At 59.8% G+C, this 43,772-nt stretch carries 40 protein-coding genes; 17 read left to right on the top strand and 23 right to left on the bottom strand.

Features of this window, described 5'->3' with window-relative positions; all coding sequences use genetic code 11:
• Nucleotides 1–560 precede the first annotated feature (560 nt).
• Nucleotides 561–1,316, top strand: a complete 756-nt coding sequence (locus tag BM225_RS19755; RefSeq protein ID WP_072706460.1) for a LuxR family transcriptional regulator — start codon at nt 561–563, stop codon at nt 1,314–1,316.
• A 406-nt stretch (nt 1,317–1,722) separates the two neighbouring features.
• Here BM225_RS19755 and tsf read toward each other — a convergent pair whose 3' ends face one another.
• From tsf to BM225_RS19740, 3 genes are all read right to left on the bottom strand, one after another.
• Nucleotides 1,723–2,598: a translation elongation factor Ts gene (tsf, locus tag BM225_RS19750; RefSeq protein ID WP_072706458.1), complete on the bottom strand. Its 876-nt coding sequence runs from the start codon at nt 2,596–2,598 to the stop codon at nt 1,723–1,725.
• A gap of 90 nt (nt 2,599–2,688) precedes the next feature.
• Nucleotides 2,689–3,447, bottom strand: a complete 759-nt coding sequence (gene rpsB, locus BM225_RS19745) for a 30S ribosomal protein S2 (RefSeq protein WP_072706457.1) — start codon at nt 3,445–3,447, stop codon at nt 2,689–2,691.
• Nucleotides 3,448–3,636: 189 nt separating this feature from the next.
• Nucleotides 3,637–4,788, bottom strand: a complete 1,152-nt coding sequence (locus tag BM225_RS19740) for a HupE/UreJ family protein (RefSeq protein WP_072706456.1) — start codon at nt 4,786–4,788, stop codon at nt 3,637–3,639.
• Between BM225_RS19740 and BM225_RS19735 the strand changes: the two genes are divergently transcribed.
• The 4 genes from BM225_RS19735 (at nt 4,778) to BM225_RS19720 (ending at nt 8,258) form a co-directional block, all read left to right on the top strand.
• Nucleotides 4,778–5,584: a DUF4198 domain-containing protein gene (locus tag BM225_RS19735; RefSeq protein ID WP_072706455.1), complete on the top strand. Its 807-nt coding sequence runs from the start codon at nt 4,778–4,780 to the stop codon at nt 5,582–5,584. The two genes, BM225_RS19740 and BM225_RS19735, sit on opposite strands and share 11 nt — an antisense overlap.
• A 42-nt stretch (nt 5,585–5,626) precedes the next feature.
• The gene (locus BM225_RS19730) at nt 5,627–6,523 is read left to right on the top strand and encodes a PfkB family carbohydrate kinase (RefSeq protein WP_072706454.1); all 897 of its coding nucleotides are present in this window, start codon (nt 5,627–5,629) and stop codon (nt 6,521–6,523) included.
• Entirely contained in the window at nt 6,516–7,421 is a 906-nt protein-coding gene (locus tag BM225_RS19725; RefSeq protein WP_072706453.1) for a pseudouridine-5'-phosphate glycosidase, read from the top strand. Before BM225_RS19730 ends, BM225_RS19725 begins: the two co-directional genes overlap by 8 nt.
• Before the next feature lie 93 nt (nt 7,422–7,514).
• Complete coding sequence (locus BM225_RS19720) at nt 7,515–8,258, top strand: DUF502 domain-containing protein (protein ID WP_072706452.1); 744 nt, start codon at nt 7,515–7,517, stop codon at nt 8,256–8,258.
• Here BM225_RS19720 and BM225_RS19715 read toward each other — a convergent pair.
• Both BM225_RS19715 and BM225_RS19710 read right to left on the bottom strand, forming a co-directional pair.
• Entirely contained in the window at nt 8,244–9,275 is a 1,032-nt protein-coding gene (locus BM225_RS19715) for a patatin-like phospholipase family protein (protein WP_245780556.1), read from the bottom strand. The genes BM225_RS19720 and BM225_RS19715 overlap by 15 nt on opposite strands.
• Before the next feature lie 111 nt (nt 9,276–9,386).
• Entirely contained in the window at nt 9,387–10,160 is a 774-nt protein-coding gene (locus BM225_RS19710) for a 3-hydroxybutyrate dehydrogenase (RefSeq protein WP_072706450.1), read from the bottom strand.
• Between the two features lie 382 nt (nt 10,161–10,542).
• Between BM225_RS19710 and BM225_RS19705 the strand changes: the two genes are divergently transcribed.
• The 3 genes from BM225_RS19705 (at nt 10,543) to BM225_RS19695 (ending at nt 12,976) form a co-directional block, all read left to right on the top strand.
• A complete protein-coding gene (locus BM225_RS19705) occupies nt 10,543–12,327 on the top strand; it encodes an extracellular solute-binding protein (RefSeq protein ID WP_072706449.1) in 1,785 nt (594 codons plus the stop codon).
• Between the two features lie 11 nt (nt 12,328–12,338).
• Nucleotides 12,339–12,452 (top strand): entericidin, EcnA/B family, encoded by a 114-nt coding sequence (locus BM225_RS19700; protein ID WP_072706448.1) that lies wholly within the window; start codon nt 12,339–12,341, stop codon nt 12,450–12,452.
• Nucleotides 12,453–12,520: 68 nt separating this feature from the next.
• Nucleotides 12,521–12,976, top strand: coding sequence for an arsenate-mycothiol transferase ArsC (locus BM225_RS19695; protein WP_072706447.1), 456 nt, complete (start codon nt 12,521–12,523; stop codon nt 12,974–12,976).
• 3 nt (nt 12,977–12,979) lie between these two features.
• On the opposite strand, the gene BM225_RS19690 is transcribed toward BM225_RS19695, so the two are convergent.
• Nucleotides 12,980–13,603, bottom strand: a complete 624-nt coding sequence (locus tag BM225_RS19690; RefSeq protein WP_072706446.1) for a helix-turn-helix domain-containing protein — start codon at nt 13,601–13,603, stop codon at nt 12,980–12,982.
• A gap of 64 nt (nt 13,604–13,667) precedes the next feature.
• On the opposite strand from BM225_RS19690, the gene BM225_RS19685 reads away from it, so the two are divergent.
• From BM225_RS19685 to BM225_RS19675, 3 genes are read left to right on the top strand one after another with little or no spacing between them, the layout of a single operon-like run.
• Complete coding sequence (locus tag BM225_RS19685) at nt 13,668–15,173, top strand: class I adenylate-forming enzyme family protein (protein WP_072706445.1); 1,506 nt, start codon at nt 13,668–13,670, stop codon at nt 15,171–15,173.
• An 18-nt stretch (nt 15,174–15,191) separates the two neighbouring features.
• Nucleotides 15,192–15,821: a DsbA family oxidoreductase gene (locus BM225_RS19680; RefSeq protein WP_072706444.1), complete on the top strand. Its 630-nt coding sequence runs from the start codon at nt 15,192–15,194 to the stop codon at nt 15,819–15,821.
• A 4-nt stretch (nt 15,822–15,825) separates the two neighbouring features.
• The gene (locus BM225_RS19675; protein ID WP_092465270.1) at nt 15,826–17,049 is read left to right on the top strand and encodes a multidrug effflux MFS transporter; all 1,224 of its coding nucleotides are present in this window, start codon (nt 15,826–15,828) and stop codon (nt 17,047–17,049) included.
• Nucleotides 17,050–17,082: 33 nt separating this feature from the next.
• Here the strand turns inward: BM225_RS19675 and mfd are convergent, their stop codons facing one another.
• On the bottom strand, nt 17,083–20,565 hold the full coding sequence (mfd, locus tag BM225_RS19670) for a transcription-repair coupling factor (protein WP_092465269.1): 3,483 nt from the start codon (nt 20,563–20,565) through the stop codon (nt 17,083–17,085).
• Between the two features lie 3 nt (nt 20,566–20,568).
• Nucleotides 20,569–21,093: a component of SufBCD complex gene (locus BM225_RS19665; RefSeq protein WP_072706441.1), complete on the bottom strand. Its 525-nt coding sequence runs from the start codon at nt 21,091–21,093 to the stop codon at nt 20,569–20,571.
• A 117-nt stretch (nt 21,094–21,210) separates the two neighbouring features.
• Here BM225_RS19665 and hemB point away from each other — a divergent pair, with 117 nt between their 5' ends.
• From hemB to rocF, 3 genes are all read left to right on the top strand, one after another.
• The gene (gene hemB / locus BM225_RS19660) at nt 21,211–22,209 is read left to right on the top strand and encodes a porphobilinogen synthase (protein WP_072706440.1); all 999 of its coding nucleotides are present in this window, start codon (nt 21,211–21,213) and stop codon (nt 22,207–22,209) included.
• Between the two features lie 108 nt (nt 22,210–22,317).
• On the top strand, nt 22,318–22,878 hold the full coding sequence (locus BM225_RS19655) for a lipid-binding SYLF domain-containing protein (protein ID WP_072706439.1): 561 nt from the start codon (nt 22,318–22,320) through the stop codon (nt 22,876–22,878).
• A gap of 202 nt (nt 22,879–23,080) precedes the next feature.
• On the top strand, nt 23,081–23,998 hold the full coding sequence (gene rocF / locus BM225_RS19650) for an arginase (protein ID WP_072706438.1): 918 nt from the start codon (nt 23,081–23,083) through the stop codon (nt 23,996–23,998).
• Here rocF and BM225_RS19645 read toward each other — a convergent pair.
• From BM225_RS19645 to BM225_RS19635, 3 genes are all read right to left on the bottom strand, one after another.
• Nucleotides 23,995–24,579 carry an HNH endonuclease gene (locus tag BM225_RS19645; protein WP_072706437.1) on the bottom strand — a complete coding sequence of 195 codons (585 nt, stop codon included), beginning with the start codon at nt 24,577–24,579 and terminating at the stop codon, nt 23,995–23,997. The two genes, rocF and BM225_RS19645, sit on opposite strands and share 4 nt — an antisense overlap.
• Before the next feature lie 189 nt (nt 24,580–24,768).
• Nucleotides 24,769–25,434, bottom strand: a complete 666-nt coding sequence (locus BM225_RS19640; RefSeq protein ID WP_072706436.1) for an alpha/beta hydrolase — start codon at nt 25,432–25,434, stop codon at nt 24,769–24,771.
• Complete coding sequence (locus tag BM225_RS19635; protein ID WP_072706435.1) at nt 25,431–26,060, bottom strand: DNA-3-methyladenine glycosylase family protein; 630 nt, start codon at nt 26,058–26,060, stop codon at nt 25,431–25,433. Before BM225_RS19635 ends, BM225_RS19640 begins: the two co-directional genes overlap by 4 nt.
• 63 nt (nt 26,061–26,123) lie before the next feature.
• On the opposite strand from BM225_RS19635, the gene BM225_RS19630 reads away from it, so the two are divergent.
• Entirely contained in the window at nt 26,124–27,341 is a 1,218-nt protein-coding gene (locus BM225_RS19630; protein ID WP_072706434.1) for an MFS transporter, read from the top strand.
• 17 nt (nt 27,342–27,358) lie between these two features.
• Here the strand turns inward: BM225_RS19630 and BM225_RS19625 are convergent, their stop codons facing one another.
• The 3 genes from BM225_RS19625 to cysS form a co-directional block, all read right to left on the bottom strand.
• Nucleotides 27,359–28,099, bottom strand: a complete 741-nt coding sequence (locus BM225_RS19625; RefSeq protein WP_072706433.1) for a squalene/phytoene synthase family protein — start codon at nt 28,097–28,099, stop codon at nt 27,359–27,361.
• Nucleotides 28,099–29,718 carry a citramalate synthase gene (gene cimA, locus BM225_RS19620; RefSeq protein WP_072706432.1) on the bottom strand — a complete coding sequence of 540 codons (1,620 nt, stop codon included), beginning with the start codon at nt 29,716–29,718 and terminating at the stop codon, nt 28,099–28,101. The genes BM225_RS19625 and cimA overlap by 1 nt, the downstream gene beginning before the upstream one ends.
• Nucleotides 29,719–29,808: 90 nt before the next feature.
• The gene (cysS, locus tag BM225_RS19615) at nt 29,809–31,185 is read right to left on the bottom strand and encodes a cysteine--tRNA ligase (protein ID WP_072706431.1); all 1,377 of its coding nucleotides are present in this window, start codon (nt 31,183–31,185) and stop codon (nt 29,809–29,811) included.
• A gap of 197 nt (nt 31,186–31,382) precedes the next feature.
• Here cysS and BM225_RS19610 point away from each other — a divergent pair, with 197 nt between their 5' ends.
• Complete coding sequence (locus BM225_RS19610; RefSeq protein WP_177218666.1) at nt 31,383–31,874, top strand: acyl-CoA thioesterase; 492 nt, start codon at nt 31,383–31,385, stop codon at nt 31,872–31,874.
• Between the two features lie 131 nt (nt 31,875–32,005).
• Here BM225_RS19610 and pgi read toward each other — a convergent pair whose 3' ends face one another.
• From pgi to BM225_RS19590, 4 genes are all read right to left on the bottom strand, one after another.
• Nucleotides 32,006–33,604, bottom strand: a complete 1,599-nt coding sequence (gene pgi, locus BM225_RS19605; RefSeq protein WP_072706429.1) for a glucose-6-phosphate isomerase — start codon at nt 33,602–33,604, stop codon at nt 32,006–32,008.
• Between the two features lie 6 nt (nt 33,605–33,610).
• On the bottom strand, nt 33,611–34,282 hold the full coding sequence (gene pgl, locus BM225_RS19600) for a 6-phosphogluconolactonase (protein WP_072706428.1): 672 nt from the start codon (nt 34,280–34,282) through the stop codon (nt 33,611–33,613).
• Nucleotides 34,279–35,733, bottom strand: a complete 1,455-nt coding sequence (zwf, locus tag BM225_RS19595; RefSeq protein WP_072706427.1) for a glucose-6-phosphate dehydrogenase — start codon at nt 35,731–35,733, stop codon at nt 34,279–34,281. Before zwf ends, pgl begins: the two co-directional genes overlap by 4 nt.
• Nucleotides 35,734–35,869: 136 nt before the next feature.
• The gene (locus BM225_RS19590; protein ID WP_072706426.1) at nt 35,870–36,742 is read right to left on the bottom strand and encodes an NAD(P)-dependent oxidoreductase; all 873 of its coding nucleotides are present in this window, start codon (nt 36,740–36,742) and stop codon (nt 35,870–35,872) included.
• Between the two features lie 84 nt (nt 36,743–36,826).
• Between BM225_RS19590 and BM225_RS19585 the strand changes: the two genes are divergently transcribed.
• Complete coding sequence (locus BM225_RS19585; RefSeq protein ID WP_072706425.1) at nt 36,827–39,292, top strand: penicillin acylase family protein; 2,466 nt, start codon at nt 36,827–36,829, stop codon at nt 39,290–39,292.
• 35 nt (nt 39,293–39,327) lie between these two features.
• Here the strand turns inward: BM225_RS19585 and BM225_RS19580 are convergent, their stop codons facing one another.
• The 5 genes from BM225_RS19580 to BM225_RS19560 are packed head-to-tail and all read right to left on the bottom strand — an operon-like array spanning nt 39,328 to nt 43,673.
• Nucleotides 39,328–40,368 (bottom strand): aldose epimerase family protein, encoded by a 1,041-nt coding sequence (locus tag BM225_RS19580; protein WP_083595674.1) that lies wholly within the window; start codon nt 40,366–40,368, stop codon nt 39,328–39,330.
• The gene (locus BM225_RS19575) at nt 40,361–41,287 is read right to left on the bottom strand and encodes a Gfo/Idh/MocA family protein (protein ID WP_072706423.1); all 927 of its coding nucleotides are present in this window, start codon (nt 41,285–41,287) and stop codon (nt 40,361–40,363) included. Before BM225_RS19575 ends, BM225_RS19580 begins: the two co-directional genes overlap by 8 nt.
• 22 nt (nt 41,288–41,309) lie before the next feature.
• A complete protein-coding gene (locus BM225_RS19570; RefSeq protein WP_072706422.1) occupies nt 41,310–42,167 on the bottom strand; it encodes an SMP-30/gluconolactonase/LRE family protein in 858 nt (285 codons plus the stop codon).
• Nucleotide 42,168: 1 nt separating this feature from the next.
• On the bottom strand, nt 42,169–42,786 hold the full coding sequence (locus BM225_RS19565) for a 2-dehydro-3-deoxy-6-phosphogalactonate aldolase (RefSeq protein ID WP_072706421.1): 618 nt from the start codon (nt 42,784–42,786) through the stop codon (nt 42,169–42,171).
• Complete coding sequence (locus BM225_RS19560) at nt 42,783–43,673, bottom strand: 2-dehydro-3-deoxygalactonokinase (RefSeq protein WP_072706459.1); 891 nt, start codon at nt 43,671–43,673, stop codon at nt 42,783–42,785. Before BM225_RS19560 ends, BM225_RS19565 begins: the two co-directional genes overlap by 4 nt.
• Between the last annotated feature and the right edge of the window lie 99 nt (nt 43,674–43,772).

The raw sequence follows: 43,772 nt of genomic DNA, 5'->3' as shown, positions 1-43,772 counted from the left end.
CTTCGCATTCAGCATATCTTCGATCGCGCGTCTTTCGTGTAAATCCAGTTCTGTGTGGGCCATGTCCGGTCTCCTTGCTTTTCAGCAAGATAGAGAGTTTGTCGCAACCCAGTTTAGAATGTGCCGCACTGTGTGTAGGTGTTCTTATAATCAGGATTATGTTAATATTTAGAATGCCGACTTAGCACTAAAGTCGTACAAACATCACGCTGCCTTAAAATAAACGCTCGAAACGACGCATTCGCGCGCATCATTTCCGCTAACAGCCTTGATCTCGGGGTTTTGAGGTCGGTACAAGATGCATGGGATTGTGTCCCGCGAGCATCTGCGAACAGTCGCTTTTTGATTTTTACGTCGCGCGTTTATGGATTTTCACGAGATATAATCTGGGGTTACGTCTGTTGTTAGTCAGATCTCAACACGATGCTGACCTAAATCGAGAACTTAGAATTCACGGCTGGACCGGAGGCGATCTCCATTTGCATTATTTACGGCGAATGGTTTGCATTGCGCGCAGGAACGGCCCGTATTGTAGTTAAGGTAAGGTCGACAAGATGATGATGTCCATCTCATCCCACCTCGAGGCGATTACAGATGCTCCTACGCTCGAGGAACTGTGGAAGCGGCACGCGGAACGAATGCAGGCCTATGGCTTTGACCGTCTGATTTACGGCCTGACGCACTACCGCAGCGGCTACTCCTTGGGAGACCCGAACGATTTCCTGATCCTTACCACGCACAAACCCGAGTATATCGAGCCCTTCATCAACGACGGCTTCTATTTTCACGCGCCGATGGTGAAATGGGCGCTGGAGCACGAAGGCGCTTGCAGCTGGCGCATGATGGCAGAGATGGTCGAAAGTGGTACGATGACGAAAGCCGAGATGAAGGTTGTAGATTTCAATCAGCGTATGGGCGTTACAGCGGGCTATACGATTTCCTTTAAGTCTGTGTCCCAACGGTCCAAGGGCGCGGCAGCGTTGACGGCGCGCGAAGGACTGAGCCAAGACGACGTTGATGCGATCTGGGATGAGCACGGCCGCGATATCGTTCTGGCCAACAACGTTGCCCACCTCAAGATCTCCAGCCTGCCCTACACGCCGCCCACGCGCAGCCTGACAAAGCGCCAACGCGAAGCGCTTCAGTGGGTCGGCGATGGCAAGACGACTCAGGATATTGCGATCTTGATGGGGCTGACACCCGCGACGGTGGAAAAGCATCTCAGACTTGCTCGAGAATCTCTCAATGTGGAAACAACTGCACAGGCTGTACTCAAAGCAGCCTTTCAGAACCAAATGTTTATCGTAGAGCAATAATAAGAGGTAAGGTCATGAATTCGCTACCTTAAAGGTGAATTTTGGCCGCTAGGTACGGAATACCTGACTTACCTGACGCAAGGGAAATCTGGCATCAAAAGTATGTTCCGTGAGTGGTGGCTTTGGCCAGGGAACACCGGGTAGAGATGCTAGAGATTGCTAGCCAGCCTACTTGGGTGGTCGTTTAGACCTGTCGGTGAAAGAGGAATTTTCTACTTTTTCGCCGGCTTCTACGCCTCGTACATCCCCATCCCTCGGGGCGTTTTTCTTAGGGCACCGGACTTGTTCCGGTGCCTCTTTTTTTGCCCAACATCAGCTGTGGCAGCGGAGCGTAAAGTCAGCTTCACGCAAAGGAAAAGGGGGCGCATATGCGCCCCCTGCCCCATAATTCGCGATGAGTCGCGGCTTAGCCGTTGGCCAGCTTCGCAACTTCGGCAGCGTAGTCTTCTTCGACTTTCTCGATGCCTTCGCCAACTTCCATGCGCACGTATGCGACGATGGTTGCGCCAGCTTCTTTGGCCGCTGCTTCGACGGTCAGATCGGGGTTCACAACGAACGCCTGACCCAGCAGAGTGTTTTCCGCGAGGAACTTCTTCATGCGGCCTTCGATCATCTTTTCGATGACCTGCTCGGGCTTGCCCGACTCGCGCGCGATGTCGATTTGAACCTGACGCTCTTTTTCAACGAAAGCTGCGTCCAGCGCGTCTTCGTTCAGAGCTGCGGGGTTCGCTGCTGCGATGTGCATTGCAACCTGACGGCCGAATGCTTCGTCGCCGCCGTTCATAGCAACCAGAACACCGATTTTGCCCATGCCGTCTGCAGCTGCGTTGTGCACGTAGGACACGACGTTTTCTGCTTCGACCGACGCCATGCGGCGCAGGGTCATGTTCTCGCCGATTTTTGCGATCTTGTCGGTGATCAGGGTTTCAACGGTTTTGCCATCGACGTCAGCTGCCTTCAGCGCTTCAACGTCGGAAACGTTGATCGCGGCGCCGGCGATGTCGGTAACCATTGCCTGGAATTCTGCGTTTTTCGCAACAAAGTCAGTCTCGGCGTTGACTTCAACAGCCACACCTTTGCCGCCTTCGACTTTCACAGCGACCAGACCTTCCGCAGCGGTACGGCCCGATTTCTTGGCAGCTTTCGCCAGACCTTTGGTGCGCAGCCAGTCAACAGCGGCGTCCATGTCGCCGTCGGTTTCGGTCAGCGCTTTTTTGGCATCCATCATGCCTGCGCCGGTCATCTCGCGCAGTTCTTTTACCTGTGCTGCAGTGATCGCCATGATAAGGCTCCTCTCAATGTCGGGGTCAACGCCCTGAATAAAGGGCTTGGGCGCGGATTTAACCGCGCCCGATGTCAGTTTTGTAAACGCTTATGCGTTTTCGCCGAGCTCTTCCTCGAGGCCAGCTTCCAGCTCGCCGAGGTCAACGCCAGCAGCACCCAGCTGAGCGGTCATGCCGTCCAAAGCAGCGCGCGACACCAGATCGGTGTACAGTGCAATTGCACGGGCCGCGTCGTCGTTGCCGGGGATGATGTAGTCGATGCCTGCGGGGTTGCAGTTGGTGTCGACGACAGCAACAACAGGGATACCCAGCTTGTTGGCTTCCTGTATGGCCAGCTGCTCTTTTTTCACGTCGATGACGAACAGCAGGTCAGGAACGCCGCCCATCTCGCGGATACCACCGAGCGACGCTTGCAGTTTGGTCTGCTCGCGTTCCATCTGCAGGCGCTCTTTCTTGGTCAGACCTTCGGCGCCGCCTTCCATGGCTTCGTCGATGTTCTTCAGACGCTGGATCGACTGCGAAACAGTTTTCCAGTTGGTCAGAGTGCCGCCGAGCCAGCGGTGGTTCATGTAGTACTGTGCGCACTTTTCTGCAGCGTCTGCAACGGGCTGAGCCGCCTGACGCTTGGTGCCAACGAACAGAACGCGGCCGCCTTTGGCGACGGTATCACGGACGACCTTCAGGGCCTGGTCCAGCATGGGAACAGTCTGGGTCAGGTCGAGAATGTGGATGCCGTTACGCGCACCGTAGATGAACTCGCCCATACGGGGGTTCCAGCGCTGGGTCTGGTGGCCAAAGTGTACGCCTGCTTCAAGCAGTTGGCGCATGGAGAACTCAGGAAGAGCCATGTCCTATATCCTTTCCGGTTTCATGCCTCGGCTGGGGTGAGGGACCATATGGTCCAACCGGCGGACATATGAGGATTTCTCCCTCATAGGCCCAAAACCCAGCCAGCGGATTTCAGTGCGCGTGCGTGTAAAGGCAAAGGGCCTGATTGACAAGCCCCCTGCCCGATTTAATTGCCTGTTCGCCTTTAATCAGGCCAGAATGGTGCGCTCAAGGAACCAATAGGCCCCGATCAGCCCGATAACCGCGCTGGCTGGGATGGCAATATACGCCCGATACCACGGCTTGGATCCAAACCACAGCCCCACAGCAAGGAATGCAATGGCGATCACGGTCAGCTGTCCGACCTCGACCCCGACGTTAAAGCCGATAAGCGCGGGAATGAACTGATCCTGAGGCAGGCCAAACTCGCCAAGTACCGAGGCAAAGCCAAGCCCGTGTAGCAGACCAAAGACGAACACCACCACGGGACGCCACGGGCTAAAGCCCTTGGACAAGATGTTTTCGACCGCGACAAAGGTAATGGAGGCGGCAATAAGTGGCTCTACGATGCTACCGGGGACAGACACCAGCCCCAGCGCGCCAAGCGCCAAGGTGACAGTGTGTGCCAGCGTAAAGGCCGAGATTTGCCACAGGAGCGGCCCCATGCGGGTGGACAGGAAAAAGAGCCCCAAGACGAATAGAATATGGTCGAGCCCTTTGGGCAGGATGTGGTCAAAGCCAACCGGAATATAGCTCAGGAACGCTTGCAGGCCGGTTTGCGCTTGGCCGCCTGCGATTTCGATCGGTTCGCTCGGCGTGCCATCTGTCAGATAGCCGGTATAAGGGTTCTCGACCCCTTGTTGCCGCACGACCAAAGCGCCGTAGGTCGCTGGCCAGTCGATTTGTACATTAGTGGCGTTGGCAGGCAGGTTGGCGGTGATGTGTAGCGTGCTGGGGCGTGGCAGGTCCAGATCGGGTGTCTCCTCGACCGTGACATCTATCAGCTCTTTATTGGCGGGCCCCTGATCGGTCATGATCCGCAGATCCTCGGCAAAGCTCGGCCAGACGCGGCGCATCTGATCCACCAACTCTGCAGGCGGCAAGGCGCGCAGACGATCATACTCGCCGGCCTCAGAAGAGTCATTCGTGTCTTCGAGCGAGGTCAGGTCGATGCCCGCGATGAACGCTTCGAGGTTGGCGCGAATGTCCAACGTCGCCTGACCTTCGATTACGGTCAGGTCCGCAATCGAGGGCGTAACCTCGTGGGCTTGGGCGCCAGCCGACAGGACAACACTTGACACCGCCGCGGTAAGCCACACCCTGAGATAGCCCAACATACTGGACCCGATTATGCGCTTCATTCCCATCTCCTCAATCTGTTTTTGCCTGCTGTCTCAAGCGGCAGCTGCCCATGAGACGTGGCTCGAACCTCGAGAGTTTCAAATCACTTCTGGGCAGACCCTAGAGGCAGATATCCGGAACGGCGAGGACTTTTCTGGATTTCGCTTGGCCTATATGCCCGCCAAGCAACAGCGGCTGGATTTGGTTGTGGAGGGTGACGTTATGCCTGTCGACGGGCGGCTCGGGGATATCCCCGCAGTGTCCTTGACAGCGCAGGACGACGGATTGGCAGTCTTGGCCTATGTCTCGACCCAGAACCGCCTGACATACACCGATGCCGAGAAGTTCGAGGCCTTTTGTACGCACAAGGATTTTCCCGAAGTTCTGGAACAGCACGTGGCGCGCGGCCTGCCAGAGACAGGCTTTCGCGAGGGCTATCTGCGCTATGCCAAAGCGCTCGTGGCGATCGGGGATGGCGCGGGATCTGACACCGATCTGGGCATGGAAACCGAGTTTGTGGCGCTCGATAACCCCTATGTCCCAAACTTCGACGGCGTGATGGATGTGGAATTGCTTTACCAAGGGGAGCCTCGCGCAGATGCCCAGATCGAAGTGTTTGAACGTGCGCCCGACGGCACCGTCGCAATCATGACAACGCGCACGGACGCAAACGGCATTGGCGCGGTCGCGGTGAAACCAGAGCATACCTATCTGTTCGACGCCGTCGTGATGCGCGAACCGGATGCCGCCACTGCAGAAGCGGACGGAATAGTCTGGCAGAGCCTCTGGGCCGCACTCACCTTTACCGTTCGGTAAAAAACCCTTGCGCCGCACGGCGTGTATCGGCAAGAGGCCGTTATGACTTCGACACCAGAAATCCTGTGCATCGGCTCCGTGCTGTGGGACATCATCGGCCGGTCCTCAAGCCACATGCGGCAGGGCAGCGACGTGCCGGGCCGTATCATCCGCGTGCCGGGGGGTGTGGCGCTGAATATCGCGATGACTTTGCGGCGTCAGGGCATGATCCCTGCCCTGCTCTCTGCTGTCGGAAATGACCCTGCGGGCCAAGAGCTGCTGGCCGATTGCCGCCGCCGCGGGCTGATTACCGATCACATCTATCTGTCCGAGGATCTGCCCACAGATATTTATATGGCGGTCGAAGGTGCAAATGGCCTAATTGCCGCCATCGCGGACGCCCATTCGTTGGAAGAGGCTGGTGATAAAATCCTGCGCCCACTAACGGACGGCACATTGGGTAGCGCTGGCGCGCCGTATGGCGGGTTCATCGCCCTTGATGGCAATCTGACAGAGGCTCTTTTGGCCCAGATCGCGGTCGATCCAGTCTTTCAGCAGGCCGATCTGCGGGTTGCGCCCGCCTCACCGGGCAAGGCAACACGGCTTTTGCCCTTGGTCGAGGCTGGCAACGCGACCCTCTATGTGAACCTCGAAGAGGCCGGTTTGCTGTGCCAGACCGAATTTCCTGATGCCGCATCCGCCGCAGATGGCATGGTGACACGCGGCGCGAAACGCGCGCTGGTCACAGACGGTGGGCGCGCGTCCGCAGACGGCAGTGCCGAGGGCATCATCACCCGTCAACCGCCCGAAGTCTTGGTGACACGCGTCACCGGCGCGGGCGACAGTTTCATGGCTGCGCACATCGTGGCCGAAGCGCGGGGCGCGGACCGAGAGGCGGCGCTTATGGCCGCTCAGGCCGCCGCCGCCGCGCACGTTTCCGGAGAGACCCCCTATGATTGACATCACCTTTTCGCCCGAAGTCGCTGACGCCAAAGCGGAAAACCGTCCCATCGTCGCGCTGGAAAGCACGATCATCACCCACGGGATGCCCTATCCTCAGAATGTGGAAACCGCGCGTAAGGTCGAGGAAACCATCCGCGAGGCCGGTGCCGTGCCTGCAACCATCGCTGTGATTGGCGGACGCATCCACGCGGGTCTGACAGATGCGCAACTCGAAGATCTGGGCCAGACCAAAGACTGCGCCAAGCTGTCCCGCGCAGACATCGCGGCCTGTATTGCCACCGGCGGAACCGGCGCAACCACAGTGGCTGCGACCATGATTTGCGCGCACCTTGCGGGGATCGGTGTCTTTGCGACGGGCGGAATTGGCGGCGTGCATCGCGGCGCTGAAACCAGCTTTGACATCTCGGCGGACTTGAATGAACTGGCGCACACCCCCGTAACGGTGGTCGCGGCGGGCGCCAAAGCCATCCTTGATCTGCCCAAAACACTCGAGGTTCTGGAAACCAACGGTGTGCCGGTGATCGCCTATGGCCAAGACGACTTCCCCGCCTTCTGGTCGCGCAGCAGCGGCATGACTGCGCCCTTGCGCATGGACACCGCCGAAGACATTGCCAACGCGCAGAAAACGCGGATTGCCATGGGCCTGCCTGGCGGCCAATTGGTCGCCAACCCGATCCCCGTCTCTGACGAAATCGCAGCCGAGGAGTTGTCTCCCATTATCAGCGCGGCTCTGTCCGAAGCCGAGGACAAAGGTATCATCGGCAAAGCCGTTACGCCCTTTTTGTTGCAGCGGATTTTTGAATTGACAGAAGGCCGCTCTCTCGAGGCGAACATCGCGCTTGTGCTCAACAATGCGCGTTTGGCCGCCACGATTGCCCGCTCTCTGACAGCCTAATGCGGCTTTTTGAGCGCGAAGCTCATTCAGACGTTGTGAAGCCGCGGACCAATACATAAGTTCGCGGTAACACGCCGCCGGAACATCAAAGACATGACGACGCCTTTCGACGAAGACCACCCGACGCATCGCAAGCCGGGCATGTTTGCCCGTCTCAGATCGAACTTTTTCACCGGCATCGTCGTGATCGCGCCGATAGGTCTGACCGTATGGCTGATTTGGACTGTGATCGGATGGGTCGACAGCTTTGTCATGCCGTTTGTCCCGCGTGCTTACCATCCCGAAGAATTCTTTCAGCATTGGTTCGGCGAGGATACCTCGATCAACATTCGCGGTGTCGGCGTCATTTTCTTTCTTCTGTTCACCATCCTGACCGGCTGGATCGCCAAGGGTCTGATCGGTCGGTCTTTTATCCGCTGGTCCGAACGCCAAGTGGACCGGATGCCAGTGGTGCGGTCCATCTACTCGGGGCTGAAGCAGTTGGCCGAGACCGTCTTTGCCCAGTCAGAGCGTAGCTTTGAAAAGGCCTGCCTGATCGAATATCCGCGCCGCGGGATTTGGGCGGTCGGATTCATCTCGACCGATGCTAAGGGCGAAATTTCGCGCCGCCCGGATACGATGGAGAAGCTGATCAGCGTGTTCGTGCCCACAACACCGAACCCGACATCGGGCTTCTTGCTGTTCTTTCCGGAATCCGAGGTGATCGAACTGGATATGTCGATTGAGGACGCGGCCAAACTCGTGATCTCGGCCGGTCTGGTTTATCCGCCAGAGGATAAAGCAGTGCCCACGCCGATCGAAGAAGCGCGGGCACACCGGAAATTAGGCAAACATTGAGGGCAGATCGACGCTGCCCTTCATGTTCAGCTTGTCTTTGTGTTCGACCAAGAACTGCTCGGCAGCATCTCGGCCCGCATCGCGCAACTCCTGAATGACATAAGGGGTTGGCACCAGTTTTGTCGCCACTGACAGATTGTTCATCATCTGATCATCGGCAATCATGTGCACGTAGACGTCCTTCATCTGGTTGGTCGTGATGGCACCATCTTCAATCAACTCCTGCACAAACGAGATCGCCCTGAGTTCGCGCAAGAGTGAAGCGTTAAAGCTTATCTCATTGATTCGGTTCTGAATTTCTTGGGGCGTCTTGGGGATTTCGTCGCGGTGGATCGGGTTGATATTTACGATCACAATGTCCTGCGGCAGATGAGGTTCGAACATCGGGAATAGCGCTGGGTTGCCAGTGTAGCCGCCATCCCAATAAGCCTCGGTCTCGCCTGTTGCGGGGTCCTCAATCTCGACCGCTTGGAACAGCGTGGGCAGGCAAGCCGAGGCTAGGATCACGTCGCTGCTCAGCTCTTCGCCGCTGAACACCTTTACCTTGCCGGAGCGGACGTTGGTGGCGCAGATAAACACCTCGGGCCCCGCATCGGCACAGACGCAGTCGAAGTCAAAGGACTCGACGATTTTTTGCAGCGGGTTCTGGTAGAACGGCCCCCACGCATAGGGCGTCATCATCCGTGACACGAGGTCGGCCCACACATACGGGGCGCTCATTTCAATGGTTTTCGACAGCTGGCCAGGCGTCAAGACATAACCGGTCATCCAACTCGGGAGGCGGAAATCCTCGATCCCCGCGATTTGGCCCCAGAGAAAGGCCAGCATATCCCGCGCCCCTTGGCGCCCGTTCTTGATCAGGCCTGCCTTGACTGCCGCCGCATTCATTGCCCCGGCAGAGGTGCCAGACATAGACGCGATTTCAATGTCGTCATGTTCAAGGATTTTATCAAGCACGCCCCATGTGTAGGCGCCGTGTGCGCCCCCACCTTGGAGCGCGAGGTTAATGCGTTTCAAATTTGGGCTTTTGGATCTAGGTGCCATAAAAAATCAGCCTTTCGCTGCAATGAATATGTCCCCTCCCTAGGCCATCAACGGGCGCGCTCGAATGGCGCGCCCGGTCTTTGATCAAAGAGCCGTCCAGCCGCCGTCCACACTGATGGTGGTGCCGGTGATCTGCTTGGCCGCATCCGAACATAGGAACACGGCTGTGCCTCCCAGCTCTTCGACGGTGGCGAATTCCTTGGACGGCTGGCGCTCGAGCATGACGTTCTTGATCACGTCCTCGCGGCTCATGTCGTACTTTTCCATGGTGTCGGGGATTTGTGCCTCGACCAGCGGGGTCAGCACATAGCCCGGACAGATCGCATTGGCGGTGATGGGCTCTTGGGCCGTCTCCAGCGCGGTCACTTTGGTGAGCCCCACAACACCGTGCTTGGCGGCCACATAGGCCGATTTATAGGGGCTGGCGGTCAAGCCATGCGCCGACGCGATGTTCACAATGCGGCCCCAGCCAGCCTCGCGCATTTTCGGCAGTGCAGCTGCGGTGGTGTGGAAGGCCGAACTGAGGTTGATCGCGATGATCGCGTCCCACTTCTCGACGGGGAACTCATCAATGCCTTTGACGAACTGGATGCCAGCGTTGTTCACGAGGATATCGCACTTGCCAGCCTTGTCGATCAGGGCGCGGCATTCGTCGGCCTTGGACATGTCGGCCTTAATGTAGGTTACAGATACGCCGAATTCTTCGGACATATCAGAGGCCAGTTTGTGGTCTTCTTCGTTGTCGGTGAACGAATTCAGGACGACATCTGCGCCAGCTTTGGCCAGCTCGCGCGCCACGCCCAAACCAATCCCCGAGTTCGAGCCGGTCACGACAGCGGTTTTGCCCTTCAAAGTCATAAATTCCCCCTTATGAAATGACGACGATTGTGCGCATTGTCCGTGCAGGCGCAGAATCGATTCCTATCACTGCATTAAGTTCATTGGGGCGGCTTCAGTTCCACAGATACTTCGCGTCCGGCGGCAAAAAACCGCGTTATGTCAATGATGTGGCAGCGAAAAAAAACGCCGGCACAAGGCCGGCGCAAGTATTGAGGCAGGTTTCATACAGGCAAGAAACCTATCGAGCAGTGACTTCTGTATAAGCAATTGCGCGCCACTGTCCAAGCTAAAAGTTTGAAAAGACACAGAACGGTGTCTAGGATTTTACCTGATTGATCCGCACAGCACCCGAGGAGAGGCGTACGTGGCATTGTTTTTAAGGAAGAAACCGGCATTCCCGATGGCGATCGGTGCATTAACCCTGATCGCGCACACAGCATGGGCCGAGCCGATGCACGGGATTGCTATGTATGGCGCGCCCGCACTGCCCGAGGGATTCGAATCTCTGCCTTACGTAAATCCCGAGGCCCCCAAGGGCGGCCGCGTGGTCATGGGAGAGACCGGAAGCTTTGATAGTCTGAACCCGCATCAGGCCAAGGGAAGTGTACCGTGGCAGTTACGTTTCGTGGCCTACGAAAGCTTGATGGGACGTAATTGGGCCGAACCTTTCGGTCTGTATGGGCTGATCGCCGAAACAATCGAAACCGCAGAAGATCGCAGCTGGGTCGAATTCACTTTGCGCGACAATGTCACCTTTAGCGACGGCACGCCCCTGACCGTCGAGGATGTGATGTGGTCCTATGAGACGCTCGGCACTGTGGGCCACCCGCGCTACCTTGGCGTCTGGTCCAAGGTCGAAAGCATGGAGCAAACCGGCGAGCGCAAGATCAAGTTCACCTTCAACGATGACAACCCCGAATTGGCTCTGCTGATCGGGATGCGCCCAATCCTGAAAAAGGCGCAGTTTGAGGAGGTCAGCTTTGAGGATGCGGGGGTGAACGTGGTGCCAATCACCACCGCGCCCTACGTGATCGAAGACTACGAGACAGGCCGATACGTCAGCCTCAAGCGCGACGAGGACTATTGGGGGAATGATCTGCCCTTCCGCCGCGGGACCAACAACATCGACGAATTCCGGATGGAGTTCTATGGCGATGGCTCGGTCATGTTCGAGGCGTTCAAGGCGGGCGAACTCAATGCCTTCCGTGAAACCAGCGGGCAGAAGTGGGATACGGTCTATGACTTCCCAGCGGTTCAGCGCGGCGACGTGGTGAAATCGGAAATCCCGCACCAGCGCCCCAGCGGGATCACTGGTCTGGCTATGAACACCCGCGAAGCGCCGTTTGACGATTGGCGCGTGCGCGAAGCGATGATGCAGGCGTTTAACTTTGAATTCATCAATCAGGCGCTGAACGGTGGCAAGCAGCAGCGCATCACCTCGTACTTCTCGAACTCGCTTCTGTCGATGGACCACGGCCCCGCCGAAGGCCGCGTTCTAGAGTATCTGAACCAGTATCAGGACGCCCTGCTGCCCGGCGCGATCGAAGGCTACGACCTGCCCGTCTCAGACGGATCAGAGCGCAACCGCCGCAACCTGCGCACTGCGGTTGGCCTGCTCGAAGAGGCTGGCTGGACTGTGGACAGCGATGGCGTGCTCAAAAATGCCGAAGGTCAGCCCTTTGAATTCGAAATCCTGCTCCGTCAGGGCAGCAGCGAAGTCCAAAGCATCAGCGATATCTTCGTCAAACATCTCGAAAGCCTTGGGATTACTGTGACCATCAATGTGGTGGACGCCGCGCAGTACCGCGAGCGGACCGATGCCTTTGACTATGATATGACCTACTACCGCCGTGGTGTGTCCCTGAGCCCAGGCAACGAACAGTACCTCTATTGGGGCTCTGACGCTGCGGGCACCCAAGGCAGCTACAACATGATCGGGATTGAAAATGCAGCCGTGGACGGTCTGATCGGTGATATCCTCTCGGCGCAAAGCACCGAGGATTTCGTCGCCGCGACCAAGGCGCTGGACCGTGTCCTGACCACGGGGCGGTATGTCATTCCTTTCTACAATTGGAATGTCAGCTGGATCGCCCATGATCGTCACCTGAAATATCCAGAAACGTTGCCGATCTATGGCGATTGGCTGGATTTCATGCCAGACGTCTGGTGGTACGAAGAAGACTAAGGACATCCGCTATGAAGACCATCGTCCTGTTGGCCCTGCTCGCCAGTTTGACCGCCTGTAACACGGTCGAAGGCGTGGGCCTTGATATCGCAGACAGTGCCCGCGCCGTGCGCGGTTTGTTCTGATATAATTCCTCTAGGCAGAACTGGCGGACAGGCGTACTGTCCCGCCAGTTTTTGTCATCGGGAAACAAATGAATATTCTCGTGTTATGTGCGGGCAACGATGCCCGCTCGATCCTACTGGAATCGATCCTAAACGACCTCTCTCCTCAACGCATGACAGCCTATTCCGCAGGACCAGCCCCTGCTGAGTCGGTCCCGCCGGCTGTTCTCAGCCTGCTTGAGGCGCAGGACCAAGCCACCGCGGATTTAGAGCCAAAGAGTTGGGACGCGTTCACGGGTGTGGATGCGGTCCCCGTGGATATGGTGATCAGCTTGTGTGATTTGTCTGCGTACAAAGCGCCCAAATGGCCTGCGGGCACCCCGCGCGGCGTTTGGCTGACCCCTGATCCGGTGACCGAAGAGGCCCCGCTGGATCAGGTCTACGAAATCCTATTGCGTCGCGCCAAAGCCTTTCTCAAGCATAGCTTTGAAATCATGGATGAGGGCGAGGCCAACGCCGCCCTCAAGCGCATCGGAAAACTGTAACTGTCAGACCAGCGATGTGACCCACAGGATCGTCGCGTCCTCTGGGCTGGTCGAGACCACGTTATGCCCCATGGTCCCATCGTAATAGGCGCTATCACCACGCTTCATTTCGATGGGCTCGTAGAATTCGGTGAACAATTTGATGGTGCCGGTCAGCACGTACAGAAATTCTTCGCCGTCGTGGCGGACCCAGCCGTCGAACTCTTCCATAGAGCGCGCGCGGATACGGGCGCGGTAAGGCAGCATGGTTTTTTTGGTCAGGCTCTCGGCCAGAAGTTCGTGTTCGTAGGTCGCCGTAGTATAGGCGGCGCCCTCGCCCGACTTGGTAGAGGTCATGCGCCCGTTCACCTGCGATTTGTGCGGCGGCGTGAACAGCTGCGGCACGCTGATCCCCAACCCCACGGCCAGCTTTTTCAGCGCCTCGTAGGTCGGTGACATCTGGCCATTCTCGATCTTGGACAGGGTCGAGCGGGCCAATCCGGCTTTCTGGGCGGCTTGCTCTAGCGTCCAGTTTCCCTCTTTGCGCAATTCGCGCACACGGGCCCCAAGGTCCAAAGGCACGGCGTGCACGTCCTCTTCGGAGTCGCGGGCAACACGGATCAGCTGTCTGGGGTCTTTGTTTGTCATGAAGGTTCTGTAATCGCGTGCCCTAACTCTTGCAACTGGGCCTGCACGGCCTTAGCCAAGAGCCATGCAATCACTCACGACGCCGACGCCCCAAGCGCCCTGCCCCGACCCATTCAATATGGCCGCCTACGTCCTGAACGGCAGCGGCGCCCCTGATGACAAGATCGCCCTTGCAGTGCTGGCGTTGTCCGGTGCGGAACGTTGGAGCTATGGCAAGCTGCGCGCCGCTGCACTGGGCACAGGCACGGGGCTGTTGAACGCTGGATTGCAGCCGGGTGACCGCGTGATGCTGCGGCTGGGAAATACCGTCGATTTTCCGCTGGCCTTCCTGGGCGCGATTGCGGCGGGCCTGATCCCCTTGCCGACCAGCAGCCAACTGACCGCGCCAGAGGCAGGCAAACTTGCGCAGATCATCCAGCCCGCTGCGATCCTGCAATCCCCTGACGTTCCGGCGCCCGAGGGCGATTGGCGCTCGATTCCCCAAGCGGATCTGCGTGGGATGCGCGATCTGGAGCCGGTGACGCCTGAGATGGGCGATCCGAACCGAATGGCCTACATCATCTTCACCTCTGGTACGTCGGGGACACCCCGCGCTGTGTGCCACGCGCACCGCGTTGTCTGGGCGCGGCGTATGATGTGGGCGGGATGGTATGACCTACAGCCCACGGACCGTTTGCTGCATGCAGGCGCGTTCAACTGGTCGTTTACGCTGGGCACCGGCATGATGGACCCTTGGGCTTGCGGGGCGACCGCGCTGATCCCTGCGGACGGAACGGACCCCAAGGCCTTGCCCTTGCTGCTGAAACGACACGACGCGACGCTGCTGGCCGCAGCCCCCGGCGTCTACCGTAAGTTTCTGAAGGACCACCCGAGCCTCAGCCTGCCGAAACTGCGTCACGGCCTCTGCGCTGGTGAAAAGCTGCCCGAAGCCCTACGCACCGCGTGGGCCGAGGCCACGGGCACTGGCCTCTACGAGGCGTATGGCCAAACCGAAATCTCGACGTTCATTTCCGGCAGTCCCGCGCGGCCCTCGGCCACTGGAACACTCGGTGCGCCGCAGGACGGGCGTCTGGTGGCGATTGTGGATGAAAATGGCCAGCCCGTGCCCCGCGGCACCGCTGGGACCATCGCTATCGACCACCGCGATCCGGGCTTGATGCTGGGCTATCTGGACGCCCCCGAGGCCACCGCCGAAAAACGTCGCGGCGACTGGTTCCTTACCGGCGACCAAGGGATCATGGACGAAAACGGCTTTATCACCTATCAGGGACGCGATGATGACCTGATGAACGCGGGCGGCTTCCGTGTGTCCCCGCTCGAGGTCGAGGCAACCCTCTCTCATATCGAGGGCATCCACGAGGTCGCCGTAACGGATGTCGAGATCAAGCCCGACGTGCGTGTGATTGCGGCGTTTTACACCGCTGATGCCGACCTCGACGAGGCCGCGCTGACCGCCTATGCCGAGGCCAATCTGGCCCGTTACAAGCAGCCCCGTCTGTGGGTGCATTTGACCGATCTGCCGCGCAACCCAAATGGCAAGCTGCGCCGCAAAGAATTGAAACTACCCTAAGGCCCCGAAAGGCACCCGATGGTTAAACTGAATTTATTCTCCGACCCGATCTGCCCATGGTGCTATATCGGATACACCGAATTGACCCGCGCATTGGCGGAGCGCCCAAAGCATCCGTTCGATCTGGAATGGTTGCCGTTCCAACTAAATCCCGACATGCCAGCCGATGGGGTCGATAGGCGTGCTTACCTAGAGGCGAAATTCGGCGGCAAGGAAGGCGCCGTCAAGGCATACGCCCAAGTCTCTGAACGCGCTGAACAAATCGGGCTCGAGATCGACTTATCCTCTATTTCCCGCACACCTAATACGCTCGACGCGCACAGACTAATTCACTGGTCTGGGGTCGAAGGCCGCCAGACCCCGGTTGCCACGGCTCTGTTTCGGGCATACTTCAATGAGGGTCGGGATATCTCGGAACATGAAGTTCTGGCCGACATTGCCGACGGTGCCGGTATGGACGCAGCATTGATCCTGCGCCTTTTAGCGAGTGACGCCGACAAGGACGAAATTTTGCAGAAAGACGCCATGGCCCGCGAGATGGGGGTTAAGGCGGTGCCGACCTTTGTGGTGGCCGGTCAACACGCCGTGCCCGGAGCGCAACCGTCAGACCTATGGGTCAAGGTGATAGACGAATTAGTAGGAGCGTAAGCGCATGTTCAAAGCCCCCACGAAGCCACTCAACTTTCCGGAATTCGTGGGGATGCTGGCAATGCTCTTTGCCACGCTTGCCTTCTCCATCGACTCCATGCTGCCTGCGATCCCGCAGATCGCGCAGGAAATGACCCCCGACGACGTCAACCGTGCCCAGTTGATCATCACCAGCTTTGTTCTGGGAATGGGCATTGGAACGTTCTTTGCCGGACCGCTGTCTGACTGGTTTGGACGCAAGATCACCGTGGCCGTGGGCCTCGGGATTTACATGCTGGCTTCGCTCTATGCGGCCGGCACCAATGATATGGAGCACCTATTGGCCTCGCGTTTCGTGATGGGCCTTGGGGCATCGGCGCCGCGGGTGGTCAGCCTTGCCATGGTGCGCGACCTCTACAAAGGCCGCGAGATGGCGCGGATCATGTCCTTTGTCATGACCGTGTTTATCTTGGTGCCTGCGATGGCGCCCTCGATCGGTGCCGTCATCATTGCGTATTCCAGCTGGCGTGGTGTGTTTGTCGCGTTTGTGTTCTTTGCGCTGTTCTCGGGTGGCTGGCTGATGCTGCGCCAACCCGAAACGCTGGACAAAGCGAACCGCCGTCCCCTGCGCCTAAGCGCGATCCGCTACGCACTGGGAGAGGTTTTGGGCAACCGCGTGGTCGTGATGTACATCGCTGCCTTGTCGCTGGGCTTTGGCCAAATGTTCTCGTTCATCTCGAGCGCGCCGCAGCTGTTCACGGACACCTACCAACGTGGCGATACCTTCCCGATCTGGTTTGCTGGCGTGGCGGCCTTTGCCGCGATTGCGTCCTTTACCAACGCGCGTCTGGTGATGACGCTCGGCATGCGCCTGCTGTCCACCACCGCTCTTGGGGTGCAGTGCGCAGCCTCGATCGTCGCCATGATCCTGCTGGAAAGCGGAATGATTGCGCCGGAATACCAATTCTACGTCTTCGTCGGTTACATGGCGATTTCGTTCTTCATGATCGGTCTTGTGTTCGGCAACATCAACGCTCTGGCGATGGAGCCTTTGGGCCACGTTGCAGGCTTTGCCGCCGCGATCATCGGCGCAATCTCGACCGTGCTGGCCGTACTGATTGCGGTGCCTGTGGGCTATTCCTATGACGGCACGCCGATGCCCCTGTTGATCGGTGTCGCCCTGTGTTCGGGCTTTGCCTACCTGATCATGCGGATTTCCCGCCGGTACGAGGCTGTTGCGACCGTTTGATCGCGCCCCTCGCTGAAATGACCAAAGGCCGCCTTACTTGGCGGCCTTTTTCTGTTTCTGGACTTCGACAACTTTCTCGGCGAGCGCTTTGGCGATGTTGAACGCGCCCTTGATCTTGTCCGCCTCGGTCGACCAGTCCCGCATGACAACGATCTTGTTGTCCTTGATCTTGGCTTTGCCCTTTTCGGCCTGCACGAATTCCACCAGACCTTGGGGCGAGGCGAACTTGTCGTTGTGGAACTGGATCGTCGCGCCCTTGGGCCCGCCATCCAGTTTTGCGATCCCTGCCCGTTTGCACATGGCTTTGATCCGCACGATCAGAAGCAGGGTATTCACCTCTTTGGGCAACTTGCCGAAACGGTCGATTAGCTCGGCGGCAAAGCCTTCCAATTCGACCTTCTTGGTCAGTTCGGACAGACGACGATAGAGGCCAAGGCGCACGTCCAGATCAGGCACGTAATCTTCGGGGATCAGGACGGGAACACCCAGATTGATTTGCGGCGCCCATTGGTCGTCTGTGTCGTCCAGAAGCCCTTCCATCTGGCCGGATTTGATCTTGGCGATCGCCTCTTCCAGCATGGATTGATAGAGCTCGTAGCCCACGTCTTTCATCTGGCCGGACTGCTCTTCACCGAGCAGGTTGCCCGCCCCGCGAATGTCCAGATCCTGCGAGGCCAGCGTAAAGCCCGCACCCAAGGTATCGAGGGACCCCAACACGCGCAGACGCTTTTCCGCGGTCGCGGTCAGTTTCGCCCGCGGTTTGGTGGTCAGGTAAGCATAGGCGCGGGTTTTCGAACGGCCCACGCGGCCCCTGATTTGATAGAGCTGCGCCAGACCGAACATGTCCGCCCGGTGCACAACCATGGTGTTCGCCGTCGGGATATCGAGGCCAGACTCCACGATCGTGGTCGCCAGCAGCACATCGTATTTCCCGTCGTAGAACGCGTTCATCCGGTCGTCGAGTTCCCCCGCCGCCATCTGGCCGTGGGCCACGATATAGCTGACCTCTGGCACCTGCTCTTTTAGGAAGTCCTCGATCTCGGCCAGATCGGTGATGCGCGGCACTACAAAGAAGGACTGCCCGCCGCGATAGTGTTCGCGCAGCAGCGCCTCGCGGATGGTGACCTTGTCGAACTCGGACACGTAGGTGCGGATCGACAGACGGTCCACGGGGGGCGTGCCGATGATCGACAGATCGCGGACACCCGTCAGCGACAGCTGCAGCGTCCGAGGGATCGGGGTCGCGGTCAGAGTCAGCACGTGGATGTTTGAGCGCAGAGTTTTCAGGCGCTCTTTGTGGTTCACGCCAAAATGTTGCTCTTCGTCGATGATCAGCAGGCCCAGACGGTCGAACTTGATGGTTTTGGCCAGCACCGCGTGGGTGCCGACAACGATATCGACGGTGCCATCAGCCAGCCCCTTGCGGGTTTCTGACGCCTGTTTGGAGCTGACGAAACGGGACAGTTGGCGCACTTCCAGCGGGAAACCACGGAAGCGTTCTTGGAAGCCTTTGGCGTGCTGTCGAGCCAGTAGCGTGGTCGGCGCAATCACCGCCACCTGCACACCGGACATGGCGGCGATAAAGGCCGCCCGCATGGCGACTTCGGTTTTGCCAAAGCCCACGTCCCCGCAGATGAGGCGATCCATGGGGGTTCCGCTTGTCAAATCCTCGACCACGTCGTGGATCGCCCGCAGCTGGTCGTCGGTTTCCTGATAGGGGAAACGCGCGCAGAACTCTTCCCAAGCATGGGCGGGCGGCTCCAGCATTTGGCCTTTGCGCAGGGCACGTTCGGCGGCCACGCGGATCAGCTTGTCCGCCATCTCGCGAATGCGCTCTTTCAGGCGGGCCTTTTTGGCCTGCCATGCGCCGCCACCAAGGCGGTCGAGCAGCCCTTCGTCATGACCGTAGCGGGACAGAAGTTCGATGTTCTCGACCGGCAAGTACAGACGCGCGGCCTCAGCGTATTCCAGAACGATGCATTCGTGGGCCGCACCGGCGGCTGTCACCACCTCTAGGCCCAAATAGCGACCGATGCCGTGGTCCACGTGGACCACTAGATCACCCGGCGTCAGCGAAGTCGCCTCGGTCAGGAAGTTTTCGGCCTTACGGCGTTTCTTGGGTTGGCGGATCAGGCGATCCCCCAGAACGTCCTGTTCCGAGATCACGGTCAGAGCCTTGTCGCCCATAGGGGCCTCGAACCCGTGCTCCAGTGACCAGACGGCCAGATGCAAACCAGTCTTGCCGATGCGCGTGCCATCCATGATCGGGATCGCTTCGGCCAGACCTTCATCCTCGATCAGACCGGTCAGACGCTCACGCGCGCCTTCGGAGTAGCTGGCGATGACCACGGGGCCCTTGGCCAGTTTCTTCTTGATGTGATCGGCGAGCGCACCAAACAGGCTGACGCTTTCCTGCTGCCGTTCGGGGCTGAAATTCCGCCCGATCCGTCCGCCTGCGTCGGTCACATTCGGACCCGTCGCTTGGGGCAAGGGGTTGAACTGGATCACGCGGCGGCTGTTCACCGTCTCGTTCCAAGCCTCATCGGTCAGGTACAGAAGTTCAGGCGGCGCGGGTTTGTAGGGCGTGTCGCCCTTCTTGCTGGTTTGCAGGGCGTGCTGGCGGGTTTCGTACTGGTCCGCGATGCCCTCCCAGCGGGACAGACGGGCGGCGGTCATCGCCTCGTCCAAGGTAATCACTGCATCGGGGGCAAAGTCGAACAGAGTTTCCAGCCGCTCGTGGAAGAACGGGAGCCAATGCTCCATGCCCTGCTGTTTGCGGCCCGCGCTGACAGCCTCGTACAGAGGGTCGTCGCTGCCTGCCGCGCCAAACTCGATGCGGTAGTTCTGGCGGAAGCGCGTGATGGCGGTGTCTTCGAGAATGACCTCGGACACAGGGGCAAGTTCGATGATGTCGAGCTTGTCTGTGGTGCGCTGGCTGACCGGATCAAACCGGCGGATGCCGTCGAGTGTGTCGCCAAAGAAATCCAGACGTACCGGGCCCGTGTCGCCGGGCGGGAAGATGTCGATGATGCCGCCGCGGATGGCGTAGTCACCGGGCTCCATCACTGTCGGGCTCTGGCTGAAGCCCATCCGAACCAGAAAATTCCGCAGTTCCTTTTCGTCCACACGGCTGCCGACCGACGCGATAAAGGACGCGCCGCGCAGAGTGTCACGCGCTGGTACGCGCTGGGTTGCGGCATTCAAAGTGGTCAGCAGGACATACTTTTCCGGCATCCCGTGCACCATCGCGGCCAGCAAAGCCATCCGCGCAGCGGTAATGTCGGGGTTCGGTGACACGCGGTCGAACGGCAGACAGTCCCACCCCGGAAAGGTAAAGACCGGCATATCCGGCGCAAAGAACTTTAGCGCGTCCCGCATCGCCTGCATCCGCTTGTCATCGCGGGCGACGTGCAGGACAGGCGCTTTGCTGCGCTCCATCTCGGACAGGATGAGGCGGGCGTCATAGCCTTCGGGCGCGCCGCCCACGGTCAGGTGTTGAGCGTTCCAAGTTGCCATGGCTTAACCGAATACTCCGAGGCTGAGGTTCTGGTACATGCCCCAGAGCGAGGTCACGAATACCGAGATCATCCCAATCAGTTGGGTGTAGAACCGGTTGCGGGTGATGGCATCGCACAGGGCGGTGCCTTGGATCGTGTTGTCGATGATCCGACCGGCGAATTGCATCCGCAGAAACGTGACGATCATCGCGGGGGCCATCAGCAGGAAAACCGCTTGCGCAAACTCCAGTCCGAACCAGAAGCCCAGAAACAGCAGCATACTGAGCGTAAAGGACAAACCTGCCACGATCCATGTGCCTGCACGGTCATAGACCATCAGCATGCGCCGCGCCTTGATGTGGACCAGCGCGTTCAGATCGTCCATTTCCTGACCGGCGTGTTTGCGCGCGCGCCCGACCATGTCATAGGGCACCCCCAGCACAAAATGGCTCAGGGACGACCACATCGCCGCCAGCACAATCCAGTACCACAGATTGGAGAATGACCGCATGTCGATCAGTTCAAAGATACGCCCGCCAAGGTCCAAGGCACTCTCCTGAAAATGATGTCAGAAACGGGACATAGCGCGGTTGATCCGTAATGCCCAGACTTGAGGTGCTCGCAAATCCGTGGCACCCATCAAAAAACCTTTGGAGGTCCGATCATGCCCTATGCTCCTGCTGCTTTTCCTGCCGGCCGTCCGCGCCGCGTGCGCCGCACCCCTGCCCTGCGCGGTTTGGTCCGCGAGAACAACCTGAGCGTGGATGACCTGATCTGGCCGGTCTTTGTCCGCGATGGCCAAGGGGTCGAAGAGCCTGTGCCCTCGATGCCCGGTGTGTACCGCCGCAGCGTGGACAAAATCGTCGAGGCCGCCAAAGAGGCGTTTGATCTGGGTGTCAGCACAATCTGTCTGTTCCCTTACACCGATCCGGCCAAGAAAACGCTGGACTGCGCCGAAGCGTGGAACCCCGACAACCTGTCCAACACTGCCACCCGCGCGATCAAGGCGGCTCTGCCGGACATGGCCGTGATGACCGACGTGGCGCTGGATCCCTACAACATCACAGGTCAGGACGGGTTCCTGGTCGATGGCTACGTGGTGAATGACGAAACGGTCGAGGCCCTGGTCAAGCAGGCACTGTCGCAGGCAGAAGCGGGTGCAGACATCATTGGTCCCTCGGACATGATGGACGGACGTATAGGTGACATGCGTCAGGCGCTGGAACATGCGGGCCACATCAACGTCGCGATCTTGAGCTACAGTGCCAAATACGCCAGCGCCTTTTACGGGCCGTTCCGCGACGCGGTTGGAGCCTCTGGTGTTCTGAAAGGTGATAAGAAGACCTACCAGCTTGATCCGGCCAACACGGACGAGGCCATGCGCTGCATCGCCCGCGATCTGGACGAAGGCGCGGATATGGTCATGGTCAAGCCCGGCATGCCCTATCTGGACATCTGCCGCCGCGCGCAGGACGAATTCGGTGTGCCTGTCTACGCGTATCAGGTCAGCGGCGAATACGCGATGATGCAGGCCGCGGCCCAGAACGGCTGGATCGACGGAGAACGCGCCATGATGGAGAGCCTTATGTGCTTCAAGCGCGCGGGCTGTAATGGGGTTCTGACCTACTTTGCCCCCGCTGCGGCCAAGATCATCGGCGCCTAAGGTCCCATTTCAGGGCAAACACGCGCTTGTCGGGTGACATAATCGGTCGACAAGCCTATAGTTGCGCCATAACAACCGGGAATACCCCGTTAGAGGACAGGCAAAACCATGACAGACATTAGCCGTCGTTTCTTTACCGTCGCCGGTTTGGGCGCGCTTCCGCTGGTCGCTGCGTGCGGCAATGGCGTGAATTCGCAGGGCGCTCAGATCATCGACGCCCGCGTCGACAGCACATTGAGCTACATGTTCAACAATTATCCCGGCACCCGCGAGCTGGCCGATAAATCGGTTGGCATGCTGGTCATGCCGCTGGTGACCGAAGCTGGCCTTGGCTTTGGCGGGGCCTATGGCCGCGGCGCACTGCGCATCAACAACGCGACCGTCGATTATTATGCCTCGACCAAGGGCACCGTCGGCTTCCAGATCGGTGCGCAGCAGTATGCACACGTTCTGTTCTTCATGACCCCCGATGCATTGGCGGATTTCCGTCGCTCCAGCGGTTGGGCAGCGGGCGCGAACGTCGAATATGCTCTGGCCGACAAAGGCGAGAAGATCCGCGCCGAGACGACAACATCGCTGGCGCCCGTCGTCGCTGTTGTCTTTGGCCAGACCGGTCTGCGCGTTGGGGCCACCCTCGAAGGGTCCAAGTACACCCGCATCATCCCCTGATTGCGGCTGCATCGGCAGAATTCAGAGATCCCGGTGATGGCAACATCATCGGGATTTTCTTTTGCATCAGGGTGACTTCGCGCAGGTTGTTGCCAGCGGACCTGCCCCGTTCGTACAGTTGGTCTTGCGAATCCGGCGCGGCGGCCCACCTCCTGTTAGGACGGCCCCGCAGGCCGGAATTGGACCAAAAGGATTTGAGCGCATGGATATCGAACTGATCGGAGCCCCCGTCGACAGCGGCAAAAAAGGCAAAGGCTGCCTCATGGGCCCCGATGCGTATCGCACAGCCAATCTGGCGCGCGCGCTGCGGCGGCTTGGCCATAGCGTGACCGATGTGGGCAATCTGACGCCCGATATGGTGGCCGATCCAGACTGCGCCAATCCCGCTGTACATTCGTTGGCCGAAACCATCGGCTGGACCCAGTCCCTGCACCGTGCGGGCCGCAACGCCATGCAAGCAGGACGCTTACCGATCTTTTTGGGCGGTGATCACAGCCTATCACTGGGCTCGGTGACAGGCGTCGCTGCCGCAACCGACAAGCCCCAATTCGTTTTGTGGCTCGATGCCCATTCCGATTTCCACACGCTAATGACCACCGAGAGCGGGAACCTACACGGCACCCCGCTGGCCTACATCACAGGCCGCGACGGGTTCGAGGGCTTCCCCACCGTCCCCAATCCCGTTCCCGAACAGAACATCTGCATCATCGGCCTGCGCTCTGTGGACGAGGCCGAGCGTAGCATGCTCGAAGACAGCGACATTCGCTACCACGATATGCGCGAGATTGATGAAAACGGCATTTCAGTCTTGCTCCGCCGCTTTCTCAGCGATGTGGCGGACGCTGGCGGCAATCTACACGTGTCGCTGGATGTGGACTTCCTAGACCCCTCTGCGGCGCCTGCGGTCGGCACGACCGTTCCCGGCGGCGCGACAGTGCGCGAAGGGCACCTGTGCATGGAGCTGATCGCGGACAGCGGGCTCATGACCTCGCTCGATCTGGTCGAACTGAACCCGTTCCTAGACGAACGCGGACGCACCGCGCAATTGATGGTGGACCTTGCGGCGTCTGCGCTGGGACGCCGTGTGTTCGACCGCCCGACGCGCGCCTACAGCAGTTAAGCCTGCAATTCGGCATCCCAGTACAGGTAGTCCATCCAGCTGACGTGCAGGTGATTGGGGGGGAACTTTCGCCCCACCGATTGCAACTCTTCGGCTGAGGGCTGCTTTGGCGGTTTGCGCAGGTGCATGTTGGCTTGGCGCAAGGATTTGGACCCCTTGCGCAGGTTGCAGCGCGAACACGCCGCTACAACGTTTTCCCAACTGGTGATGCCGCCTCTTGCGCGCGGGATCACGTGATCGAAGGTCAGATCGCCCCGTCCGCCGCAGTATTGGCAGCAAAATTCGTCCCTTAGAAAAAGATTAAAGCGCGTGAAGGCCACGCGCTTTTGAGGTTTTACAAAATCTTTGAGGACAACAACCGAAGGTATCCGGACTTCCATTTTCTGGCTTCGGACCGTGGTGTCGTATTCGGCAACGATGTCGACTCTATCGAGCCAGACCGCCTTGATCGCCTCCTGCCAAGGCCATAGCGATAGAGGATAGTAGGACAATGGACGATAGTCCGCATTTAGCACCAGCGCCGGATGATGTTTCAATGCGCCAGGTTCTCTTACGAATTCAGTCCTAAAGTCACCGTCCATGGATAAAGCCTCTTTGCCCCGTCTGTCTAACTGACCCGAGGCGGGACAACCCGCCCCGTATACCTAACACTATATATCGCGGCTTACCTCTGGCAAGCCTCTTGATATGGCGTGTTGTTCACGGTTTTAGTCAGATTTCGTGACAGATTGGTGACGGGGCGGACTGCCCCGCACCCAAATCGGGCAGGCTTACATCCCCAGCTTGTCGCGCATGAACGCCAAGGCAACACCAAGCCCCTCAGGCGAAATGCCGTGCGCGGTGCCTTTCATAACGTGGGCGTAAACCTCTTTGAAATCAGCCGCTTGCAGTGCCTCGACGGCTTCGGGCAGGCTTTGCGGCGGCACCACGTCGTCCTGATCGCCGTGCAGCAGCAGGATCGACGGATAGGATTTCGCCTCGTCTTTCAGCAGTTCGGGGACCAGCAGACGGCCCGAGAATCCGATCACGCCGCCGATGGCCTCTTCGAAACGGGGCGCGACGTGGAGCGCCATCATCGTGCCCTGAGAGAAACCAATCAGCACAAGTTGTTCGGGCAGAATGTCTTCGTCGTCCAAAATGCCCATCAAATAGGCGTTTAGATCCTCGACAGCGGCGCGCATCCCGCGCTCTGCCTCTTCCTCGGACGAATTGTCGATCCACGGGATCGGGAACCACTGATAGCCCATCGGTGCGCCAGCGCAATTTTCAGGGGCGTCGGGCGCATAGAACGTGGTGTCAGGCAGATGTTCGGCCAGAGGGTCGGCCAGTCCCATCAAATCCGCGCCATTCGCGCCGTAGCCATGCAAAAATACGATTACCGAGCGGGTTTGCCCCGAGGCCGCTTCGCGGCGGTCCGACTGTAGAACGCGAGTCATCTGATCCCTTCCCTGTCCTTTGCAACATGGTAGTAAGCCCACAGAAGCCGCGCCGCAACAGCCCGCCACGGGCTCCAATCTTCGGCCATTAAGCGCAGGGCTTTTTCTTTGGGCCGCTCAGGCAGATCAAACAGAATGCGGGCGCCTTCTTGGAGGGCCAGATCACCGGGGGCAAAGACATCCGCGCGCCCCAGACTGAACATTGCGTAAATCTCGGCGGTCCAGACGCCAATGCCGCTGACTTGCGTCAGGGTCGCAACAACCTGATCTGTCGAAGCGTCGCGCAGCGCCTTGAAATCGATCCGCGCCTCGGCCAAGGCTTTGGCGTACTTGATTTTCTGCCGCGACATACCGCAAGCGCGCAACTCTTCTTCGGTCGCCCACATGACTTTTCGCGGGCCGGTCAGTTTCGCAGCGCGCAACCGATTCCAGATCGCATTCGCGGCTGCGACGCTGACTTGCTGGCTGACGATTGCGCTCAGCAACTGTTCAAAACCGTCCTTGCGCCGGCGCAGGGGCAACGGGCCGGTTGCCTCCAAAGCGGCTGCAAATCTTGGGTCTGCCGTTGCCAGCCAGGCCGCGCCCTCGGCGACGCAGGCGTCGCTGATGATGATCCGTTCGTCCATGGTGGCACAGTGCGTCACAAGTGCTCTGGACGCAATCGCAACAAAGTTCTACGCCTAGCGCCTATGACGACCGCATATGATCACAAACGCGCCAAGCGCAATGTCGCTGTCCTGTCCGCCGCTCAGGCGATCCTTGGCAGCCAGATGAGTATGATATTCGTGATCGGCGGTCTCGCCGGTCAGCAACTGGCGCCGAACCCCTGTCTGGCGACGCTGCCAATCTCGATGATTGTTTTTGGCTCCATGACCACTGCCCCATGGCTGTCAAACGTAATGCAGCGCTATGGGCGAAAAGCAGGGTTCATTTTAGGAGCGGCTGGCGGTCTGCTAGGCAGTTTCACGGCTGTGACGGCGCTGATGTATGCGAACTTCTGGTTGTTTCTGCTCGGCAGCTATTTGACCGGTATCTATATGTGTGCGCAAGGTTTTTACCGTTTTGCTGCCGCCGATACGGCGTCCGAAGAGTTCCGTCCCAAGGCAATTTCCTATGTGCTGGCTGGTGGCCTTGCCTCGGCCATCATCGGCCCGCAACTGGTGAAATGGACCGTTGACTATTCAGTGATCCCGTTCATCGGGACCTATATGGCCGTAATCGCCATCAACGTGTTGGGGATGCTGCTGTTTTTGGCGCTCGACATCCCACGCCCACCCGTTCCGGCCGAGGATGCCCCCGCCGCACGCTCGCGCCGTGAGATCCTGCGCGAGCCCCGCGTGGTGGTGGCAATCATCTGCGGCATGGTCAGCTATGCACTCATGAACCTTGTCATGACATCAACCCCATTGGCCGTCGTCGGCTGCGGCTACGACAAAGCAGACGCCGCCGATATTGTCAGTGGCCATGTTCTGGCGATGTTCATCCCGTCCTTCTTTACAGGCCATTTGATCGCAAGATTTGGCGTTGAAAAGGTCGTGTCCTTGGGCCTTTTGATCCTCGCTGTCGCGGGTGTCGTCGCCCTACAGGGTGTCGAGATTGAGAACTTCTTTATTGCCTTGATCCTCTTGGGGATCGGCTGGAACTTTGGCTTCATCGGCGCGACCACTATGCTGGCAAGCGCCCACCGCCCCGAAGAGCGCGGCGTTGTGCAGGGCATGAACGATATGCTGGTGTTCGGTGGTGTGACCTTGGCCTCGCTGGCCTCTGGCGGTTTGATGAATTGCTCCGGCGGGACGGCTGTCGAAGGCTGGACCGCCGTCAACATGGCCATGGCGCCGTTCCTAATGCTGGCCGGCGGTGCGCTGATCTGGCTGGTGCTGAAGCCAAAAGAAAACCCCGCCAACTAAGGCGGGGTTCGACAAGCTCATCCAAAAGCGGATTGTTTCATCAATAACAACCGCTTGCGGATGGGACTTAATCCCAGAGCGCCATCCCCAACCCTTAGCGGATTGTCCAGCGCCTGTTGCAAGATGTCCCTCGTCTGGAATCCAATGAGCGTTGCCGGACGCGCTGCTTTGTCGATCTTCCCCTCTGCCAAAGCAGTTAACGCCTTGCGCGCCAGCCCTTGCAGACCCTCTGGCCGCCCATCAAGCAAGGGGATACGATTGCGCGATGCCAGTTCGGGGACGGCCACCAGCCAATTGGCAATCCCTGCCGCATAACCACGCTTGCGCACGGCGGCCTCTTCGGTCGAGCCCAGAGCCCGCGCCGCCACCCACATCAAGGTCGCCGAGGTCTCTTCAATATAGCTGTCGAAGTGCTCTTCATCCTCGAACGGGTCGGTGTAGATGTCCCAACGCCGCATCTCGCAACATCCGTCCAGCAGGCGCGCGCCTTCGGCATCCAGCACCTCTCCGAGCGCATCGACAACCTCGTGCCGCCGCCCGCGCCCTTCGGCCACCTCGGCCAAAGCATCGCGCCACCACTGCACCCGCATTTCAGCGATCATCGTCTCCTTGGTGACCCAAGGGGCGCGGCTGATCTCGACATTGAACGCATAGAGCGGAAAAAGCACCCGCCGCGCCGAGACAGGCGCGGCCATGATCGCCAGAAAGCGGTCAGGGTCTGCGTCATGCACGATCTTGGCACAGGCGTTGATGCTCATCAGGCTTTGGCCCCATCGCGGATCAACTTCCACACGATCGCATCCAGCAGCGCCTCGAAACTCGCATCCACGATGTTCGCGCTGACCCCAACAGTGGACCAACGGCGCCCCTTGCCATCTTCACTGTCAATGATGACACGGGTCACAGCTTCAGTACCGCCCTGCGTGATCCGGACCTTAAAATCGACCAGCTTCATATCTTCGATCAGGTCGCTATAGCGGCCCAAATCCTTGGCCAAAGCTTTCGCCAGCGCGTTCACGGGGCCGCGGTCTGTGCCGCATGCGTCCATGCTTTCGCTGACTGACAGTTTCTTTTCACCGTCCACCTTCACGACCACGACTGCTTCGGACAAGCTGACCATCTGGTTATGCTTGTTCTTGCGGCGCTCGATAGTGACGCGATAGCGCTTCACTTCAAAGAATTCGGGACACTGCCCCATGGCGCGCCGCGCGAGCAGTTCAAAGCTCGCCTGCGCACCGTCATAGGAATAGCCCTGCGACTCCCGCGCCTTCACATCCTCTAGGATCTGTCCCAGCACCGGATCACCGGCCTCGATCTTCAGCCCCGCTTCAGTCAAGCGCTTGCGCAGGTTCGACTGGCCCGCCTGATTGGACATGGGAATAATGCGCGCATTGCCGACCTTGGACGGCTCAATATGCTCGTAGGTTGTCGGGTCCTTTAGGATCGCGCTGGCGTGCAATCCGGCTTTGTGAGCAAAAGCGCTGGCCCCCACATAAGGCGCCTGACGGAACGGAACGCGGTTCAGGATGTCGTCGAGCATCCTGCTCACCGACAACATGCCTTCAAGCGCCTCATCACTCACACCAGTTTCAAATTGGCTGGCAAAAGGCTCTTTCAGCTTCAACGTCGGGATCAGCGTGGTCAGGTTGGCATTGCCGCAACGCTCGCCCAAGCCGTTCAAGGTCCCCTGAATCTGACGAGCGCCTGCCAAGACAGCGGCCAAAGATCCAGCAACCGCTTGTTCGGTGTCGTTATGGCAGTGGATGCCCAAATGGTCGCCTGGAATACCAGCAGCAATGACCGCTCGAACAACATCCGCAATTACATTCGGCTGCGCGCCGCCATTCGTATCACACAGCACCACCCAGCGCGCGCCCGCATCATAAGCTGCCTTCACAGCCTCCAACGCGTACTCAGAGTTCGCCCGATACCCGTCAAAGAAATGTTCCGCATCAAACAGCGCCTCGCGCCCCTGCGCCACGATATGCGCCACAGACTCGCGGATATTCTCGAGGTTCTCTTCCAGCGTGATGCCGAGCGCGCAGGTCACGTGGAAATCATGTGTCTTGCCCACCAGACAAACCGCAGGCGTGCCCGCGTTCAAAACAGCCGCCAAAACTTCGTCATTCGCGGCAGAGCGCCCTGCCCGCTTGGTCATCCCGAACGCTGTAAACACAGCCTTGGTCTCGGGCGCCTCCTCGAAAAAGGCGGAGTCCGTCGGGTTTGCGCCCGGCCAACCGCCCTCAATGTAATCCACCCCCAAGCGGTCCAAAGCGTCTGCGATCTGGTGCTTCTCGGGCGTCGAAAACTGCACGCCCTGCGTCTGCTGCCCATCGCGCAGAGTGGTGTCATACAGGTACAGCTTTTCTTTCATCACACCACCTGTCCTTCATCTTGGTCCAAATACCCTCGGGGCGCGCGGGGGGCAGACAGCCCCCCGTCCGTCAGTTGCCACAGACGCATTGCGTTACAGGCCTTCCAACTTGGCCGCATCGAACCCGTCCTTGGGCGAGAGTTCAACACCAGCTTTCGACATGCGCACTTCGACCCCGGCGTCCAGGAGCGCGGTCTTCAACCGATCCACTTCGCTGAAATCCTTGGTCTCCATCGCTGTTGCACGCACCGCCGCCAGCTTCTCTGCCAGCGGCGCAAGCAGGTCCGCTCCGGTCTCGCTTTCCTCTGCCCAAGCGCCCATCTCGGGCGTCAGCAGCCCCAAGAACCGAGCCGACGCCAATAGACCTGCCGCATCACCAGCCCCTGCCAGTTTGTGCAATTCGGCCACCGCGCCCGCGCTGTTCAGGTCGCTCGCAACGGCATCGACAACCGCAGGAGAAACGTCGCCAGCAACAGCGCCATCGGTCATCTTGCGCCATTTCTTCAGAGTGTCGCGGGCGGCCTGCGCTTTGGCTTCGGTCCAGTCCATCGGTTTGCGGTAATGGGTCTGCAAGAAGACCAAACGGATCACTTCGCCCGGCCAGCCCTGTTGGAACAGGTCCTGAACGGTAAAGAAGTTGCCCAAGGATTTAGACATCTTCTTGCCTTCGACCTGAAGCATCTCGTTGTGCAGCCAGACCTTGGCAAAGCCCCCATCGGGGTTCGCGCAGCAGCTTTGGGCGATCTCGTTCTCGTGGTGCGGGAACATCAGATCGTTGCCGCCCCCGTGGATGTCGAACGTCGCGCCAAGCAGTGCGTCACTCATGGCCGAGCATTCGATATGCCAGCCCGGACGACCGCGACCCCAAGGGCTGTCCCACCCGGGCAGATCATCGCTGGACGGTTTCCACAGCACAAAATCCATCGGGTTGCGCTTGTAGGGAGCCACTTCTACGCGGGCGCCGGCGATCATGTCATCGACCGAACGGCCCGACAGTTTGCCATAGCTCTCTTTCCAGCTGTCCACTGCAAACAGAACGTGCCCTTCGGCGGCATAAGCGTGGCCGCGGGAAATCAGCCCTTCGATCATAGCGATCATCTCGCCAATATACTCGGTTGCGCGAGGGGCCTGCGTCGGCTCCAGCGCACCCAAGGCACCCATGTCATCAAGGAACCACTGAATGGTTTCGTCGGTGATCTCGCGGATATCGCGACCGGTTTCAGCGGCGCGGGCGTTGATCTTGTCATCGACGTCGGTGAAGTTCCGCACATAGGTGACGTGATCGGCGCCATAAACATGGCGCAGCAGGCGGAACAGCAGGTCAAAGACCACCACGGGCCGCGCATTCCCTAAATGGGCGCGGTCGTAGACGGTCGGTCCACAGACATACATCCGCACGTTCTGAAGGTCGATCGGCTGGAAAATCTCCCGCTGCCGCGACATCGTGTTGTGGAGTGTAATCTGGGTCATGCCTGGTCCTCGCCCCAAGGTGTCGTGAATGGGTCGCGGCGGGAATAGCATTACGGGTTTTCGGAAGAAAGCGCGAAACGGCCCGCCGGACAGTGTCTCAGCAGATCGAACAAATAATAGTAATGATTGCGCTCTGTTTCATGGGGCCGAGTTACCATGCGTCACATCCCATGCCAAGCATATTGCGAGGGGCGGCATTGGGTTTTACCACTGCGCGTATGACATTGATTTATCACACTCCTCTCACGCGCGAGGATTTGCGCGCGCAAAATGTGCCGGACTCTTGGCCCTTCGGCATCGCGGATCGCGTACATTACGGCGATCTGGACACCAATAGCCACGTGAACAACGCGGTCTATCTGAAGTGGTTCGAGAATATTCGCGTCCAGTATTTTCAGGCGTGGGACATTTTGAAGTTTCAGGCCGGCGAGCCGCGCGTGGTACTGAAATCACTGGCGGTCGAGTACCACAAAGAAATGTTCATGAACGAAGACTATGTGGTGGCCGCACGAACCGCGTCGTTCCGAAATACAAGTTTCAGGCAGGAATACGCGGTGTATTCGGGCGATCTGCGGGTGACAGGGCAAGCGGTCATCGTCATGCTCCAGCCCGATGCGCCAGAGAAAATGGCCTTGCCCGACGCATTGAAGCAACGGTTCATCCAGGTTGACGGCGCGACCGCGGGCTGAGGCGGAATGGGGGCTGTCTGCCCCCTCTTGGCGCTGGGGCGCCAATTCACCCCCGAGGGTATTTTCGCCAGGAAGTGAGCAAAAAGGCGCGCCGGTAGAGTGCGCGCCTTTGGAGTTTTTATCGGTTCGGCTTAGGCGTTCTGGACGTAGTTCACGAGGCCGAGGGTCGAGCCGTCTTTGCCTGCACCGTCCTGATCGCCCGAGAGAATGGGTTCCAGCGCGAGCGCCAGCTCTTTGCCCAGTTCCACGCCCCACTGGTCGTAGGAGTTGATGCCGAGGATCGTGCCTTCGACGAACACGCGGTGCTCGTAGAGCGCGATGATCTGACCAAGGACATAGGGCGTCATTTTGGGGTAGATCAGCGTCGTTGACGGGCGGTTGCCCGAGAAGACGCGGTGACGTGCTTGGCGTTCCAGCTCTTCGCCGGTCAGACCCTTGGCGGCCATCCGTTCGCGGCATTCGTCCAGCGAGCGGCCGCGCAGCAGCGCTTCGGATTGAGCGAAGCAGTTGGCGACCAGTAGTTTATGGTGGTGTGCCAGGTCCTCTTCGTGGCCATTGGCGGCGACCATGAATTCCACGGGGACCACTTGGGTGCCCTGATGGATCAGCTGGTAGAAAGCATGTTGGCCGTTGGTGCCCGGCTCGCCCCAGACGATAGGACCGGCTTGATTGGTCAGGTCAGAACCGTCCATGGACACCGATTTGCCGTTCGACTCCATCTCCAGCTGTTGGAAATACGCGGGCAGACGGCCCAGACGGTTGTCATACGGCAGAACGGCGCGGGTGCCGTGGCCGCTGATCTGGTGGTGCCAGATGCCGACCAGTGCCAGCAGGACAGGCAGGTTTTCCGAGAAATCGGCGGTCAGGAAGTGGGTGTCCATCGCGTCGCCGCCCTGAAGGAAGGCGCGGAAGTCGTCGGCGCCGATCGCGATCATCACGGACAGGCCAATCGGGCCCCACATGGAGTAGCGGCCGCCAACCCAGTCTTCGAAGCCGAAGACGCGCTCTGCCGCGATACCCCATTCAGCGGCTTTGTCATCCGCCGAGCTGAGGGCCGCAAACTGTGCGCCAGTGTCCGAGACCCGCTCCGCCATCCACTTGCGGGCGGTCTCGGCGTTGGTCATCGTTTCGATGGTGGTGAAGGTTTTGGAAGCGACGATCACCAGCGTGGTGGTCGGGTCGCATTTCTTGAGCACATCGTGGATGTCCGCGCCGTCCACGTTCGACACGTAGTGGCAGGCAGGTCCATCGGCGTAGGGTGACAGCGCGCGGTAGGCCATCGCCGGGCCAAGATCGGAACCACCGATGCCGATGTTGATCACGTCTGTGATCTTGCCGCCCTGTGCGCTGTAGCTGCCGTCGCGGACTGCGGTGGCAAAGGCTTCCATGCGGCTTAGGGTGTCCAGCACTGCAGGCATGACGTCTTGACCGTCGACCTCGACCTTGCGACCGTTCAGGTTGCGCAGAGCGGTGTGCAGGACAGAGCGGCCCTCGGTTTCGTTGATCTTTTCGCCTGCGAACATGGCGTCGCGGCGGGCGGCAACGCCTGCGGTTTCCGCCAGCGCGATCAGGGATGCGCGGGTTTCCGCGTCGATGTTGGTCTTCGAGTAGTCAAACAGCATGTCCCCGAGCGCCGCCGAGAAATCGCCGAAACGATCGCCTTTGGCAAACAGATCCAAGATGTTGCGGCCCTCGGTGCGGGCGTAATGCGCCTTGAGGTCAGTCCACATATAAAATTACTCCGTCCAATGAATTTGCGCCCGATCAAGGACAGATGCGACGGGCGCGTCCATCGGCTCGAGCGAACGGGCTTTTTCTAGTGCCTCGCGCTTTTCCGCGCCAGTGATCACGATGTGAAGGTTTGTTGAATCCTTCAGGACGCGGGCCGACAGTGTGATGCGCGGCTCTGGCGCGCCGGGCGCACGCATGGGCAGCAGGATCGGGGCGTCGGGCGACAGCGCCTCTTCCAAACGATCCGCGCCGGGGAAGAGCGACGCGGTATGCATGTCAGCGCCCATGCCCAAGAGGCACACCGACAGAGGCAGCGACGGTTCGATCCCAGCCGCCAGCGCCTCCATCGACTCCTCGGGTGTCTCGGTCGGTGCATAAAGAGGGACGTATTTCGCCGCCGCAGCCTTGTTGATCAGCAAGCGCTGGCGCAACAGGCGGGTATTAGAACGTTCGTGATCCTCGGGGACCCAGCGTTCGTCGTTCAGCAGAACGTCAACGCGGTCCCAATCCAGAGCGACCTCGTTTAGCGCGTCAAAGATCGGGCCGGGCGTGGTGCCACCAGGCACACAAAGCGAGGCACGATCACCGGTGCGCAGGGACTCGCCCAATTCACCGGCGATGATGTTCGCGAGATCAATCATCATCATCTCGCGGTCAGGATATTCGTTAAAGTTCATTCCTTGATCTCTCTCCAGCGGCGGCCGTCGCGGTGCATCAGCATCAACGCATCATCCGGTCCGGCGCTGCCAGTGTCGTAGGGTTTGGGAACGTCGTTGCGGTTGGTCCACCCGTTGATGATCGGGTCGGTCCAAGCCCACGCGGCCTCGACTTCGTCGCCGCGCATAAACAAGGTCTGGTTGCCGCGGATCACGTCCATGATCAGGCGTTCGTATGCGTCGGGCACCTCCTCTGCGTCCGGCCCCAAAGCCTCGGCAAAGGTCATGTCCAGAGGCACGTCCACCAAACGCATACCGCCCGGCCCCGGTTCCTTGATCGTCACGCCAAGGGTCATGCCCTCGTTCGGTTGCAGCCGGATCGACAGGACATTGCGGTGCACGCCTGCTTCGGCGCCAAAGATCGAGTGCGGCGCATCCTTGAAGACCACAGCAATTTCACTGGTGCGCGCCTTCAGGCGTTTGCCTGTGCGCATGTAGAACGGGGTCCCGGCCCAACGCCAGTTCGAGATTTCGCAGCGCATGGCGACAAAGCTCTCGGTGAACGAGCGGGGATTTTCGACGTCTTCGCGGTAGCTCGCGGATTTTTCCGAGGCACTGTATTGGCCGCGCACAATATGGTGCGGTTCGACCGGATCCAGCGCGCGGATGACTTTGAGCTTCTCGTCGCGAACGGCGTCGGGATCGAACTTCGCGGGCGGCTCCATCGCGATCAGGCACAAGAGCTGCATCAGGTGGTTCTGCACCATGTCCCGCATCGCGCCCGAAGTGTCGTAGTAGCTGCCACGCCCACCAACGCCCACCGTTTCGGCGACGGTGATCTGGATGTGGTCGACATACTGGCTGTTCCACAGGGGTTCGAACAGCATGTTGCCAAAGCGCACAGCCATCAGGTTCTGGACGGTTTCTTTACCCAAGTAGTGGTCGATACGGTAGATCTGACCTTCGTGGAAGTGCTCTGCCAGCGATTTATTCAGCGCCCGAGCGGTTTCCAAATCCTTACCGAACGGTTTTTCCACAACGATGCGGGCGTCGTCATCGGCCAAGTCAAACGTCTTCAGACGCTCCGCGATGGTGCCGAACAGGCTGGGTGCAACCGAGAAATAGAAGGCGCGGATCATGTCGGGGCGTAGCAGATCCCCCAACTCTTTCCAGCCGCCGTCGCCCATCGCATCGACAGCCACGTAGAACACGCGTTCCAAGAATTTCTCAAGGTTTTCGGTATCTTTGGCCGACTTGGGATCAAACTCTTCCACAGCCTCTTTGACCATGGTGCGGAACTCGTCGCAGGTCATGTCAGAACGGGCCGCGCCGATGATCCGGCCTTCGTCGGGCATCTGGCCGCTGGCATAGCGGCGGAAGAGGCCGGGCAGGATTTTGCGGCGGGCCAGATCGCCGGTACCGCCAAAAATGACGAGATCGAAAGAATCGACCGGAATAACGCGTGAAACCATGTTTCCCTCCTCGGGTCTGACGAGCCTTGGGCTTGTTAGCGCTAACTTTGCCGCCCGTTTAAACGACATGGGGGCGGAAGTCTACCGCTACGTAGATCATCGCCCCCATAAGGTAACACTAAAATGTTGTTTTCTTTCAACCCAGCTTGCGCAAACGGGCCATCAAAGACGACGTATCCCAACGCCCGCCGCCCATGGCTTGGACATCTTTGTAATACTGGTCAATCAATGCGGTGCCCGGCAGGCTGGCCCCCAGCTCTTCGCCGGTGCGCAGGCAGATATCGAGGTCCTTGCGCATCCAGTCCACTGCAAAGCCAAAATCATATTCGTCTTTGGCCATGGTCTGGTGGCGGTTCGCCATTTGCCAGCTGCCCGCAGCGCCTTGGCTGATCACCTCGACCACCGCTTCGATGTCCAGACCTGCTTTGCCCGCGAAGTTCAGCCCTTCGGCCAGACCTTGGACAAGGCCCGCGATGCAGATCTGGTTGACCATCTTGGTCATCTGGCCCGCACCACTGTCGCCCAAGCGGCGGCAGATTTTCGAATAGGCGTCGATGACCGGCTCGGCCTTGGCATAGGCGTCTTCGTCGCCGCCACACATCACGGACAGGACGCCATTTTCAGCGCCCGCCTGCCCGCCGCTGATCGGGGCGTCGACAAAACTCAGGCCCTTCTCTTTGGCGATTGCATAGAGTTCGGATGTGACGGCTGCGGAAACGGTGGTGTGGTCCACGAGGATCGCGCCCGCGTCCATGCCAGCGAACGCGCCGTTTTCGCCTGCACAGACCTGACGCAGATCGTCGTCGTTGCCCACGCAAGTCATCACAAATTCGGCACCTTTGGCCGCTTCGGCAGGTGTCGCTGCAAACGAACCACCGAATTCCTCGGCCCATTTTTCTGCTTTGGCGGTGGTACGGTTATAGACAGTTACGCTATGACCGGCCTTGGCAAGGTGGCCAGCCATTGGATACCCCATGACCCCGAGACCCAGAAACGCGACTTTTGCCATGATGAATACCCCCTTGCGTCTTTTCCATTGGCGTCACACACCTTCCTAAGCCGGATAGCGCGCCGGTCAACCAAAGAGGTATCGATGAAGAGAGTATTTAAGTGGCTTTTGCGCTTGACCGTCGCGTCCGTGGTGGCGGCGACACTGGCTGTTCTGGCGATCTACTATCTGGCCGCACGGTCCCTGCCCGACTATAGCCGCGACATACAACTCTCTGGTGCCAAAGGCGAAATCGAAATCGTTCGCGATACGGCGGCCGTCCCGCACATTTTTGCGGACGACGATTTCGACGTGTTTTTCGGCCTTGGTTATGCACAAGCGCAAGACCGCCTCTGGCAGATTGTCATGATGCGCCGCACAGCCCAAGGACGCTTGTCTGAACTCTTTGGCGAACGCACGTTGCCTATCGACAGGCTGATGCGGCAGCTCGATCTGTATAACCTTGCCGCCCGCTCGGTCGAGGTTCAGACCGCCGAAGCACGGATCGCACTGGACGGCTATGCGGCAGGCGTGAATGCCCGCCTGCGCGAAATCAACGAAAAGGCTTTGGGACGCGGCGCGCCCGAGATGTTCCTGTTCCCCGCACAGATCGCCCCGTGGACGCCCGCTGACTCTCTGGCCGTTCTAAAACTCATGTCCGTGCAACTGTCCGGTCATCTAGAGGCCGAGGTCCTGCGCGCCCAAGCCTCGATGATGCTGACGCCCGAACGGGTCAAGGACATCCTGCCCGATGTCCCCGGCGAGGGGATCGCCGCGCTGCCCGAGTATGCCGCGCTTTTTGATGCGCCCCTGCCCGCACTGGCCCGCGCCAATCAGGTCAAAGACCCGCTTTCGCCCTTTCCCGAGATGGACTTTGCCGGGGCGTCGAACGCGTTTGTTGCCAGTGATGCGCGGTCCGCAGCGGGTGGCGCGCTCTTGGCGAACGACCCGCATTTGGGATTCAGCGCCCCAACCATCTGGTATCTCGCACGGCTGGAACTGCAATCGGGAGGCGTCATCGGCGGCACCATTCCCGGTATTCCGTTGGTCCTGTCAGGCCGGAGCGAGAAGCTGGGCTGGGGGCTGACCTCCTCTTACCTCGACGATCAGGACCTGTTTATCGAGGAAGTAAACCCCGACAATCCGGACGAATACCGTGTGACTGACGGTTACGCGCCGTTCACCAAACGCCCGTCGATCATCAATATCAAAGGTCAAAGCCCCCAGACGTTCATGCTGCGTTGGACACGCAATGGCCCGGTGATGCCGCCAGAGCATTACAATCTGGGCTCGATCACGCCGCGCGGTCATGTGGCTGCCCTGTCATGGACCATGCTGACTCCGAACGACACCTCGTTCAGCGCAGCCTTTGACATCATGCAAGCACAGTCCGTGCCCGCCGCGATCACCGCAGCCGAGGACTTTATCGCGCCCTCTCAGAACCTTTCGCTGGCCGATGCCCAAGGGAACATCGGCCTCAAGCTGATTGGTGCGATGCCCCGACGCCTGTCTAACCACCAGAGCAAAGGCCGCATGCCAAGCCCCGGCTGGTTGAACCGCAACCGTTGGCGCGGGCGTTTGGACTACCACACGTCGAACCCCGAATTCCTGAACCCCGAAGGCGGCATTCTGGGCAATACCAATAACAAGATCGTGGATCGCCCCTTTCCTGAACATGTGTCTTTTGAATGGGGCGACACAGAGCGTGTGCAACGCTTCCGCCGTTTGATGCAGGCGCGCAAGGTCCACACACGAGAAAGCTTTATCGAGGCGCAGCTCGACACCGTTTCGATCACCGCGCGGACCCTTTTGCCGCTGATCGGGGCTGATCTGTGGTTCACAGGCGAAGCCGCCGCAGAAGGCACGCCGGAACGCACGCGCCAACTGGCATTGGAGATGCTGGCCGGCTGGAACGGCGAAATGAACGAACACATGCCGGAACCGCTGATCTACGCCGCGTGGCTGCGCGAACTCCAAGACCGCTTGATCCGTGATGAGTTGGGCCCACTGGCGGGCAAGTTCACTCATGTGGAGCCCTTGTTCATCGAGCGCGTGTACCGCGACATCGACGGGGCCGCCGAGTGGTGCAACGTCCGCCAATCCGCCAAAGAGGAAACCTGCGCCGAGATGGCGCGTCTGGCGCTGGACGACGCGCTCATCTGGATTTCTGAAACCTACGGCACCAAGCTGCAAAGCTTGCGTTGGGGTGACGCCCACCAAGCGACCCATGATCATCAGGTCCTTGGCGAGTTGCCGGTGCTGCGGTACTTTGTCAACATCCGGCAGTCCACCAGCGGCGGAGATGATACGCTCTTGCGGGGCTTGACCAAAGGGTCGGGTCCGGACCCCTTCCTGAACGTGCACGGCGCGGGATATCGTGGGGTCTATGACTTCGCGGATCCAGAAAGCTCTGTCTTTGTGACGTCGACTGGCCAGTCTGGCCACTTCTTGTCACGACACTATGATGATCTTGGGGTGCGCTGGCGTTTGGGGGAATACGTGCCGATGGCGCTGGACCCAGAGCTGGCCCGCGCCGCCAATCTGGGGATCACGACGATCACACCGCAATGACGCGATCAGGCCCGCCACGTGCGGGCCTTTTGCTGTCAGATCGTGTCGAAATCCAGAGTGATCACAGAGCGATACGTGTCGCTGGGTCGCAAAATAACATCGCACGGACATTGATCTGCAGCTATGTTCACCGCATTCGGCCAAGCCTGCGGCTCCAGACAGATCGCGTCATAGGGCTGATAGAGCACCCCCGATTTCCCTGCGATACTGCCGTCAAACGCGTTGCTGGTGTAGACCTGCAAGCCCTGCTGATTGGTGGTCAAGCGCATGCGCCGCCCCGACACAGGGTCCGCCAAAGTGGCGCGGCCTACGTCAAGGCACAGGCAATGATCATATCCCTCCAACGCGCCCGCACGGATCGCAGAGGCGCACCGCCGCCCCTCGCGGAAATCAAAGGGGGTCGCTCCAACCGGCGCAGGCCCCAGAGGGATTTGGTGCTCATCGGTCGGCAAATAGCGGCTTGCTGGCACTTCGAGATCGTATTCAAGCGCCGACGACGGACGGTCCCGTAGACTCCCGTGCCCGGCGAGCGCGAAATAGCTGTGATGGGTCATCGCCAAGGGCGTCGGCGCAGTGGTTTCGCCCTCATAGGTGATCCCAAGGCGCACGCCGCCTTCTCGTTCCTGCATCTCGTAGCGGGTCCGGACCGCCACAGCACCCGGGAACCCCTGATCCCCGTCGGGGCTGGTCAGTTCCAGCGTGACGCTGGCCGACGTCAGATCGATGATCCGCCAGTTGCGCCTGTCAAACCCCTCTGGCCCGCCGTGCAGGGTGTTTGGGCCGTTGTTCTGCGGCAGCTGGTAGCTCTGCCCGTCGAGCGTGAACTGACCCTTTGCAATCCGGTTCGCCACACGCCCCACGGTCGCGCCAAAGTTCTTGCGATGCGCGACATAACCCGACAAGTCGTCATGCCCCAGAACGACATCATCCAGATGCCCTGCCCGATCCGGCAGCACTAAGCTCTGGAGCGCGGCACCAAAGGTGATCACCCGCGCCTCGGCCACGCCGGCGTGCAAGGTGACAACCTCGACCGGCGTTCCGTCCGGCAACTGGCCAAAGGGCGTAGGCTTAGTCATGGAACGGATCGGTGTCGCGCTTGTCCGCCAACAAGAACGCGTCCGCCACCAGTTGCATGGGTGCCAGATCAACCTCGCTTTGGCCCGCAGCGATCAATTCGCCGAACCGTTTGTAGAGTCGCCGGTATTCTTCGTCTTGGGCCGCGATCAGGCAGGTGTCCCCTTGGTGCAGAGTCGCGCCGCCATCCCGCAAGGTGATCGTGCCAGTTTCGGTCTCAACCTCGATATCCCACGTTTGCGGGCCGGTCTGACGCCAATCGAACACAGCGTGGACAGGCGCGCCCTTGGCCGAGCGCATCTCTAGTTCCGCCCCGATCGGCGCTTGTTTATTTGAGGGCACCTCAAGCATCGCCGCGTGCACATGCACCGGATCAGGCATGATCCGCGTGAGGATCGACAGCGCGTTGATGCCGGGGTCAAACACCCCAAGGCCACCCGGTTGCCAAATCCATTCTTGGCCCGGATGCCAATGGCGGACGTCTTCGCGCCATGAAATCTTGACCGACGTGATTACAGCGTCCGACAGCATCTCGCGGGCTTTTTCGACGGCCGCAGCCTCGCGCGAGTGCCATGTGGCGAACAGGGTCACGCCCTTTGCCTCAGCCAAGCGCGCCAGCGCCTGCACTTCTGACACGGTCGCACCCGGCGGTTTTTCCAGCATCAGGTGGCGGCCCGCCTCTATCGTCGCGACCGCTTGTTCAAACCGGCCTTGGGGTGGCGTACACAGGGAAACAGCCGCAATATCAGACCCTTCGAGCATCGCGTGAATGTCCTGAAAACACAGAACTCCGTCCAGAGATGCGTTCCGGCTGGCGATGGCGGTCAATTCCAGCGCAGGCGTGTCCGCCAGCGACGGCAAGTGTTGGTTGCGGGCGATGGTCCCAAGGCCCACGAGCCCCAGAGAAATCGGTTTGGTCATAGCTGGCTCCGCATGAGGGTCGTCAGGTCAAAGGAAAGGCAGGCTCGGGCCGCCCCGCAGGCGCGCCCTCGATCACGAAGGTCGCGCCGGACAAAGGGGCATCCGTCAGGTCGTCCGCGCTAAGCCCTTCGGTCGCAGACGTGCAGAACATCCGCGTGAAATCCGCGCCGCCCATGGCAGGGCATGTCACATGGGGCGCAGGCATCGGAAAACGTCCTTGGAGCTCGCCTTCAGGGGTCAACACATGGACGGCACTGTCGCCCCAGCAAGCCACCGCGATCCGGCTATCCGCCAGAACGACCGCCCCGTCGAGATTCAGGCCAAGGTCGCGCACATCGGCCAAGACGTGGGGCGCGCCAGTCGGCCAGCCCTCGCCATCCACCGCAACGCGCCAAAGCAGTCCGGTTGGTGTGTCCGTAAAGTAGGCGCATCCGCGCTCTGCATCAAAACAGATCGCATTCGGGATGGAGATATCAGGAAACAGCTGGCGCAGTTCGCCTTGGGCAAAGCGGTAGATCGCGCCTGCACCCGTTTCGGCGGATTTCCCCATGGTCCCAATCCAGAACCCGCCCCAAGGGTCGCAGCGCCCATCATTGGACCGCGTCACCGCATTCTCAGCCTCAAGCGGCGCGAGCAATGCTCGGCTGCCTGTCTCAAGCTCAAAGGTCCAGAGGCCCGTTTCAGACGCAATAAGCAGCCGTTTCTGATCAATCCAAGCTGCAGCAGAGTGCATTTCTGGCAGTTCCCACTGACGCAGATCATCCGCGCCACGCGCATAAAGACGGCGGCCGGTAATATCGAACCAGAACAGCTCTTGGCGCTCGGGGTGCCAAAGTGGCCCTTCGCCAAGCTCGCATAAGGTTGTGTCGAAAGTGGTCATGTTACTCCTCCGCCCCGCGAGCGGCATCGTATGCAGCCACGATCTGCGCGGCACGCGCAGCGATCTCTGGGACCGCCAAGCCTGGCGTATAAAGGGCTGTGCCGATCCCAAATCCGTCCGCACCCGCTGTCAGCCAAGCGCCAAAATTATCGGGTCCAGCGCCACCGACGGCATAGACCAACGTCCCCTGTGGCAGCACCGCGCGCATCGCCTTTAGCCCGCTGGGGCCAGCCAACGCACCGGGGAATAATTTCAAGCCCGTCGCGCCGCTGCGCAGCGCCGTGAAAGCTTCGGTCGGTGTGTAAAAGCCCGGCCAGCTTTGCATACCCATCGCGCGCGTGGCGCGGATGACCTCGGGGTTGCAATCCGGTGACACAACGAGCGTGCCACCCGCTTCGGACACACGGGCCACATCGGCGGTGGTCAAGACCGTGCCCGCGCCGACGGTCGCGCGGTCTCCGACCGCCTCGCTCATCGCGGCAATGGAGCCGAACGGATCCGGCGAGTTCAGTGGCACCTCGAGCGTCGTGATGCCTGCTGTCACCAAAGCTTCTGCCGCTGAGGCAGCGTCCGAAGGCGTGATGCCCCGCAAAATCGCAATAATGTTCCGAGCGCTCATGCTTGCTCCGTCAAATAGAGTTTTGTTAGTCCGGCCCGCACCAAGTCGCCCCCGTCGCGGGCCGCTGCATCCACCCCGATCTGAAGGAGCGCCGCAAGATAAAGGTCGCACAAGGCCCCGCTTCCGATCACCATAGTAGGACGCTTGGGGTCCAGATCCGCCAACTCTGCGCCGATCAACATGCCAGACAGCTTGCTGCGCGCGGCGACCGGATCGCTTTGCCCCACAAGCCCTTCGGCGCGGATCGAAAACAACCGTTTCAGCGCGTTCCCCGCGCGGCCAATCTGCACACCATCGGCAAAGGCCACGGGATCATGATCCCCCTCGGCAACAGAATGCTTTAGGATCGAATGGGCGCAAATCAGATTGAAATGCTCGCCCGTCATGTGGGTCGCAAAGCGCTGCACGTGCCCGTCTACCAATTCCACATGCTTCGAATGCGTGCCGGGCAACAACAGGACACCTTCGAAATCAGGCTGCTGGCTTAGAAACCCCGCAATTTGAACCTCTTCGCCACGCATCACGTCTGCTGGCGCTGCTTGCGACAACCCCGCGATGATCCTGACATCCAGCCTTGGGTCCTGCGTTTCCACCTTTACGGTGTCCCCGGCGGCCACAGGCGCACAGGGGACAGCGCGATACGGCGCTTCTTGCCAGCCTTGGCGCGCGCCCACCATGCCGCACGCAAGCACGGTGGTCAGCCCATCGCCAAGCCACTCCGAGACGAGGCTGATCAAAGCAGGCTCGAACCTGTCTTGGGTCATTCGCCCCATCCCGTCGTCAGAGGATGCTTCGGCAAGGACTTGATCCCCATCCATTGCCCAAGCCCGCAGCCGACTGGTTCCCCAGTCGACCGCAATCCATTCGGCAATGACTGCGTCCGCCATCGTGCTTACCCCAAATCGTCCGGCAGGATCGACGCGGGGATGTTCTGGTAGCACACGGGGCGCAAGAAGCGGCGGATGGACAGGGTGCCCACGCTGGTC

The sequence above is a fragment of the Donghicola eburneus genome (assembly GCF_900115865.1).
GTDB lineage: Bacteria > Pseudomonadota > Alphaproteobacteria > Rhodobacterales > Rhodobacteraceae > Donghicola > Donghicola eburneus.
Note: the sequence above shows the minus strand (reverse complement) of the source record. Positions and strands in the feature narration are given on the sequence as shown.

Excerpts from the sequence above, each read along its gene's own strand:
- BM225_RS19755 (WP_072706460.1), top strand. The coding sequence starts at position 561 with ATGTCCATCTCATCCCACCTCGAGGCGATTACAGATGCTCCTACGCTC.
- tsf (WP_072706458.1), bottom strand. The coding sequence starts at position 2,598 with ATGGCGATCACTGCAGCACAGGTAAAAGAACTGCGCGAGATGACCGGC.
- rpsB (WP_072706457.1), bottom strand. The coding sequence starts at position 3,447 with ATGGCTCTTCCTGAGTTCTCCATGCGCCAACTGCTTGAAGCAGGCGTA.
- BM225_RS19735 (WP_072706455.1), top strand. The coding sequence starts at position 4,778 with ATGCGCTTCATTCCCATCTCCTCAATCTGTTTTTGCCTGCTGTCTCAA.
- BM225_RS19740 (WP_072706456.1), bottom strand. The coding sequence starts at position 4,788 with ATGAAGCGCATAATCGGGTCCAGTATGTTGGGCTATCTCAGGGTGTGG.
- BM225_RS19730 (WP_072706454.1), top strand. The coding sequence starts at position 5,627 with ATGACTTCGACACCAGAAATCCTGTGCATCGGCTCCGTGCTGTGGGAC.
- BM225_RS19725 (WP_072706453.1), top strand. The coding sequence starts at position 6,516 with ATGATTGACATCACCTTTTCGCCCGAAGTCGCTGACGCCAAAGCGGAA.
- BM225_RS19720 (WP_072706452.1), top strand. The coding sequence starts at position 7,515 with ATGACGACGCCTTTCGACGAAGACCACCCGACGCATCGCAAGCCGGGC.
- BM225_RS19710 (WP_072706450.1), bottom strand. The coding sequence starts at position 10,160 with ATGACTTTGAAGGGCAAAACCGCTGTCGTGACCGGCTCGAACTCGGGG.
- BM225_RS19705 (WP_072706449.1), top strand. The coding sequence starts at position 10,543 with ATGGCGATCGGTGCATTAACCCTGATCGCGCACACAGCATGGGCCGAG.
- BM225_RS19700 (WP_072706448.1), top strand. The coding sequence starts at position 12,339 with ATGAAGACCATCGTCCTGTTGGCCCTGCTCGCCAGTTTGACCGCCTGT.
- BM225_RS19695 (WP_072706447.1), top strand. The coding sequence starts at position 12,521 with ATGAATATTCTCGTGTTATGTGCGGGCAACGATGCCCGCTCGATCCTA.
- BM225_RS19690 (WP_072706446.1), bottom strand. The coding sequence starts at position 13,603 with ATGACAAACAAAGACCCCAGACAGCTGATCCGTGTTGCCCGCGACTCC.
- BM225_RS19685 (WP_072706445.1), top strand. The coding sequence starts at position 13,668 with ATGCAATCACTCACGACGCCGACGCCCCAAGCGCCCTGCCCCGACCCA.
- BM225_RS19680 (WP_072706444.1), top strand. The coding sequence starts at position 15,192 with ATGGTTAAACTGAATTTATTCTCCGACCCGATCTGCCCATGGTGCTAT.
- BM225_RS19675 (WP_092465270.1), top strand. The coding sequence starts at position 15,826 with ATGTTCAAAGCCCCCACGAAGCCACTCAACTTTCCGGAATTCGTGGGG.
- mfd (WP_092465269.1), bottom strand. The coding sequence starts at position 20,565 with ATGGCAACTTGGAACGCTCAACACCTGACCGTGGGCGGCGCGCCCGAA.
- hemB (WP_072706440.1), top strand. The coding sequence starts at position 21,211 with ATGCCCTATGCTCCTGCTGCTTTTCCTGCCGGCCGTCCGCGCCGCGTG.
- BM225_RS19655 (WP_072706439.1), top strand. The coding sequence starts at position 22,318 with ATGACAGACATTAGCCGTCGTTTCTTTACCGTCGCCGGTTTGGGCGCG.
- rocF (WP_072706438.1), top strand. The coding sequence starts at position 23,081 with ATGGATATCGAACTGATCGGAGCCCCCGTCGACAGCGGCAAAAAAGGC.
- BM225_RS19645 (WP_072706437.1), bottom strand. The coding sequence starts at position 24,579 with ATGGACGGTGACTTTAGGACTGAATTCGTAAGAGAACCTGGCGCATTG.
- BM225_RS19640 (WP_072706436.1), bottom strand. The coding sequence starts at position 25,434 with ATGACTCGCGTTCTACAGTCGGACCGCCGCGAAGCGGCCTCGGGGCAA.
- BM225_RS19635 (WP_072706435.1), bottom strand. The coding sequence starts at position 26,060 with ATGGACGAACGGATCATCATCAGCGACGCCTGCGTCGCCGAGGGCGCG.
- BM225_RS19630 (WP_072706434.1), top strand. The coding sequence starts at position 26,124 with ATGACGACCGCATATGATCACAAACGCGCCAAGCGCAATGTCGCTGTC.
- BM225_RS19625 (WP_072706433.1), bottom strand. The coding sequence starts at position 28,099 with ATGAGCATCAACGCCTGTGCCAAGATCGTGCATGACGCAGACCCTGAC.
- cysS (WP_072706431.1), bottom strand. The coding sequence starts at position 31,185 with ATGACCCAGATTACACTCCACAACACGATGTCGCGGCAGCGGGAGATT.
- pgi (WP_072706429.1), bottom strand. The coding sequence starts at position 33,604 with ATGTGGACTGACCTCAAGGCGCATTACGCCCGCACCGAGGGCCGCAAC.
- pgl (WP_072706428.1), bottom strand. The coding sequence starts at position 34,282 with ATGAACTTTAACGAATATCCTGACCGCGAGATGATGATGATTGATCTC.
- zwf (WP_072706427.1), bottom strand. The coding sequence starts at position 35,733 with ATGGTTTCACGCGTTATTCCGGTCGATTCTTTCGATCTCGTCATTTTT.
- BM225_RS19590 (WP_072706426.1), bottom strand. The coding sequence starts at position 36,742 with ATGGCAAAAGTCGCGTTTCTGGGTCTCGGGGTCATGGGGTATCCAATG.
- BM225_RS19585 (WP_072706425.1), top strand. The coding sequence starts at position 36,827 with ATGAAGAGAGTATTTAAGTGGCTTTTGCGCTTGACCGTCGCGTCCGTG.
- BM225_RS19580 (WP_083595674.1), bottom strand. The coding sequence starts at position 40,368 with ATGACTAAGCCTACGCCCTTTGGCCAGTTGCCGGACGGAACGCCGGTC.
- BM225_RS19575 (WP_072706423.1), bottom strand. The coding sequence starts at position 41,287 with ATGACCAAACCGATTTCTCTGGGGCTCGTGGGCCTTGGGACCATCGCC.
- BM225_RS19570 (WP_072706422.1), bottom strand. The coding sequence starts at position 42,167 with ATGACCACTTTCGACACAACCTTATGCGAGCTTGGCGAAGGGCCACTT.
- BM225_RS19565 (WP_072706421.1), bottom strand. The coding sequence starts at position 42,786 with ATGAGCGCTCGGAACATTATTGCGATTTTGCGGGGCATCACGCCTTCG.
- BM225_RS19560 (WP_072706459.1), bottom strand. The coding sequence starts at position 43,673 with ATGGCGGACGCAGTCATTGCCGAATGGATTGCGGTCGACTGGGGAACC.